Here is a 56913-nt window from a genome sequence, read left to right as displayed (position 1 = left end):
CACGCACCGGAATGAAAGCGGCAGGCGCGTAGTTGGGAACCATAACCTGGTCGAAATCGGCGCGTTGTACCGCAGCGTGCTCAACGGACATCGGAGTCTCCTGATGAGGGCCACCCGCCTGAAACTGGCGAGCGATGGGGGGATTGTAAGGACAGTTTTGTGCCCGGCCTTGTCGCCAAGCGACAACTTCTTATAGCGCAAACCCCGGATTTTCCCGGGTTTACGGCAATGCGACATATAGCGTCGCAAAGGCGCAGTTTAAACTGCCGCCGGCCTTTGCAGCAGGCCTGCGAGCATATCAATTGTTCACGCGTCGTCTGTCATATCCATGTACCACCGGCCGAGAGCTGCATCTTGTTCTGCTTGAGCTCTTTATCGACGCTCAAGGACACCAGCAATGCTCTCTTCAACCGGACAGTCATCCAGCATCCCCCCAACACCGGGGGCGACTGCGCTTAACCACGCCTCCCACTATGAACCACTGGCCAAAGCGATCCCGAAGTGGCTGGGCAATGCCTCCCACGACCGGCGCGCCGCACTGAAAAACAATCGATGCGGTCTCGACGAATCGCTCAAGTCAGCCCCTCGGGAGCAGCACGATGCACTCAGGCATGCCATTGACCGGCACTTGACCGCGCAAAATGCCGTCGACCAGATATTCGATCCCCTGCTGAACGCCAGCGACTTCGCCGAACCGATCCTGAGCGAGGCGCTGAAAACGCGCTACGGTCTGGAGGTGAATGTCAGGGAAACCTTCCTGCAGCTGTACATCCCGGTGACGGCCGTCGGTATCAACACTGGCAATCGGGTATGGACCGTGTCCTTGCTGGACGCAGCACTGCATAACTTCGAAGCCGGAGAAACCAAGGCAGACGCACACTCCAGCGGCTCATCGTTCATTACCCGGCCCACTTCGGCAGGTCACTTCACAACCCTGGCCACGCTCAATTCGACACTCGGCATCCCGGCGTTCACCCGCCTGTGCCGAGAGCTGGATATCGGCGCCCGCTACAAAACCTACCTGGAGGGATATCTGGCGCTGGGTGAACCGGTTGCTGCGGCGGTACTGCGGCACAAGGTCAACAAAGCGCAGAAAACCTCGTTGCGCGTGGCGCTGAAAATGGCCCTGATGAAGGGCGACATCGACGAAGCCAGCCTGAACTCGATAGAAGCTCTGCTCGATGGCACCACTACCGTGCAGATGAACGGCCAGCCACTGGCCTGTCACGACCTGACAATGATGTCGGTCGACCTGACCGGGATCGTGGTGTTTGCTCCGGATCTGCAACGCGCAAACTCCGCAGTGACCGTGGTGGCCTACATTCCGGACGATCCCGAACACCCGATCAAGCAGTACCCGTCCACCGCGGAGTTCACCAAAGAACTGACCCGGCAATTGCGTGAAACCGGCTATCAGCAATTCTTCAGCCGCTTCATCGCACACGAGCATCGCGGGCCGTTTTTCGGCCAGCTCAAACAACGCCTCAGCGAAGTGAAATGGCATCCTCATCAAAAGGGCAGTCAGTTGCCGGCCTGGCGCGAGACCCCCGTCGAAAAACCGGACCTGCAATTGAGGGCCGCGCCCATTGCAGGTGCTGTCTGGGAGCATCTTTATCAGGGCAAGTTGAACAAGATCCTCAACGATGCCGCGGTGATTGCAGTCTCCACTGCCATGGCCGACCGCAATGCCCGCTGGGCCCGCTGGGACGCCTTCGTCAATATCGCAGCATCGATCGTCAGCATCGCCTCATTCGTATTCATGCCCTTCGTGCCTTTTCTCGGCGAGCTGATGATGGCGTACATCGCCTACCAACTGCTCGACGAAATCTTCGAGTCGGTGATCGACTGGACCGAAGGACAGACCACCGAGGCCGCCGAGCATGTGTTCGCAGCCCTGGAGTCACTGATCCAGCTGGGCACTTTCGGCATTGGAACCGGCATTGCCGTGAGCGAACTGCCCAAAGTATTGCCGGCCAACGTGGTGAACTTCATCGACCGGTTCCAGCCGGTCAAGTTGCGCAATGGCAAAACCCTGTACTGGAAGCCGGACCTCAAGCCCTACGCCCGCGACCCGGCATTGGCGCCAGGTTCCCGTGCCGATGCAAAGGGCATGCATCTGCATGAAGGCAAAAGACTTGTCCCCATCGACGACAGCTTTTACGCCGTCAACGATCACGAACATCCCGGCAAGCTGCAGATCGAACACCCGTCCCGGACAGACGCCTATCAGCCGATCGTGCGACATAACGGCGAAGGCGCCTTTTACACCGAGCTGGAAAATCCGTTGCAGTGGGACAGTGCCACGGCATTGCGCCGCCTCGGCCCGTCCATGGAACGTTTCACTCCCGCCACGCGTGAACGCATTCTGCGAATCAGCGGTTTCAGCGAAGACGGGTTACGCAAAATGCATTTGAATCAGGAACGCGTGCCCCCTCTGCTGGCAGACACCATCGCGCGCTTCACGATCGATCAGGATTTGCAGACGTTCATCGAACAGATGAGCAGCGACGACTCGGCAACCTGTCGAATGGCTGATCCGCTGCTTCAGCTCCAGTTACTCGACAGTCAGGGAGTGTGGCCGGACAACAAGCGGTTGCGCCTTATCAATGCCCGGGATGAAACGGCCTGGCTGTCGTCCAGGGATGCGCAGCTTGCGCTGACAGACATCCATGAAAATCACCTGATCGACGGCGACCTGCTGAAGACCCTGTTGCAAACCCTCGACGAATCCGAAATCAACGCCTTGCTGGACGAGGACTTCGGACAGCAACTCGCCATTGATGCCCGCACTCGCCAACTCAGGGCCCGACTGACGCAGATGGCCAGAGAGCAACGCACCACCCTGTTCGAACAACGCTACCAGTCGCTCCAGCATCGCGATGCCCCCCTGGTGAAACAACTGGCCCGGCACTTACCGCAACTGCCCGTCAGACTCACTGAAGAACTCATCCACACCGCCACCGGCGACGAACTGCTGCAATTGGGCAAAGGAAGATTTCCCGATCGTCAGGAGCAACTTTCCGAGACCGCCCGACATGAGCTGCGCATTACCCGCGCCTACGAGGGGCTGGAAATCGATTCCGTGCACAACCCGGATTCCGAGACCCTGGCCTTGCACAGCCTGCCACTGTTACCGGGCTGGTCAGACGCCGTAAACCTCGAAGTCCGCGACCGCACTTTCGCAGGTGGCAGTCTCGACATGACCGGCCCTGTCAACGCCACGATCGAGAAAGTCCTGGTGCGGCGGTCTGACGGAAGCTGGCAGCCGTTTGACCAGACCGGACAGGAGTTGCACGGCCCGACGGACTTTTACACCTGCGTGCTGCAAGCGTTACCGGATGCCCAGCGCGAGGCCCTGAACCTGCAGATCGGCGAAGGACAAAAGCTCCGGCAAATGATCCGCGATACCCCCCTGCCACGCGACAACCTGCGACTCACACTGGAGACTGACCCACCACCCGCCGGCCTCGACACATTGCGCTTGCTGGGCACCGACGGATACCCACGTAATCAACCGCCAAAAAACTCACTGCCCACGCTCGAAACCCGAGTACGCGACCTTTTTCCCGGAATCACGCGAGACGGCTTGCAGGCAATGCTGCTACATCTGCAAAGCCATCTGGAGAATCCGATTGCGGAGCTGTCGCGCCTGCGCCTGGAATACGCACGCCTGGAAAGCGACCTGAATCAATGGCGACTGAAGGACGTGCTGGTCAATCCCGCCACAAGACAGCCTCTGTCCCAAGACCAGCGAGTAGCAGCCTCGCGCGATCGCCAGATGTTCGCTCAAAAATTGCTCAGTTGCTGGCGCCGGGAAAACCCGGAATCTTTTGGTTTTCGCATGCGTTTTATCGAACCGCTGTTGGGCGACCTGCCCGAGCTGTCAGCTGATTTCAGTCATGTTTCCGCCCTGGAACTGAGCGGCAACGGAACATCGGCGGGCATCGGAAACTTTATCAGCCGCTTTCCTCGACTGGCCCGCCTGGACCTGCAGAACTTCGACTTGCAGAACCTGCCGCCATCCATCACCGACCAGCCCCTGCTGCGCCAGTTACGACTGCGCAAATGCGCAATCACCCTGACCCCGGACAATCAGACACGACTGTCCACCCTCAATCTGCTCGTCGAGCTGGATCTCAAGGACAACCCGCTGGGCACCCGTCTTGACGTGACGGCCATGTCTTCACTGACCTATCTCCACCTCTCCCGTACGGGTTTAACCGAAGTGCCAACCGGTTTGATCGGTCTTCCGCGCATCAGAAGTGCCTGGCTGGCCGACAACCGGATTACCACCCTGCCCGACGCGTTGTTCGAGTCCTCCCCCGCTGTCGCCGCCGGGTATGACTTCTCCGGCAATCCACTTTCCGCCGCATCAAGAGAGCAAGTGAAACGCTACGTCAACCGCACCGGCTTCAATTTCGGCGTGCGCGCCGAGCAGGCCGATATCGCCCGCACCCGGGCGCTGTTTCCGGATATCGATGACAGCCAGGCCAGCAGCCTGATCTACAGCCTGCCCGGCTCGCTGATTCAGGGTCGCTTGCAACTGACTGCCTGGGAAACGGAGCTGGACACGCTGAACGCCGACCTTACCTCATGGACCCGAGACGTTCCTGATCGCGACCCGGTCAGCGGCGCCACGCTGGAGGTCAATGAACGTTTTACCGAACTGGAAGCGCGCGAGACGTTCGCCGGCAATCTGTTGCGCCTGTGGCAGCAACGCTCAGGCACCCCTCCATACGTCAGAGCCGATGTCTTCACGGCCCAGGCTACCTTCAGGGGGGACTTGCCGGTGCTGAACGCCGATTTCAACCATATCACCCGGCTGACTCTCAACGGCAACAAGGGCATCAGCGGCAACGCGGCGTTTCTGAAAAGCTTCCCCCGACTCAAACGACTGATGCTGCGCAATGGCGAGCTGGGTCAGTTGCATCCGGTACTCAATGGCCTGCCGATGATGGAGACCCTGGTACTGGACAACTACGGCGTGACGCTCACTTCCGAGTCGCTGACCGCGCTGGCCGCCATGCCCAGGCTCGAATCCCTGGAACTGCCCGGCAACCCGCTGGGGCTGGTACCCGACCTGCAAACGCTGAACTCGCTGACCTATCTCGATCTTTCGCGTACCGGCCTGCTGGAAGTACCGTCCGGCCTGATCGACCACCCCACGCTCAAGACCGCGATTCTCAGCGATAACCTGATCACCGATCTGCCGGAAGGTTTGTTCGGGGTGACGGCGAAGGTCTCCGACGGGTATGACCTGTCCGGCAACCCGTTGAGCGCAGCAACCCGCGAACGCATCAAGCACTACCAGCGTGAAACCGGCCAGGATTTCGCGGTACTCGCCGACCCGGCGGATATCGTCGCCACCCAACAACTGTTTTCTGATCTGGACGATCAAGATGCCAGCGACGTGTTCTACAGCTTGCCGGGGTCGATCGAGGACGGCCGAAGCCAACTGCGGCGCTGGGAAGCGGAAATCCGCAAAATGAAAACCGAACTGCTGCAGTGGGAGACGGCAGCGCCGAATACTCATCCAGTCACGGGGCAGACGCTCACGCCACGGCAAATGTCGGCGATGATGGTCAACCGGCGTACTTTCATCCAGCGTATCGAAGAAATATGGCGCTTCCGCTCTGCCGAAAAACCCACAAAGCGAGGCAATGTGTTGATCACCGATCTGCCCTTCATCGGTGATTTGCCCACACTGTCGGCAGACTTCAGCCATATCGCCGAGCTGACCCTCGACGGCAACCCGAGCCTGGGCAACGTCGACGCTTTCCTCTCGAGCTTTACCGGCCTGCACCACCTGGAAATGCATGATTTCAATCTGGAGCAACTGCCGCTGGCCTGCGAACGCATGCCTTCACTCAAACGCCTGGTGCTGGAGTTCTGCGAACTGACCTTCACTGCGCAATCCCAGACGCGCCTTTCATCAATGACCCGATTGCAATTCCTCAACCTCAGCCATAACCCTCTGGGTGCCACACCGCAGCTGTCCGCATTGCCGGCACTGACCCACGTACGCTTGATCGACACCGGAATCACCCATCTGCCGGAGGGACTGGTCGAACACCCGAAGCTGAACAAGGCCAACTTCAATCACAACCGGATCAGCGAACTGCCCGACAGTCTGTACGAACTCCCCGCACTTTCCCCCAAGCAATTCTCTCTGGGCGAAAACCCTCTGACCCCGGCCACTCGCGAACGGATCAAGGCCAGCTACCAGCGCAACAGGCAGAACTTTGATGTATGGATGCCACCGGGCGATATCGACCGTGTACGCGCACTGTTTCCGGCGCTGGATGCAAACCAGGCCAATCAGTTGCTTTATGGGTTGCCGGGAACAATCGATGAAGGACGCGCACGGATCGGCCATTGGGAAGCGGAATGGCAGCAGATGAATGCGACTCTCGATCAATGGGTCATAGACATTCCCGAGCAACATCCATCCACCGGCACCCGTCTCACCGATCAGGAAAAAACCGTTGAGCGCTCCGGTCGCGATCAGTATCGCCGTGACCTGCAAGCGTTCTGGCGCGAACGCTCGGCAATCCGGCCCGAAGTTCGCTCGGACAGCCTGATACTCAACCTCCCCTTTATCGGTGAACTGCCCCCACTGAACGCGGACTTCAGCCATGTCGCAACACTGTCGATGACCGGCACTGCCCAACTGCGGGTCGGCAATAATTTCTTCAGCACATTTACAGGACTGAAAACCCTGGAGTTGCGCGACCTCGGATTGCGACAAATACCGGATTCACTCAGGAGAATGTCTGCCCTGAAAAGCCTGGTACTGAGTAACTGTGCAGTGAAACTGGATGCCGAAGGTCGTGCCGTTCTGGCCACACTCACGCACCTGAAAAGGCTCGACCTTTACAATAATCCGCTGGATCTGGCGCCGGACATCGGTGCCCTGCCGAATCTGGATTTTCTGGATATGACCAGCACCGGAATGGACGAAGTGCCCACCGGAATAATCCATCATCCGAAACTGGACATCGTCCTCCTCGGCAAGAATCGCATCCGAGAAATCCCTGACGAAATCTTCAACTTGCCCGCCGAGTCCGGCAACGGCTACGACTTCAGCGATAACCCCCTGACCCCGGCGACTCGCGAGCGGGTCAAAGACTACTTCCGGCGCACCGGCGGTGACCTTGGCGTACTGGCCGAAGGGGAGGACCGTGCGCGGGTACAGACGCTGTATCCAGCGCTGAGCGATGAAGAGGCCAGCACGTTTATCTATCGCCTGGGCGGTACGCTGGTCGACGGTCGAATCGAAGTGGCGCGCCGGGAAAACGCGCTGGCCGACCTGAGACGTAGCCTCGCGCAGTGGACAGGAGCGATTCCACCCGACCCGCTCACAGGCGAAGCCCTGCCTGAAGACGCGCGATTGCGCGAAGAACAGCTGCGTGCGAACTTCGCTGACGCACTGCTGACCTGCTGGCGCAAGGCTCCGACTGAAGACTCAAACGTCCAGGACTTCGAATTCAGCTACAAGGTGCGCTTCACAGGTGAGCTGCCCAGACTGAATGCCCGGTTTCTCCATGTATCTGATCTGTTTCTGACCGGCGACAGCTCTTCGACAAGGCTCGGGGACTTCCTGGAAGCATTTCCCCGCCTGGAAAACCTGGACATTCGCCAACTCAATCTGGGCGATATTCCCGAAGCCGTCTTCACCCTGAATCGCCTGACAGCCCTGAGCCTGTCGAATTGCGAGATCAGCCTGACGCCCAAGTCCGTGGCGTCACTGGCAGGCATGGACAAACTGGAAGTACTCAACCTGAACAGCAACCCTCTTGGCAGAACTCCCGATCTGAGCAATCTGCAGCATCTGGTCGAGCTGGACTTGGGCGATACCGGGATTACCGAGATACCGAACGGAGTACTGGAAAACCATTACTGGAGCGAGGTCGACCTGTCGGACAATGCCATCACCGAGATTTCGGAAGCGCTGATGGATGTGCCCGCGACTATCGGCGACCGCTACGACCTACACAACAATCCTTTGTCGCAACGGAGCCTGGTACGCGTTCGCGCCTATTACCACGCAACGGGCAACGACCTGAATGTACAAGGCATCGATGGCACGCCCCGACCACCACAAATGGACGTTGAAGACTGACCGACCCGCGCCGTGGCCGCCAGCGCCATGGCGCGGTCCGCCATCAGTCAACCGCGCTCTGGCGGCACCGACGACAGTTCGAACGGACTGCTGCTGCGCCGCTGGTTGCGGTCTTCCCGCGGCGTGGCGCCGAAGAAGTTGCGGTAGGCGCTGGAGAAATGCGGCCCCGAAGAGAACCCGCACGACAGGCCGATCTGGATGATCGACTTGCTGGTCTGCATCAACATCTGCCGGGCCTTGTTCAGGCGCAGCTCCAGGTAGTACTGGCTCGGCACACGGTTGAGGTATTGCTTGAAGATCCGCTCCAGCTGACGACGGGACACGCACACGTGCTGGGCGATTTCGTCGGTGGTCAGTGGCTCTTCGATGTTGGCTTCCATCAGCAGCACCGCCTGGGTGAGCTTCGGATGGCTGGAGCCGAGGCGGTTCTGCAATGGAATGCGCTGACGCTCGCCGCCTTCACGGATGCGCTCGACCACGAGTTCTTCGGAGACCGCACCGGCCAGTTCCGCACCGTGATCACGGGCCAGCACCGCCAACAACAGATCGAGTACCGACATGCCGCCGCAGGCCGTCAGGCGATCGCGATCCCAATCAAAGAGATGACTGGTGGCGATGACTTTCGGGAAACGCTCGGCGAAATCGTCCTGCCAGCGCCAGTGCACCGCCGCGCGGTAACCGTCGAGCAAACCGAGTTGCGCCAGCGGATACACACCGGCCGACAGACCGCCGATCACACAACCCGCGCGCACCAGTTGCTTGAGCGCGCTGCTGAGTGCCGGCGCCAAAGTCGTCGGTGGCTCGTCAGCGAGCAGGAACAGTTTCTGGAAGTTTTCGAGTTTGCCGGCCCAGGGTTCGCCGGGCAGTTGCCATTCACCTTCGGTCGGAGCTTCGGCCTGCAGGAACGACAACTCGTAAACCACGTCCGGATGCACACGCTGGGCAACACGCAAGGCCTCCTCTGCCAGCGCCAAAGTCAGAGCTTTAGTGCTGGGCCAAATCAGGAAACCAATTCGATGGGCAGTCATGGCGGGCGATCCGAAACGTAAACAGAGGGAAAAACCGAAATCGGCTGCAACCAAATTAGACCATCTGGCGCGCTGCGCAGCATGACCTAATTTGGTGCATAACGGGAGCGATTACTTGAGGCTGCCCGAGAGGAATTGTTGCAAACGTTCCGACTGCGGATTGACCAGCACTTCACGCGGGTTGCCGCTTTCTTCGACGACGCCTTTGTGCAGGAACACCAACTGGTTCGACACTTCACGGGCGAAGCCCATTTCGTGGGTCACCACCACCATGGTGCGGCCTTCCTGAGCGAGGGCCTGCATGACTTTCAGCACGTCGCCGACCAGTTCCGGGTCGAGGGCCGATGTCGGTTCGTCGAACAGCATCACTTCCGGCTCCATCGCCAGCGCACGGGCGATTGCCACACGCTGCTGCTCGCCACCGGACATGTGCCCCGGGAACGCGTCCTTCCGATGGGCCACGCCGACCTTGTTCAGGTAGTGCTCGGCTTTCTCGCGGGCTTCGGCCTTGGACACGCCCAGCACGTGAACCGGCGCTTCCATGATGTTTTCCAGCGCGGTCATGTGCGACCACAGGTTGAAGTGCTGGAACACCATCGACAGGCGCGAACGCATGCGTTGCAGCTGTTTCGGGTCAGCGGCTTTCAGCGCGCCGTCCTTGTTTGCCACCAGCTTCAGCTCTTCGTTGTTGAGCAGGATCTTGCCCGCGTGCGGCTGCTCGAGCAGGTTGATGCAGCGCAGGAAAGTACTTTTGCCGGAGCCACTGGAGCCGATGATGCTGATCACATCGCCGGCGGCCGCTTTCAGGGAAACGCCCTTGAGCACTTCGTGACTGCCATAGCGTTTATGCAGGTCTTGGACTTCAAGTTTGTACATGCGGTCGGTTCTCACAAAAACAGTCAGTCGTTGAGCAAAGGGCCGTCGCGCAGCGCATCGCGCCCCGCCACTTTGGCCAGCCAGAAACCGGGTTGGGCGTAACGCAGCCGCTCAATGGCAAACAGCACCCCGGACGTACCAGCACACACCGTGCTGACCCGATCCGACAGCGGATCGATCACTTCAAAAATCTTGTCACCGGCTTCAACCCACTCGCCGGGCTTGCGCAGAAAACTCACCACGCCGGGATGCGGCGGCAGCAGCAATTCGGTGCCCTCGAACGGCATGCCTTCGCACGGTTCGCGCACGGCGCTTGGCCACTCGCCACGGATCAGGCCCTGTTCGGCGAGGAATGCCAGGATCCCTTCCGCCCAGGCTTCAGCCTGCGCAGGTGTGGTGTCGGCCTGACCACCCAGTTCAACGGTAGTCGCCAGGCACGCCAGTGGAATCTGCGCGTCCGGGAACAGGCGCGAAAGACGCAACCACGGCAGCGAACAGGCTTCATCGAACGAGCTGCCGCCGGAATCTTCCGCCAGCAGGCCGACCTTCACATCCAGGTGTGCGGCGAGTGAACGCCATTGCGGCCAGTGCTGCGGCAAGGCATACATGTGCAGCGCGGCTTCACAGTCGCAATGCAGATCCAGCACCACATCGGCAGTCGCGGCGTGTTGCAGCAGGATGCGCTGCATGCCTTGCAACTGGCTGCCGGCCTCGGGCAATGCGGCCAGATGGTCGGCCATCGCCTGACGGATCAGACGGATGTTGGCGTGCGGATCATCACCGAGTTGTCCTTCAAGCCTGGCGGCCACTGGCGCGCTGAGCTCGACGAAATCACGGTTGAAGTTTTTGCCGCTGCCGGCCTCGAAACGCCCCTGATGATTGCCTTGCAGCAACTGGCCAAGACCCAGCGGGTTGGCCACGGGCACCAGTTCGATGACGCCGTTGAGCAGGCCCTTGGCTTCGAGTTCGCCGAGGCGTTTTTTCAGCTCCCATGCGGTGCGCATACCGGGCAGTTCGTCAGCGTGGAGGCTGGCCTGGATGTAGGCCTTGCGCCCACCACTACGCTCTCTATTTCCAAAGCTGAACACCGAAATCCGGCGCTCGCTGCCCAGGTGGCTCCACGGCAGAACGTGGTCGATGCGTTCCATATCAGTGCTTCCTCGGGGCCAGGTAGCTCAGCCAGCGACGCTCGGCCAGCTTGAACAGGCGCACCAGAATGAAGGTCAGGCACAGGTAGAACACGCCGGCGGTGATGTACGCCTCGAACGGCAGGTAGAACTGCGCGTTGACGGTACGGGCCGCGCCGGTGATGTCGATCAGGGTCACGATGGACGCCAGACTGGTGGTCTGCAGCATCATGATCACTTCGTTGCTGTACTGCGGCAGCGCCCGGCGCAGGGCCGATGGCAGCAGGATGCGCTTGTACATCTTGACCCGCGACATGCCCATGGCCTTGGCCGCTTCGATCTCACCGTTCGGCGTGGCCTTCAGGCTGCCGGCGATGATTTCGGCGGTGTAGGCGCTGGTGTTGATCGCGAACGCCAGGCACGCACAGAACGTTGCGCTGGACAGCCAAGGCCAGAGGAAGCTTTCACGCACGGCTTCGAACTGGGCCAGACCGTAGTAGATCAGGAACAGTTGAACCAGCATCGGCGTGCCGCGAATCACGTAGGTGTAGAGCCACGCCGCGCCATTGACCACGGCGTTCTTGGAGACGCGCATCAGCCCCAGCGGCAAAGCCGCCAGCAGACCGAAGAACAGCGACAGCGCGAGCAACTTGAGGGTGGTCACCAGGCCGCCGAGGTACAGCGGCAGCGACTCCCAAATGACGTTGTAGTCGAAGATCATAGATCAGCCGCCCTTACGCCTACCGAGTAGCGCTTCTCAAGGTGACGCAGCGCCAGCAACGAGACACTGGTGATCACCAGGTACATCGCCGCCACTGCGAGGAAGAAGGTGAAAGGCTCGCGGGTGGCGTCGGCCGCCTGCTTGGCCTTGAACATCATGTCTTGCAGACCGACCACGGAAATCAGCGCGGTGGCCTTGGTCAGTACCAGCCAGTTGTTGGTGAAGCCCGGAATCGCCAGACGGATCATCTGCGGCACCAGCACCCGAAAGAACACCTGGAAGCTGCTCATGCCGTATGCCATGCCGGCTTCGGCCTGACCCTTGGGGATCGCCATGAACGCGCCACGGAAGGTTTCCGACAGGTACGCACCGAAGATAAAACCGAGGGTGCCGATGCCGGCGGCCAGCGGATTCAGGTCGATGTACTCGTCATAGCCGAGCATCGGGGCGACGCGGTTGAGCAGGTCCTGACCGCCGTAGAAGATCAGCAGGATCAGCACCAGATCGGGAATCCCGCGGATCACCGTGGAATACAGATCGCCCAGCCAGGCCAGCCAGCGCACTGGCGACAGGCGCAAGGCGACACCGATCAGCCCGAGAACGATGGCCAGGGCCATGGACGACAAGGCGAGCTGAAGCGTCAGCCAAGCGCCATCGAGGATGACAGCCCCGTAGCCTTTCAACATGATTCAGGTCCTCGAAAGTTGGGATGAAAAAATGGCGCAAACCGCAGAGATCCTGTTGCTTGCGCCATTTCGGACGGGTCGAGCGACGTCTTTACTTGCCGTAAATGTCGAAGTCGAAGTACTTGTCCTGGATTTGCTTGTACTTGCCGTTTTCGCGGATGGCCGCGATGGCAGTATTGATCTTGTCTTTCAGGGCGTCGCCTTTGCGTACCGCGATGCCTACGCCGTCGCCGAAGTATTTTTCATCGGTGAACTGCGGGCCGACGAACGCAAAGCCTTTGCCGGCGTCGGTTTTCAGGAAGCCGTCGTTCAGCAGGGTGGCGTCCGCCACGGTGCCGTCGAGGCGACCGGCGGCCACGTCGAGGTAGATTTCGTTCTGCGAGCCGTATGGCTTGATCTCTGCACCCAGCGGCGCCAGGACTTCACGGGCGAAGCGCTCGTGGATCGAACCACGCTGCACGCCGATGTTCTTGCCCTTGAGCTCGGTCAGTTTGTCGCTGACCACGGTGCCTTCCTTCATGACCAGGCGGGCCGGGGTGTTGTAATACTTGTTGGTGAAGTCCACGGACTTCTTGCGGTCTTCAGTGATCGACATGGACGAGAGGATCGCGTCGATCTTGCGCACTTTCAGTGCCGGGATCAGACCGTCGAATTCTTGCTCGACCCACTGGCACTTGACCTTCATTTCTTCGCACAGTGCGTTGCCGATGTCGTAGTCGAAACCGACGATGCTGCCGTCCGGGGCTTTGGATGCGAATGGAGGGTAAGCCGCTTCGATACCGATCTTCAGAGGCTTTTCATCGGCGAATGTCGGCAGGGACAGCACGGACAGTGCCAGGGCGCCAAGCAGCACAAGTTTCTTCATCTTGGGACTCCATCGGTAAAGGGCAAAAACGGCAGAGTGAGCGACAGCCCAATATGCGAATGGGTGGAACGAAAGCGGTTGCTGCGTGCGTGGGATATTTCCGAACAAACCCTGAAGGCTTCAACGCGAGCCACGACGAGCGAGTGATCGGCATTCTAACGACAGGCCCGAAGCCGATATTTCTTCAATGCGACAACTAATTACAGAAGCACCGAGAAACCCGCTTGAGCACATTGACAGCTCCGCAATTTCATGCAAGAGCGAAAGACAGTGAACCGATCTATGCTGCAAATTGCGGGCCTATTATTCGCAAACCCTTCTAATCCGGCAAGCGCGGGGTGATGTCTTATTTTTCACCGGTCGTTTTGAGGCTCTAAAACGGGGCGATGCGTTTCTCATTGCCCCGTTGCGGGGCGGGCGGTTACACATTCGGTTACTTGAAGGCTGACGGGTAACAGTGGGAATGGGCTGACAGACGAAACCGATAATTATTGGCCGAAGATCACCCGCCCCCCACCCGATCATTCCCACGCTCCGCGTGGGAACGATCATCCAGAAATGAAAAAGCCCCGCCCGGCGCAATGCCGGACGGGGCTTTTCAGCCTTCAGACCCGCCGCTTACGCGACGTTCATGGTCTTGTGGGTGTCGATCAGATGCTGCACCACGCCCGGGTCGGCCAGGGTGGAGATGTCGCCCAACCCGTCGTATTCGGCGGTGGCGATCTTGCGCAGGATACGGCGCATGATCTTGCCCGAACGGGTCTTCGGCAGCCCCGGCGCCCACTGGATCACGTCCGGCGAAGCGATCGGGCCGATCTCCTTGCGCACCCAGTTCTTCAGTTCCAGGCGCAGTTGCTCGCTCGGCTCTTCGCCATTTTTCAGGGTGACGTAGACATAGATGCCCTGGCCCTTGATGTCGTGCGGCACACCGACCACCGCCGCTTCGGCGACTTTCGGGTGAGCGACCATCGCGCTTTCGATCTCGGCGGTACCCATGCGGTGGCCGGAGACGTTGAGCACGTCATCCACACGACCGGTGATCCAGTAGTAACCGTCGGCATCGCGACGGGCGCCGTCACCGGTGAAGTACATGCCACGGAAGGTCTTGAAGTAGGTGTCGACGAAACGGTCGTGGTCGCCGTACAGGGTGCGCGCCTGACCCGGCCACGAATCGAGAATCACCAGATTGCCTTCGGCCTCGCCCTCGATGATGTTGCCGAGGTTGTCCACCAGCGCCGGCACCACACCGAAGAACGGACGTGCGGCCGAACCCGGCTTCAGGGTATGAGCGCCCGGCAGAGGGCTCATCATGTTGCCGCCGGTCTCGGTCTGCCACCAGGTATCGACAATCGGGCAACGGGACTTGCCGACGTTCTTGTAGTACCAGTCCCAGGCTTCCGGGTTGATCGGCTCGCCCACCGAACCCAGCAGACGCAGGCTGCTGCCGTCCGCGCCTTCAACAGCGGCGGTGCCGGAAGCCATCATCGCGCGGATCGCGGTCGGCGCGGTGTAGAGGATGTTGACCTTGTGCTTGTCGACGATCTTCGCCACCCGGGTGATGTCCGGGTAGTTCGGCACACCTTCGAACAGCAGCGTGGTCGCGCCATTGGCCAGCGGGCCGTAGACGATGTAGGAGTGACCGGTGACCCAGCCGACGTCGGCGGTGCACCAGTAGATTTCACCCGGACGGTAGTCGAACACTCGCTCGTGGGTCATCGCTGCATACAGCAAGTAACCGCCGGTGGTGTGCTGCACGCCCTTCGGCTTGCCGGTGGAGCCGGAGGTATAAAGGATGAACAGCGCTTCTTCGGCGCCCATCTCTTTCGGCGCGCAGACAGTGCCCGCCACTTTCATCAGGTCTTCGTACCAGATGTCGCGATGCTGGTTCCACTTGATGTCGCCACCGGTGCGCTTGCACACGATGACTTTCTGGATGCTGCTGGTCTCAGGGTTGGTCAGCGCGTCGTCGACGTTGGCCTTGAGGGAAATCTTCTTGCCGGCACGGATGCCTTCGTCAGCGGTGATCACCACTTTCGAGCGGCAGTCGATGATGCGACCGGCCAGGGCTTCCGGCGAGAAGCCGCCGAACACCACCGAGTGAATCGCGCCGATCCGGGTGCAGGCCAGCATGGCGACCACGGCTTCGGGGATCATCGGCATATAAATGGTCACCACGTCGCCGCGGTGCACGTCCTGACCACGCAGGGCGTTGGCGAACTTGCAGACTTGTTCATGCAGTTCGCGGTAGGTGATGTTGCGGCTTTCGGAAGGATCGTCGCCTTCCCAGATGATGGCGACCTGATCGCCGCGCTCGGCCAGATGGCGGTCGAGGCAGTTATAGGAAACGTTCAGGGTGCCGTCGGCAAACCACTTGATGTCGACATGGTGGTCGTCGAACGAAGTCTGCTTCACCGTGGTGAAAGGCTTGATCCAGTCGAGGCGCTTGGCTTGTTCGCGCCAGAAGCCGTCAGGGTTGACGACCGACTGCTGGTACATGGCTTTGTAGGTCGCCTCGTCGGTCAGCGTATTGGCCAGAACCTCGGGACGAACGGGATACAGAGAAGCCGCACTCATCTTTCCTACCTCGGTGTAATAGTTGTTTTTGTATGACCCTGTTGTAGCCGGGGCGACCGTATAGAACCATTCGACGATGGTAGTAACAAGCCCCTACAGGTCGTGGCGATAATCCCGATGCTCGCCGCCGATGGCCTCGCAGGCCTTGAATCTACTGGCCTGGCAGCGATTGTTACCAAATCTGCCAAAGGTGTTTATCAAAACCCCATCTGTTTACACCCACCCCGCCTCCCTAAAATCTGCCTCGCCGACAAGGCAAAGTGATTAACAACGTTACAGCCCCCACGAAGGCCGTTAATCCAGCTCTGAAGTAACAAACCAAAACGATGAAGTTCCACACGCAACCCCAAAAAGGTTGCGTGACCCCACTCGACCTCAAGAAGGTAAATTTCAAATGAAAGCTTTATTGGTTCTGGCCCTCAGCAGTCTGTGCGCAACCGCCATGGCAGACGAGGTCCCGACTGATGTCGCACAGCAACAACCGGCCATCGAGGAATACACTTACTCCACTCACCTGGACATCGCCAAAGTTGTATCGATGAGCGAAGTTCCGAATGTCTGCGAAGTGGTACCGATGAAAATGGAGTACGACGACTCCACTGGCCAGCGTCACATCCTGCGTTACAGCGTGATGGGTAACGGCTGCACCAATTGATGGTTTGAGACTGCACCGAATCGGATCGCTCAGCGCAACATCGAGGGTCGATTCCAGCCCGGCTTCGGTCGGGCTCAGTTGTGTTTGAAGGGACGTAAAAGGGTTGCAAAACACAAGATATAGTGAAAAACGCGGTTTTTTGCTCGTTTTTTGAGCAACCAATCACACGCAGAAAAATTAATGAAAAAAAATTCTCCGGGGCCAATCCCGGCGAAAGCCCTGTAAACCCTCGCTCCGATCGAAATCACCCGCGCGCTCGACCGCCCTGCGCTGTTTCGCCCTCCCCCACGCCCGTGTTTTTTTCCCTATAATGCCGCCCAATCGGGTCAGCAATATTCCCTTACAGGGATCAAAGCCATTCTGAAGCCCCGCAGCAGCGACAACGCTGACCTGCGCCCGTCAGAGGCTCTCGGAAACCCGTAAAAATTTTCTGTTTATTGCCTGCGTAGCACCGCTGCAAAAAACGACATCCAACGCGGCCTGTACGGCCGTGTGAAAAACCAACCAATCAGTTTTCACACGGGCACAGGCCCTCACGCAGGAGACGACACGTCATGCTGAGCTGGGACGAATTCGACAAAGAAGACAGTGAAGTAGCAGCAGTGAAAGGCGCCAACGCCGGCCACGCTACCGAAGCCAACATGGACCGCCTCGACAGCGCCGGCGGTGCCGCCGCCCTCGAAGCCCGCGCCGTGACCGCCGAAGACTCGGCCGCCGTGGCCCGCGCCAAGGCTGCACTGGATTCCCTCGACGTCGCCGAAGGCCTCGCCGAACTCGAAGGCTCCGCCGCCCGTGTCGCCGTTGACGAAAAGCGCATGATCAACTGCCGCGCCGACCTCAATCAGCTCGTGCCATTCAAGTACGACTGGGCTTGGCAGAAATACCTGGACGGCTGCGCAAACCACTGGATGCCGCAAGAAGTCAACATGACCGCCGACATCGCCCTCTGGAAAAACCCGGAAGGCCTGACCGACGACGAGCGCCGCATCGTGATGCGCAACCTCGGCTTCTTCTCCACCGCCGACTCCCTGGTTGCCAACAACCTGGCCCTGGCCGTGTACCGCCTGATCACCAACCCGGAATGCCGCCAGTACATCCTGCGCCAGGCATTCGAAGAGGCGATCCACACCCACGCCTACCAGTACTGCATCGAATCGCTGGGCATGGATGAAGGCGAGATCTTCAACATGTACCACGAGATCCCGTCGGTCGCGAAAAAAGCCGCCTGGGGCCTGAAATACACCCGCGCCATCTCCGACCCGGAATTCAACACCGGCACCGTCGAAACCGACAAAGAGCTGTTGCGCAACCTGATCGCCTACTACTGCGTTCTGGAAGGCATCTTCTTCTACTGCGGCTTCACCCAGATCCTCTCCATGGGCCGCCGCAACAAAATGACCGGCGTCGCCGAGCAGTTCCAGTACATCCTGCGCGACGAATCCATGCACCTGAACTTCGGCATCGACGTGATCAACCAGATCAAAATCGAAAACCCACACCTGTGGGACGCCGAAATGAAGGAAGAAGCTTCGCAGATGATCCTGCAAGGCACTCAACTGGAAATCGAATACGCGCGTGACACCATGCCTCGCGGTGTGTTGGGTATGAATGCTGCGATGATGGAGGACTACCTGAAGTTCATCGCTAACCGTCGTCTGTCGCAGATCGGTTTGAAGGAAGAGTACCCAGGGACGACTAACCCGTTCCCTTGGATGAGCGAGATCATGGACTTGAAGAAAGAGAAGAATTTCTTTGAGACGAGAGTTATTGAGTATCAGACTGGTGGTGCGCTGAGCTGGGATTGATTCAGAAAATCTAAAAAGGCTGCCGCGAGGCGGCCTTTTTTATGGACAAAAATATATCCGCTTTACTCGCCCAAGATTTTTCTGAAGCCCACTTAGATACAAAAAAAATCGAAATCCTGAAATCAAGAATCAATTTCGAAGGGAGCACTTGCTGACAATCAAAAAGCCATGATAATAATGGCCACTACTTTTGTCACAGCAAGGATGCCGCAGCCATGCATGCAAAACATACACCACACATTGTCACCTGACACCATTCTCATTCCGATCAAAATTCATAGCAACTTGAAATCTTCCCCAGAAGCACACTAATGAATAACAGGGAAAAGAATGTCTACTCCACATCCATTACGTGTCCAATCTCACATCCTAAGACTCCTTGGCGATCAGCTAATCGGCCATGATCGATTAGCAGTATTTGAACTCGTTAAAAACTCTTATGATGCCGATGCAAGCACAGTTTCTATCACAATAGAACTAAACAATCCTACTCCGTGCATTAAAGTGGAAGACAACGGATCAGGAATGAACCTTTCGGTAATTACGGGCGCATGGCTAGAGGTAGGAACAGACTCTAAACGTACAACGCAAAACAGAAAACGTTCTAGCATGTTCAATCGCCTTCCGTTAGGCGAAAAAGGTGTAGGTCGGCTAGCGGTTCAAAAGCTCGGAAAAAAACTTCAAGTAATAACTAGAGAAGAAGGCTCACCCGAGTACGAGTTCAACATAGACTGGGACGCCTTAATCGGAAGTTCAAAATATCTCAACGACAATCTATCAGTTGAAGTGACTGAGAGAGCCACCCCAACACACTTCATCAAAGGTCATGGCACCTTCATAAAAATTTCAGATCTGTACCTTACCGACTGGAAACGGGGTGACATTAGAGAGCTTTATCGGTTAGTAAAATCGTTAAGCAACCCATTCAATAGAGTTGATTCTTTCGACGTAAACTTAAGCGTTCCTGGCCGGCAAGAAGAAATCAGCGGTCTACCTGATGTAGAAGACATGCTCGACAGATCAATATGGAAACTCACGTACAGGCTTGATGAAAAAGCTGTATTGAGATGGGCATATATCTTCCAGCCGCCAAAATACAAAGGTCTGCAGCGGAGATTTAAACGCTATACAGGCCGCCTAGACATGCTGCCGGAAAAGGGCGAAGACACAAAGACTGGGAAGCAAAAAAAAGATCAAAAAATATTCGTTTCAGCAGACACGTTAAAATCAATCGGCCCCATAAAAGGTCGAATATACGCATTTCATCAAAGCCCTGAAATACTTCGACTATTCGGTGACAGCCAGCAAATGAAAGCATGGCTCGCTGGACAATCCGGAGTTAGAGTTTACAGAGACAAAGTGCGTGTTTTCAACTATGGGGAACCCGGAGACGACTGGCTTCGCCTCAATGCACGACGCATCAATACTCCCGGAAAGAAACTTGGCTCCAACAGCATTGTTTCCTACATTGATCTTGACTTGGATAAAAGCTCCGGCCTCAGAGAAAAAACCAACCGCGAAGGATTTGATGAAAATGGATCATTTGATACATTGAGAGCCATTGCACTTAGCATATTTGACAAATTTGAAAGAGAATTGGCTCCAGATCGAGACGCCATCGACAAAGCAATAAAAAACACTGAAAAACTTCCACCTATAGAAAACGCTTTTGAAGAAATCATAAAAGTCGCTAAAAAACACAAACTGGAACAAGAAATATTACCCGCAGTAGCTTCCATAAGAAATGAACTAGATGAATTCAAACAAGTCATGGTTGGGTCAGGCATGGCAAATATGAATATCGGACTGGCTTTTCATGAGATGGTTCACGGCGTAGACAATATAGTTGGACAATTGGAGCGAAATTCTAACAAAGAAATAATTTTAAACACCGTGCGCCATCTCAGGAGTCTTTTGGATACTTTCAAGCCTCTCCTGCAGCGCGAAAAAAATCGCTCGTTGCCTATTAGTGAACTCACCACTCGAGTTCTAAAAATGCAAGAGCACAGATTTCCACGTCACGAAGTTATACTATCAGACTGGACGAATGACGCTGACAAAGCTGTAAACTTTAAAGTTAAAGGCCCGCTCAATCTTGTCATCGGAGCCATTAGCAACGTAATTGACAATGCAATATATTGGTCACGCTATAGAAAAGAACTAGAAGGACGCGCAGATCCAGCTGCAATTCTCATTTTATCGTCATGGGATCAGGAACTCAAAGAGGGCACACTGGCCATAATAGATAATGGGATGGGTTTTCAACTAAATCCAGATTCTATTGCAAAACCTTTTATGACAATGAAAGCTGGAGGTTCTGGATTAGGTCTCTACTTCTCTAGATTAGTACTCGAATCAATGGGTGGAAGATTTATGGTATGCAGAGCGGATGAACTAAGAGATGATTTTAAGTTCTCCTCTTCGTACGATGGTGCAGCTGTAGTATTTACATTCAAGGACTAGAAAAATGAAACCATTTTCCAGAGTAGCTGCCTTAGATAACAACGAAGAAGATCTCGACGCAATAGTTCGAGCGCTTGGCAGAGCAGGATATAGCGCTATCCCCTACTTGTTTGACGTGGGCGCGTTTGTTCCCGAGATAACCCAACCCTGTGCGGGCTTAAGACTGGTCTTCTCCGACATTCACCTGACTCCCACTAGCAGTATCAACGGGGTAGATCATGCAGCAACAATCGGAAATTTTCTAAAACAAATAGTTCCGACAGGACCATATGGAGTAATCTTTTGGTCCAAGCACGAAGCTGATGAAACTAATATTGTGCGAGAGCTCATATCTAGAGCCCCTGACATCGGATTCAACTTGCCCGTTTTTTTTGGATTCATGGATAAAAACAAAGTTGGAATCGGCCAAGTTGATTCGGATATAGATTACGAGCTTCTCGGAAGACTTATCAATGAGCAGGTATCCAAATCTCAGTCTCTATCTATAGTAATGAACTGGGAGGAGAGAATTCTTCTAGCTGCCGCACAGGCCAGCAACAGTCTATTTCAAGTCATAGCTACCACACCCGAAATCGAAAAAGGATCTATTTCAGAAGAATGGCTGAAGCTACTATCGTTTCTGAGCCAAGAGGCCGTCGGCAAACTATCGGCTATTTCCAATGCATCAGGTGCGCTAGACAACGCATTATTCCCCGTACTTGAAGACCAACTTAGAATTCAAACGTCAAACACACCTAATGACTCTGACGCTCCAATCAGTGAAACGCTAGCGGCCTTGGGCGCGTTAAAGCTTAAGCTTTCGCCATCCATAGACAAGGCCTCTCTTAATTCTTTCTATTTAGTCGAAGACTTTAAAGCTGAGGCAGAGCTCCCCTACAGCTTTAGAGGTGTTATTTCAAAAATAAACAAAGGAGCCGAAGACTTCGTTACTAACCATTTTGGGGAAAGCTGGGCTAATGTCCTTTATAGAGAATTCATCCTCAACGGTGAGTCCATAGTTCAAGACAACTCACTCATAGAAAGATCCACTCCATGCTTAATTTCGCTATCCGCAGAGTGTGATGAAGTACAAGGAAAAATACCGAGCCATAGATACCTTTTAGGGGTAATTTTTGATCCGGCGGATGTGAAGTCATTTCTGAGATCTGGAAATCCAGCGCGAGCTGCATTGCAGAATGTCGGAATGATCAAGCTTGGAGGGGTTACCAAGTGTATCTTGGTTTCCTGTCGCCGCTTCACCAGCGAGCATTCTATTAGCTTCTCCTTCCCGGTTACTTCGATAGCCAGGCTAAGAAGAAACACACTAGAAGAAATCATACATCACTATACAACACATGCACGGCGCCCAGGCGTTATGCGTTTTTACTCATAAAACACCAATCCGCGCTGCTATTTAATTACAGCGCGGATATTCGTTACGCTGCATCCTTACTTTCTTTTACAGGGCTAGCTGACGCCCGCAATGAAGCAACAATAGCTTCCATCACAGGAGAACAAACAGCATTCCCCATCAACTTTACCTTCTCACGCCTCGTAACGCTGGGAAACTCATAGCTATCAGGAAACCCCATAGCTTTCCGCAACTCATCCGGTTGAAGCATACGCATCATGTGTCCATCACTAGTCGGTTTCACATATGCAAATCTGTCGACGGTGGTAATAGTTCGTAACGGCGAGTCCATTCGCTGCCATCCACCACCACCATCAGTACCATAATAGACAATTAAAAATGGTTTATTTTCGCCAAGCTCGGCGATTGCGCGATCAGCACGCGCGAGAGTTTCTTTTGCGCGATTGGGCCGCCTCAAAGGCGTCATCTTATATTTTTCAGTTTTATCCAAAATATCCCAAACATTCTTATATGTTGTGATAACTGGCGAGACCTGACCCGGCATTTCCATTAAATCAGCAATCATAAATAGACGACGACGGCGCTGAGCCACTCCAAAAGCTGATGCATCTATTACCTGTTCACGGACGTTATATTTCAATCGAACTAACTCACTCATCAGCTCTTTATAGCGTCCCCACGGTTTCATATGCACTACATTTTCCAATGTAATCCAGCGAGGCTTCATTACTTCAGCATACCTAATCACTTGAAAAGCCGTGTCTTTACTCTCTTCAGACCTTGGCTTGCTTCCCCTAGCGCAGGTGTGGTGAGTACATTCTGGAGAGGAAATTAGAAGATCAATTGGGCCTGTCTTTTCCAGTACCCGCTCTGGAGTGAGAATCCGAAGATCTTCTTGAAAGACATGAGCGTCGGGAAAATTAAGCTTGAAAGACTCAACCGCCGGCCCCCACAGATCAACACCGCCAACGATTTCGGCACCGCCCTCTCGCGCTCCAAGGCTGCTGCCTCCCGCACCACAGAACATGTCAAACGTACGAATCTGATCCATTTCAAAGCCTTTAAATTAATCTTCTAGCCAGGTTACCAGGTTCCCGGCACCATTCAACACTGATGGCACTAGGACACCACCATGACAGACAACCTGGTTTACTCTGTTGACGAGCTGTCAAGCTCAGATTTGATGATTGACGCCCGCTACGCCGGTAGCCGCAATGGCAATTCCAGCGACGATCCACTGACGAAGCTATTGAACCTTAGCAATCAAGGTGGCTTCAGGATCCGAGGAAAACGAAATGACCCACGCCTCATTGCCCTGTTGTCGAGCATGGAGGACCTTGATTGGCCCGACGAACTGGACCTCTCGACGGGGGTATTTACCTATTACGGCGACAACAAGAAGCCCGGGCGTAAATTGGACGAAACCAATCGCTATGGCAACAATCTTTTGGAGCTAATTTTCGAGCGACAACACTCTGGCTCCCGGGCGGATATCCCACCTATTTTCGTTTTCACCAAAGCTGGGATCTATCGAGATGTGATTTTCAGAGGGCTTGCCGTCCCTGGTCGAATCGGAAGCACCCACAATGATGATTTGGTGGCCGTATGGCATGCCAGCAAGGGCCAGCGCTTTCAGAATTACAGGGCGACTTTCACAATTCTTGACCTGCCTGAGATTTCAAGAGATTGGCTGACGGATATCATCAACGGCGTGCGTGCAAGTGATAGCGCGCACGCACCGCTGGAGTGGATGAAGTGGGTGCGATCCGGACAATACACACCTCTGATTGCCAAACGATCTCAGCCTATTCGCTCCAAAAAGGAACAACTGCCATCTTCGAAAGAAGACATGAAAATGCTTTCGATCCTACACAAGCATTTCGAGTCAGATCCGTACGCATTTGAAGCGTGCGCGGCGCATCTGGTAAGAGTCTGTTTGCCTGAGACAGTCGAGCTCGATCTGACGAGACGCTATCGCGATGGTGGTCGAGACGGTACAGGTAAGCTCAGAATTGGAAGGCCTGAAACGTCGGTTTTAGTAGATTTTGCAATCGAGGCTAAATGCTACGGTATCGCTAACTCAGTGGGCGTCCGCGAGGTTTCCAGGCTTATTTCTCGCCTACGGCATCGGCAATTTGGAGTAATCATCACCACATCCTGGCTACACGACCAAGCCTACAAAGAAATCGTTGAAGACGGCCATCCTGTGATGATTCTTGCTGGAAGAGATATTGTTGAGCTTCTTCGCGAAACTGGGCTTCAGGACGGCAACGCAGTGATGAGATGGTTGAACATGAGTTTCCCTTTGACCGAGGTGTGAATGAGTGCAGACATAGTCTCCCCCGAGCATCGCTCGAAGATCATGTCCAAGATCAGAGGGAAGAACACCAAGCCAGAAATGGTGGTGCGCTCGCTATGTCACGAAATGGGGTTTCGCTTCCGTCTATATAGAAGAGATCTGCCGGGAGCGCCTGATCTGGTCTTCCCGAAGCATGGTTTGTGTATGTTCGTTCACGGCTGTTTTTGGCACCGACATCCCGAGTGCAAATACGCGTACATGCCTAAAAGCAGAGTGGATTTTTGGCAAAACAAGCTAGCGAAAAATGTCGAAAGAGATCTTAAAACCCAGCAAGCGCTAATCAATATGGGCTGGCGGGTTGTGACCATCTGGGAGTGCCACACAAAAAACAGAGATCTCCTACGCCTTGAAATCCAAAATGCATTCACGCGTGATGCCTAAGGCCTACGACTCTTTTTGCATGAAAACATTTGTCGCTTCTGAAGGGTTGACCATGCTGGTTTGAGCCCATAGGCTCCCAATTCGGCGCCTAAGAAACGCCTCAACCAGAGCGGTCCTCCGCACCCGACAGTCATGCGGCTTTTTTTCGTCTGCGGTTTCTCTACGCCTGCGAAAAGTCCCGTTATGTCGGGAGTGGGCGAATACAAGACCCGAAAGGGGAATATGTCCGGCCCGTCTCTGGTGGGTTTCTTAGCTCCCGACACCCTTAACGAATGCCCTAAGAAAGCAGCCAGAGGTAAATGGAAATGCCTGACTACCCAGCCTTCATGATGAAGGCGACTCGCTGTACCTGCCGTTTGAATTCCGTGCTCCCGATTCAGGAGGCACGCCATGTCTGAACCACTTCTTCCGACTCGTTTTACCCGCAACAAAACCCACCTGCATGCCCTTCTGGTGGAGAACCAGGCCTGGTTCTCCGTCCATGAACTGGGGCGTCTGATGGGCAAATATCTGGATGAGCGACAGCTGCGCAAACTCGACGCCGATCAGCGGCAGATGATGTGCATGGAGACCTACGGCGAGCCCGGAGAACATCTAATGGTGAGCGAGTCAGGTGTGTATGCGCTGCTGATCTATCACTATTGCCCCGAGTATCGGCAGCTTCGCGAGTGGGTGACGCATCAGGTTGTGCCTGCGCTGCGAGATGCTCGTCCGATGCGCTTGGTTGAGCGGCCAATACTGAGTGTTTTGAGCTGGCCCAAGATGTCGTTGAGCACGTTGCACTGGCAGGATGAGCCGTGGATTCGGTTGCGGGACATGCCGTGTTTGCTGGCGGAGGATCCGTTCAATCGGCAGGAGTCCTGGTGGCGTAAAGCTTCACGAATGCTGCGTAGTTACTGACATCAAAAAACCGCTGCTTGAGTTTTCAAGCAGCGGTTTTTTATGGCCCGGAGTTCTTGGGAGCACAATCGTCAGCAGACTGGTTCTGCATCATTCTGAAAACAATCAGTGCAACCCACCCCACCACCCGCTATTAATACCCCCTCCCCCACTCAAGGACCCGAGCCCCACCATGAAATTCGACCTCGCCTACTGCCTCAGCCTCGACGACAAGTTGTCGATCTATGACGTTCGCGATCTCAATTTCGATGAGACGGTGGCGTTCGATTCTGCGAAGGAACACTTCCAGTGCCCCAACGACGCCTGTCGTTCGGCGTTCGATGCTTCCAACGAGTTGGGTACGTTCAACGCCAAGAATGTGAATTACGTGCGCACGCCGCACTTCAAGAACCTGCCCGGTACGCAGCATGTGGCGGGTTGTCCGTATGTGAGTTTGAAGACGTCGGCGTCGGGTGTTGAAGCGGCGGATGGGGAATTGGATGACGGTCGTGAGGAGCATTTCCCGTCGGAGTTGTTGCTGACGCGCCGTGAGTATGTGCGCAAGCCTGCCGCGCCAGCGGGGGCGGCGGATGTGTTGCGGGACGATCCGGTGCGGGTGGCGACTGCCGCTTCAAAAGAGTCGCCGAGTCGTGAGACGGCGCCGGACAAGACCAGTGTCTTTGCTCACCCCGTGGAGTGTTTTGTGTCGAACTTCGCGGACAAGGATTTGCTCAAGCGCATGCCGTTGAAGATTGGCGAGCATACGGCGCCGTACAGTTCGTTCTTCAAGAAGATCGAGTACTTGATGGACAACAAGGGGCTGATTTATTGGGGCCGGATCAAGAAGATCGAGGACTTTCACAGCGCCAGTTTCCGGATCGATTTCGAGGATAAAGTCTGGTTCAAGAAACCGGATGACAGCAAGAAGAAGCCTTATCCGGTCAGTGTCTATCTCAACAAAAAGCTGATCGACAACTACCGCAAGCGCAAGGCGTTTCTGGAAGAGATCAAGCACGCCATCGACAGCGATAAGGAGTTGTTCTGCTTCTTCTATGGTGTGACGCCGGAGTTGAAGCAGGTGCCGGGCAAGAAGAACCCCGAAAAGCCTTTCGAGGTCTTCAATGCCAATATCGAAAACCTGGATCACTTCATCATTCGTGAAGCGCCGGGTCTGGCGTGAGGATTAGCCCTGGGGCAGTTGCAGTTTGACGGCGCCGGGGTGTTGTTTGACGACTGAGTACGGCAGGATACTCCAGTCGACGAATCCGCACACTGCCGCGACGTGGGGATACGACGGATCAAACTTGATGCCCTGCTCCGTGAAGTACCACCCCATGAATTGCCAGGGATCACTCTCGTCATAGTGACCGTCGTTATCGCCCTCTGCGGTGACGGTCATTTGCCGGGGATACAGTTTCAACAACTGTGTGACCAGCCAGGGCGCCAACTCTGTCGTCCGGTATTTCGACCAGGCATCAGAAGAACCGGGGGAGCCTGCATTGAAATCATCATGTTGTTCATAGTGCAGCGGCTGACCTTGCCCTACCCACAAGACGTCCTCGAGCGTCAGTGTCTGACCGGTTGTGGCATCGAAGTTGAGCGCGTCGTTGCTTTGGTCCGGGTAGGCGCCGCCACAGTAATAATCCGTTGAATTCCGCACACTCATTACCGAAGGCGTCATCCACAGAGGTTGGCTGGATTGAGAGTAATCACCCGAGCAACCGAAATACGCGATCACCTCCCCCCACAATCGGCCCATCAATTGTTGGTTGATGCGTTGAAGCACTTGCGGGGAATAACCGGACACCACTTCAAAAAGCGAAGCCTGTGATTTGGGCTCGCTCCACCATTGCAGTGTGTAGCCCATGAAAGTTTCGGTTTTGCCCTTTTGCAGTTTCATTCCTTGCAACCGCAGATACTCGTAAGGGGCCTTCTCACGCAGGCTGACGATATAGGGCAATGAGTCGACGGGGGCTTGCGGAATCATTGCGGGCTGCAACTCAACCTTGAGGGTTTTCCCGGCCGGATTACTCCACTCACCAGACCAATTGCTCCCGATCGCGTGTAAACGAAGCGTTGGACGTGAGTCTCCGTCCATCATCGAACCTTCGCTGAGTTCGAGCGTGTCCCCATCCCTGGAACCTTCGAGTTCCAGATCTTTTCGGTACTTCTGGTAGAAGTAACGCCCCTCTCCGGTTCGGGTATTTACCTCCAGAACGATCGCCGTCTTGCCCAGCGTTCCCGTGTAAACCTGCGTAGCGTTTTCCGCCCATGCCAGGGGATGGAAAAAAACGGCGAGTACCAAAATGCCGGAAAGGCGCAACAATCCGTGAAACATCAATTCTTCCTTGAGCAAGCGGGCAAATGCCGCAAAAAGTGACCGCGGATTATGTCGATGTTGTAGCGGGGAATCGAGCTTCGTCAGGCTCAATTCACGCACATGCTGATCATCACAATCACCAGCAACCCGATATACACCCACGCATGCACCCGATCCGGTATCCGCCCGATCCACGGCGTGGCCAAGCGAATCCCCAGCATCGAGCCCAGCGTCAGTACCGCAAACGCCAGCAGATCCACATACCCGATAAACCATGGCCCGAGGTCTGCCTCGCTGAATCCCGCCATCAGCATGTACGTCAGCGTCCCCGCCAATGCCACCGGTACGCTCAATGGATTGGCCATCGACGTCGCCTGCGACATGCTCAACCCGCAGCGCCGCAATAACGGCACGGTCATGACGCTTCCTCCTACACCGAGAAAGGTTGCGATGGCGCCAATGCCTACACCTCCGCCAGACGTTTCCAGTGCTCTCAATCGACGTGGGATGGTGCCTTCGGACTGCGTAAGAAATCCGCGTCGCAGCAGGCAATCGACAATCGTCACGCCGAGGTAGGCGATGAAGGCATAACGAATGACTTCGCCGCTGACCCACACCGCTGCGATTGCGCCGACGACCGCGCCCAATCCGATGAACCCGCCCAAGGGCCACAGGTAATCACGGATGAGGTTGCCGGCGCGGCGATGTTTGTCGGTAGCGACCAGGGCGTTGACGATCATCACGCAGGTCGAGGTGGCGACGGCGATGTGCATGGCGGATTGGCTGATGGGATCGTCGATGCCGTGGCTGGCGGTGAGCATGCGGTACAGCAGCGGCACGACGACGAAGCCGCCGCCGAAGCCGAAGAGCACGGCGGTGACGCCGGTCAGGCAGCCGAAGAGTGTCAGCAGGAGGTAGAACATGGTGCGTCGTCCGTTGTTTGGAAGCGGTCGACGATAGAGCGGCGGCGCTTGGCCTGCTTCAGCAAGTCAGCCAATAATGTTTGCGTTTACGCCAACTGTTGGATACCGCTCGATGCGCAATGTTTCGATCAATCTGCTGGATGACACGCCGCGCCCGGTGGTGGCGATCGGTACGGATTATTCCCACGGCTATCTGCTGCCACGTCATACGCATCGGCGGGCGCAATTGTTGTACGGCGCGACCGGGGTGATGCAGGTCAGCACGCATGATGGCAACTGGGTAGTGCCGCCGCAGCGGGCGGTGTGGATTCCGCCGGGGGTGGCGCATGAGGTGTTGATGCTGGGCGTCAGCACTCGCAGTTTGTATATCGAGCCGGGGGCGGTGGATCTGGGTGATCGTTGTCAGGTGATCAGTGTGTCGCCGTTGATGCGGCACTTGCTGATGGAAGCGGTGGATCTGACGTTGACCTATGACGTGGCCGGGCGTGACGGCGTGCTCATCGATTTGTTGCTGCATGAATTGCAGCGGAGTGCGCCACTTCCCTTGCATATCCCGCTGCCGTCTGACGGAAGACTGCTCGAACTGTGTCAGACCTTTCTGCATCAGCCGAATGCCCACCAATCCCCCCAGCATTGGGCCGATCAACTGCACGTAAGCTTGCGCACCTTCAACAGACTGTTTCGTCAGCAGACCGGCCTGAGTTTCAGTCAATGGCGCCAGCGCGCCTGCGTTGTACTGGCGCTGGCACGGCTGGCGGCGGGTGAAGCGGTGACGCGGATTGCCCTGGATTTCGGCTATGACAGCCCGGCGGCGTTCTCGACGATGTTCCGCCGGATCCTCGGTCAGGCACCGTCCGTCTGGTTGGAGGCGGCGAACTAGGGCAAATCAAAAAATGCGTTTGATCCCGGCCGAAAACAACTGTACAAAAACACAGTACATTTTCCATCAGCACTCTCGAGCCCGGAGCACACCATGGCCTCTTCAGCGATGAACCTCATCCTCGAACGTATCGCCCTTTTCCAGTTCACCCCGACCCACTGCGCCCAGGCCCGAGGAATGTTGGGCTGGAGCGTTGAGCAACTGTCGCGGGAGGCAGGGGTTTCGGTAGACGACATCCAGCGGTTCGAGGCGCAGCAGGACGTGGCGGATTCGGCGCGGCTGGCGTTGACCTATCGGTTCGAGGCGCAGGGGCTGGTGTTCTTTCCGGGGTTTGCACCGGGGCGTTCGACGAGCAATGGTTCGACAGCCGAATCGGTGCGTGGGGAATATGCGATGGCGGAGTGATCCGGTTCGCCTCATAGAGGCGAACCTGCATCAGTGAGTCAGGCCCCTTGCACCACCACCTCACTCTCCCCTTCAACCGCCAACCACCACGTATTCCCCCGTTGCGGTTGTGCCAGGTTGAACGCCTCGCCCATTTGCGGGGTGGTAATGGAAACACTGCGTTCCCAGGCCAGTGCAAGAATGCGGTCAAACGGTTCATGCCAGGCATGCATCGCCAGGTCGAACGTGCCGTTGTGGATCGGGAATAACCAGCGCCCCTTGAGGTCGATGTGGGCTTGCAGGGTTTCTTCCGGTTGCATGTGCACGTAAGGCCATTCGACGTTGTAGGCGCCGGTTTCCATCAGGGTCAGGTCGAACGGGCCGAACTGTTCGCCGATGCGTTTGAAGCCGTCGAAGTAGCCGCTGTCACCGCTGAAGAAGATCCGCGTGTCGCCGTCGATGATCACCCACGAAGCCCACAGGGTCTGGTTGCCATCAAACAGGCCACGGCCGGAGAAGTGCTGCGACGGGGTGGCGATGAAGCGGATACCGGCGACTTCGGTGCCCTGCCACCAGTCGAACTGGCGGATCTTGCTGGCATCGATGCCCCATTTGATCAGGGTATCGCCGACGCCCAGCGGCGTGAGGAACACGTTGACCTTGTCCGCGAGTTTCAACACCGCTTCGTAGTCGAGGTGATCGTAGTGGTTGTGCGAAAGGATCACGGCTTCGATTGTTGGCAACTCGTCGATGCTGATCGGCGGCTGATGGAAACGTTTCGGGCCGGCCCATTGCACGGGCGAAGCGCGCTCGGCGAACACCGGGTCGGTGATCCAGAACTTGTCCTGCAGCTTCAGCAGCAGGGTCGAATGACCGAGGCGATAGACACTGTGGTTCGGCGCAGCGATCAGGTCGGCGCGGGTCAAAGCTTGCACGGGAATGGCCGACGCAGGTCGGGTATTGCGCGGTTTGTGGAAGATCATGTTCCACATGATGCGCAGCATCTTGCGCACACCTTCGCGCTGCACCGGCGCGTGGTTACGGAACGTCCCTTCGGCCTGGCGCGAAGCTTCAGGTACAGGACTGACCGCAGAAGAAATTGATTTGGCCATGACTGAATGACTCCAGAAAAACCGCGCAATTCACGGTTTTCCACGGTGGGACGATAAATGGCCAAGGCACGCACGCATCAGCCGGACATCTGGTTTTAGGTTGCACCGATTAACGCAACATTACACTGATCGGTGTACTTTCTAGGTTGCATGAATCCGGATGACAAGTAAACTGCCGAGTGTAATTTCCTCCTTTTTCCTGCCGAATCGAATTTATGACAGCTCCAACGCGCCTCACCGACCGCAAACGCGAAGCCATCATCCTGGCGGCCATTTCCGAATTCCGTGCCAACGGTTTCGAAGTCACCAGCATGGACAAAATCGCGGCCACCGCCGGGGTGTCGAAGCGCACGGTGTACAACCACTTTCCCAGCAAAGAAGAGCTGTTCGCCGAAATTCTCAACCAGTTGTGGGCACGGATCAGCACCGAGCAAGCCGTGTCGTATCAACCCGACCAGCCCTTGCGTGATCAACTGCGAACAATGCTGCTGGCCAAACTGCAGATGATGGCGGACGACAACTTCATGGATCTGGCCCGGGTCGCCATCGCCGCCGCCATTCATTCGCCCGAGCGTGCGCAGAACATGGTGGCGCGCATGGGCGAACGTGAGGAGAGCGTGACCGTATGGATCCGCGCCGCCCAGGCAGATGGCCGGTTGAAGCCGGTCGATCCGGAGTTCGCCGCGCATCAGGTTCAGGGACTGCTCAAATCCTTCGCCTTCTGGCCACAGATTTCCATGGGCCAGCCCTCGCTCGACAGCGCCACGCAAAATGCCGTGGTCGATTCGGCACTGGACATGTTTCTGGCTTGCTACCAGCTCTAGATCACGTCTGCGCCGCGTAAATGGCTCACAAGGACACTGAATTTTCCCGCTGGAATAAATGACAATGTCTGTCATTGACCGATGAACGGTCGCTCTGAAGAATTACACTGCAAAGTGTTTCAGAATGAATCTGGCGAAGAACATCATGGAAAACCAACGCGGCAAAGGCTTGTCATTCGCCAGACGTATCTACTTGCCACGTGCCATTGGATTGGGGATCGGTTTCTTCAGCGTCGGCGCCGCGCTGTATCCATTGAATGTGCCGGCGTGGCTCTGGGCGCTGCTGCTGTTCAACGGTTTTCTCTGGCCCCACGTCGCCTATCAATGGTCGACCCGCTCGGCTTTCCCCTATCGCGCCGAGCGCCGCAATCTGCTTTATGACTCGGTGTTTGGCGGTTTCTGGACCGCGTGTTTTCAGTTCAACCCGCTGGTCACCGTGACCATTCTCTCGATGATGACCATGAACAACGTCGCCGCCGGCGGCAGGCGTCTGTTCCTGCTCGGCGCCCTCGCCCAAGTGATCGGCGTGCTGCTGGGCTGGTCGCTGTTCGGGGTCAAGTTCACCCTGACGGCGACGCAGACTCAGGTCTGGGCGTGCCTGCCGATGCTCACTCTTTATCCGCTGGCACTGGGGATGGTCTGTTATCGGCTGGCGATCAAACTCGCCGAACACAAACGCACCTTGAGTGCCCTGAGCCGCACCGACAGCCTGACCGGTCTGCTCAACCACGGTGCCTGGAAAGACCTGCTGCACCTCAAGTTCCAGCAGTGCCGCGAACACAACAGCCAGGCCACCCTCGCGCTGATCGACGTCGATCACTTCAAGGTGATCAACGACAGCTACGGGCATATCGTCGGCGATGCAGTGCTCCAGCAACTCAGTCGCGAACTCAAACGCCTGCTGACTGAAAGTGAGCTGGCCGGTCGTTACGGCGGCGACGAATTCTGCGTGATCCTGCCCAACCTGCCACTGAGCAGAGCCGAAGCACTGATGGAACAACTGCGCCAGTCCCTGCAGCAATACCGTCATCCCGATGTGCCGGAGTTGCGGGTCAGCCTGAGTATCGGACTGGCACGTTTTCACCCGACCTACCCGGATGCGCTGCACTGGCTGGATGATGCCGACAAGGCGCTGTACACCGCCAAACATACGGGCCGCAACACGATCAGCGTCGCGCTGAGCCGCTCCAATGCCTGACAGGATTTGTACGACAAAGTGACACCGCACTTTCTTGTACAAGTTTAATAAGTTTGTATAAGATCGAGTCGCCAGCCTGGATGCTGGCACTTTAGTGGTCATTGCCCAATGTCGTCAGCTCGTTCGGCCGGCCAGCGCAGGAACAGGGACAACACCTCAGCCCTATTTCCGGAGCGCACCCCGTATGTTTTTCAATCGCCACCAGTCCGTCATCGACGACCTGCAACACACCATCACCGAGCAATCCGGTTTGCTCGAAGCCATCGACCGCTCCATGGCCGTCATCGAGTTCGATCTCGACGCCGTGGTCCTGCGCGCCAACGACAATTTCCTGAAGACCACGGGCTACAAGGCCGAACAGGTGATTGGTCAGTCCCACCGCCAGTTCTGCCCACCGGAATTTGCCCGCAGCAGCCAGTACACCGAACTGTGGTCGCGACTGAAAAACGGTCAGTTCCAGTCCGGCACCTTCGAGCGCGTTGACAGCCAGGGCCGGCCGATCTGGCTCGAAGCCAGTTACAACCCGATCAAGGATGCTTCGGGCCGCGTGGTGAAAGTGGTCAAGTACGCCATGGACGTCACCGCCAAGGTGCAGCAGGAAAGCGAAGCCAACGCCAAATTGCAGGCCATCGACCGGGCAATGGCGGTGATCGAGTTCGACCTCGACGGAAACATTCTTACGGCCAATCAGAATTTTCTGACGCGCATGGGCTACACCCAGGCCGAACTCAAGGGCAAACATCACCGTTTGTTCTGCCCCGCGCACCTGGTCAACAGCAGCGCTTACCAGGACTTCTGGCGCCGGCTCAATCAGGGCGAGTTTTTCCACGGGCAGTTCGAGCGCATCGACAAACACGGGCGAACCGTCTGGCTGGAAGCCAATTACAACCCGGTGTACGACGCCGCCGGGCGCTTGTGCAAAGTGGTGAAATTCGCCTCGGACGTCACCGCCCGGGTCGAGCAGCACGAGCAGGACGCCCGTAGCGCCAGCGCCGCTTACCACATCTCGGTGGCGACCCGAAAAGTCGCCGAGCAAGGCACGCAAGTCATTCAGCAAGCGGCCAGCGAAATGCGCGAAATCGCCGATGACATCGCCGAGTCGTCGACCCTGATTGCCCAGCTCGGCGAGCGCTCCGAGCAGATCACCGCCATCGTCAACACCATCCGTGCGATTGCCGACCAGACCAATCTTTTGGCACTCAACGCGGCAATCGAGGCGGCGCGGGCCGGTGAGCAAGGGCGTGGTTTTGCGGTGGTGGCCGATGAAGTGCGGCAACTGGCGGCCCGCACCAGCGGTTCGACGGCAGAGATTTCCAACATGATCGGCCTGATCCAGAGCGAAACCCGTCAGGCGATCAAGAGCATGGACGGCACCCGTGGTCGCGCGGCGCAAGGCGTCGAGCTGGCGGATCAGGCGGGGACGGTGATTCTGCAGATTCGCGACGGCGCCAGCGAAGCCGTGGACGCGGTGAGCATGTTCGCCAACGAGCGTGCGCCGGGATAGGCCGACACGGGCAACGCAGGGCTATAGTGATTCAACGTCCCAAGCCCTGCCGAGTCCGTTATGACCACCGAAAAAAACGATTCCCCCGCCGCGCCTGTCGATCACCTGCGTTTCCACCGCCCCCACGCCCACCTCAACACCACCTTCGGTAACGACAAGTTCGCCTTGCGGGCCGAGGCGTTTGCGCGGTTCTTCGGTACGCCGACCTTCCTCGGCGCGCAAACCCTGATTGTCGTGCTGTGGGTGTGCCTGAACATGTCTGGCGTCACGACCTTCGACGTCTATCCGTTCATCCTGTTGAACCTGGCGTTCAGCCTGCAATCGGCCTATGCCGCACCGCTGATTTTGCTGGCCCAGACCCGTCAGGCCGCACGGGACAAGGCGCAGTCGGACGCTGACGCGCAGCACCGGGAAGCCCTGGCCGTGGCCAACAGCGAACGTCAGGTCCAGGCCGCGAAGAACACCGCGCAATTGCTGGAGCTGCTGGAACAGAACACCCGGCTCACCGAAATGACCAAGAGCCTGACCGAGCGCATCGAAGGCCTGACCCGTGAACTGCACGATCACATGCGCCAGAACCCGCAGGCCTGATCACGGCAAACGCAGCGCCCGCCCCAGTTCATCGAACAGCGTGACCACCGAGCGCAACGCGCGGCAGTCCGGGCGGGTCAGCAGCCACAGCGCGGTGTCGTAGCCGTGCAGCGGTTCGCTCAAGGCGTGCAGACCTTCAGTGATCAGAAAGTCCGGCAACGCAGCGACGCCTAACCCGGCACGCACCAGTTCCGTCACCGACAGCATGCTGTTGCAGCGATAGCCCGGTGTCACGCCGGGCAAGTGCTGGCGGCGCCAGACCACGGTCGGGTGATCGGGTAGGAAATCGTCCGGGGCGATCCAGGTCATAGCGGCCAGATCGGATGCATCGATGTTTTGCAGATAACGCTCATTGGCACAGACCCGGTAGGAAATCTTCGCCAGTTCCCGTCCGACCAGATGCTCCGGTGGTGTGCGTGTCAGGCGCAGGGCGATGTCGGCATCGCGGCGGCTGAGGTTGGCGAAATCATTGGAGGTGCTCAGCTCGATGGTCAGCGCCGGGTAGTTCGGCATGAACTGCGCCAGCGCCGGCAGCAGCAGACCTTGCAGCACCGAATCGGTACAGGTCAGGCGCACCGTGCCGCTGACCACTGCGCCGCCCTGCTCCACACCGATGCGCGCCGCTTCCAGTGCCTGCTCGGCGCGTTCGGCCTGCTCGGCCAGGGTTTGCGCAAGACTGGTGGGCAGGTAACCGGCGCGGCTTTTTTCGAACAGTTGCTGACCGAGCGCGGCTTCCAGCCGGCGCACGGCGCGGAACACCGTCGACACATCGACCTTCAGCAGCTGCGAGGCCCGGGCCAGAGAGCCGCCGCGCACCAGGGCAAGAATCAGCGCCAGATCCGGGAAGTCGAGTCGATAGTGCGTCGCTGCATTAATCACTTGGGGAAACGCCCATATTGAGTGCGTGAACGCCAATCTATAGTGAGCGTCATCCCTCAACAAGCACAGCGAGCACTCATGGAATCCAGAGCCCTGCGCATCGCCCTGATCGGTGACTACGATCCGCAAGTCACCGCCCATCAAGCCATCCCCGTCGCCCTCGGCCTGGCGGCGGAACACATTCGCCGACCCGTCGATTTCGAATGGCTGGCCACGGACCGGATTCACCTTGATACACCGCTCGAAGATTTCGATGGTTTCTGGTGCGTCCCGGCCAGCCCTTACAAGAGTGAAGCAGGCGCGCTGCGGGCCATCCGTTTTGCCCGCGAACAGCAGCGACCGTTCCTCGGCACCTGCGGCGGTTTTCAACATGCGGTACTGGAGTTTTCCCGCAACGTATTGGGCTGGGCCGATGCCGAGCACGGCGAAACCTCACCCGATTCCAGCCGCGCCGTGCTCTCGCCGCTGAGCTGTTCGCTGGTGGAAGCGGTGGACAGCATTCATCTGGTGTCCGGTTCGTTGATCGCCAAGGCGTACGAAACGTCCGAGATTCGCGAAGGCTATCGCTGCCGTTTTGGGGTGAATCCGCAGTTCGAGCGGGAATTGCTGACCCACGACCTGCACGCCGTGGGCCACGATTCGGCAGGCGATCTGCGCGCCATCGAGCTGAAAAACCATGTGTTCTTTGTCGCGACATTGTTCCAGCCGGAACGTGCCGCTCTCAAAGGGAAATTGCCGCCATTGGTGCGAGCATTTGTCGAAGCCTGCTCGGAGCAACCTCGATGAAACCGGACACTGAGTGTTTCGCAGTGATCTTTACCTCAACCCGCACCGAGGGCGACAACGGCTACGCCGAAGCCTCCGAGCGCATGATGCAGTTGGTTGCCGACCAACCGGGGTTTCTCGGCATCGATTCGATCCGGGGCGCGGACGGCGTGGGGATCACGATTTCGTACTGGGAGAGCGAGGCGGCGATTCTGGCCTGGCGCGAGCACCCGGAGCACCGGGTGATTCAGGCGCGTGGGCGGGCCGAATGGTATTCGGCGTTTCATACGCGGGTGTGTCGGGTGGAGCGGGAGTATCAGTTCGGAAAGTGAGTATTGCGGTGTCATCACTGGCCTCTTCGTCGGATCGCCGCCCGGACCAAGCCCGCTCCCACAGGTACCGCGTAATTTTCGGAACAACCCATATCCTGTGGGAGCGAGCTTGCTCGCGATGGAGGCAAGTGAATCACCAAAAACCTCAGCCCTTCACCAGACTGCGCACCGCCACAATCTCCGGCACTTCACGCTTGCTCATGTAAACGCGCAACGGTTCGGTGATGTTGATCCGGTCATCGATGTGCTGATCGAGCAGCAACTGGATCAGCTCGCGCTTCAACGTCATGGTCTGTTCCGTCGCGGGAGCCCAGACGAATTCGCTGGCGGGAATGATGCCGTCATCGGCCACGTCCATTCCGAACGAATCTTCGCTGAAACGCACGATGTACTGGCCGGTCTTGCGGTTGAGGCCAACAAAACCCTTGAGGCCGTCGGCCGCCTGGCAGATGAGTTGGGATGTGATGCGCATGGTAAACCTCACAAGAGTGATCGAAGGTTTACACGCAGGGCATTGAGGCACACCCTCTGCCGGGGTGGTTGCCGTGGCCAAGCGTACTGCAAACAAACGCACAAAAGTGCGGAAATTTTCGCTTTCAGTACGTTTATGTCGGTCTTGCGATAGCACGTTTTCGTTTGAGTTGCTAAAAGGGACATCTTCGAAAATACCTGCGAAAGGACCTCGACATGCCCGCCACGTTTACCAAAAGCGCTCTGCTGCTGAGCCTGATGCTCGGCCTCGGCCAGGCCCATGCCGCCGCCCAGCCAAGCCCTGTTGCGCTTGCCGCCTCCGAGGGCATTCCGCACCCGGCGGTGATCGCCCACCGTGGCGCCTCCTTCGACGCACCGGAATCCACCGCCGCCTCCTACAAACTGGCCCGGGACCTCGGCGCCGACTACCTGGAAATGGACCTGCAGCGCAGCAAGGACGGCGTGCTGTTCGCCCTGCACGACAACAACCTGCAACGCACCACCGACGTTGCCACCAAGTTCCCGGATCGCAAGGACAGCCCGGCCAACGCCTTCACCATGGCCGAACTGAAAACCCTGGACGCCGGCAGCTGGTACAACAAGGCCTATCCGGATCGCGCGCGCCCATCCTACGTCGGCCTGCAGATTCTGACCCTGGACGAAATCATCGACATTGCCCAGGCCAACCCGCAGCACAAGCCGGGCCTGTACATCGAGACCAAGGAACCGCAACTGTTCCCCGGCATCGAGCATGACCTGAAGGAAAAACTCCAGGTTCGCGGCCTGCTGATCCCGGCCGGCGCCAAACCGGCGAAAAACGTCGCCAGCGTCGGCGAAAGCAACGGCAAGGTGATCCTGCAGACCTTCGAGAAAAACAGCCTCGAACTGCTGCAAAAGGAAATGCCGCAGGTGCCGAAGATCCTGTTGCTGTGGGTCGGCGAAGGCAGCATCGAGCCGAAATCGAAAGTGACCTTTGCCGAATCCGGCGAGAAGGACAAGAACGTTTTCTACGGCAAGCAAGAGCCGAAATCCGAAGCTGAATTCAAGCAATGGATCGACTACGCCAAGGCTCAGGGCGCCATCGGCACCGGCCCTTCGGCCAAGCTGACTCACGGCGGCGATCAGAGCTACTCGGACCTCGTGCAGCCATGGATGAACAAATACACCCACGACAAGGGCCTGCTGGTGCACGTCTACACCGTCGATGAGCCGGTGGACTACGAGAAAGTCATGGCTGCCGGCGTCGACGGCATCTTCACCAACCGCGCCAGCGAACTGCTGAAGTTCTACAAACGCCCGGCCGCCGCCAGTGTGGATCAGGTGTTGAAGAACAACGGTTTCTGATGCAACCGGACACCCCGTGGACAGGCCGCCTCTGGCTGGGGCACGACCATGGCCTGATCCACGGGATGTCGGGGCGCACTGCGTCCCACTCCCACTATGCCCACCAACTGATTCTTGCGCCTGAGCGGCCAGTGACATTGCTGGTCGAGAGCGAAACCGTCACCACTTCCCGCCTGCTGATTACGTCCCAGACTCGCCATGCGATTGTCGAGGTGCCGGATCCCGTGTTCACCGTGTATGCCGAACCCTTGCGGTTCGACGCCCAAGTGTTGCGCGATGCGCTGTTCGACAGTGAGCTGTCGTTGTCGGCACTGGATCACGCCATTGGCCAATGCCCGCGACGCCCGCTGAATGACTTGCGAATCGAACGGGCCCTCGCCACTGTAGATGCCTCGCTGTCGAGCAAAGTCGCCGCCAGTGCCGTGGCCAATTCCGCCCATGTGTCGCTGAGCCAGTTGCAGCGGTTGTTCGTCAGCCAGGTCGGTTTGCCGGTGCGACGGCTGGTGCTGTGGCGCCGACTAAGGCTGGCGATGTCGGCGATTCTGGCGGGCAGCGCGGTGACCGACGCCGCCCACGCCGCCGGGTTTGCCGACTCCGCGCACTTCTCCCGCAGCCTGAAAAAACTCTTCGGCGTCACCGCCCGCCAGGCGTTGCAGCACATCGAATTGCGCTTGCTGGACTGACTCAACGTCGCAAGCCGTCCGGCACTTTCGGTTCCTTGCCCAGCGTTGCCGGTTCGAACGGATCGAGCAACTGCGCCACGTAGTCACGCGGAAAATCCGGACGACTGCCGATGCCCAGGTCGCCCTCGCCGATCCGATATTGCGCCGTGTAAAAACCGGTCCCCAGCAGCCAGTCCCACAAGGTAAAGAACAGCCCGAAATTGACGTCACCGGCGCGCCCGTACTTCATGTGGTGAAAGCGATGCAGCGGCGCCCAGGCGAAGATCCAGCGCAACGGGCCGACGCGCATGTCGACGTTCGAATGCTGCAGCAACAACTGGATCGCAATGGCGAACGCCAGCAACATCGCTACCTCGGACGGAATGCCCAGCACCAGCAATGGCAGCAGCCCCGCCGTCGCCTCCAGCAATTGATGCAGCGGATGCTTCATCAAACCGTTGAACCCGTAGAGCCGCTCGACACTGTGATGAATCGCGTGCAACCGCCACATCCACGGCACCCGGTGGCTGGCGTAATGCATCAGGCTCACGCCCGCATCAGCAATGAAAATCGCCAGGCCGACTTGCAGCCACAGCGGCCAGTTCGACGGCCATGCACTGTCAATCGCCAAGAACGTCACCAGCCCCGGCAACGCCAACAGGCCGACAGCGTTCAGCGCTTCGTTGACCAGTGCGTGGAGCATGTCGCGACGACGATCGCCGGCCGGGCGATTCCAGTTCACTTCATACGGCAGCAGCCATTCGGCCGCAAACGACACCGCCAACGCCACAACAAACAGCGGCATCAACCACAGCAGTGAATGCCCCGCCACCCCTATTCCGCCTCCAATAAATCCAAGCCAAAACAACGGCGCGTACAACCACGAAAAAATGCGTTTCATGTCCACCTCCCTTGATCGAAGGCCGAGCATGAAAGTTGCCCACGAACGGCGATTGAACAAACGACGCAAACACCCACGGCGTTTTTTAAGGGTGAATTAAGTTGCGGTGGCTAACCTGAACTCACTTGAACGAATCACCCAAAGGAATAACCGATGAAAACCCTGACTGCCCTGTTTACCGCCGCTGCCCTGACCCTCACCGCTGGCCTGGCCCAGGCTGACGTTCGTGTCGATCAGATCCCTGAGCTGGTCAAGTCCGGCAAGATCAAGCCACTGGAAGAGCTGAACAAAATTGCCCTGGCCCTGCACCCGGGCGCGACCATCGTCGACACCGACCTGGACAACCATTTCAACGGGTATGAGTACGAAGTCGAGCTGCGTACTGCCGATGGCAAGGAGTGGGACGTGGATCTGGATGCGGCAACAGGCAAGGTCCTGAGCAACAAGCAGGATCACTGATTGCCCCATACGAAAAAGCCGCACGATTTTCGGATCGTGCGGCTTTTTTGTGTCTGCGACTTATGCAGAAGTACTGACCAGCGCCCCCGACGTACTCGAATCAGACTCCTGCAACGCCGCCAGCAAAGCCGCCGTCGCCGTCTGCAACGAAGCCGACGTCGTCGCGATCTGCGATTGCGCAGCGGCAACATCCGCCGCCTTGGCATCCTGACTTTCCTGCTTCGCCTGAGCCGCTTGCAACGCCTGTTGCTGTTCCTGCAATTGCTTTTGCAGTTCGGCGATCTGCTTGCGCAGTTCTTTCACGGTATCCGATTCATCATTGCTGGAGCTGCTGTCACCCGACGGCGCCGCACCACCGCCCGCCGCAACTTTGCTGGTGTCGGCCTTCACACCGGTGCTGGTCGCCGCAGAGGTCGATGTCTCGTCGCCCGTGTCGGCAATCGATGTTTTGCTGGTGGACGTGGTGACGGTCTGATTGATCGAAACAGACGTGATGCTGACCATGGGAAATCTCCAATGCCGGTTATAGATAACCGGCCATCGGCGATGCACACAGGAAATTGAGATCGACTGTGTACCGACTCGGTAACCGGGCCGGTACACAGTCGCTGGCGGGTCAGACGCTCAGGCGAGCGGTGACGTCGTTGAGTTGCCCGGACAGGCCGTGCAGGTTCTGGCTGGCGCTTTCGGTGCGCTGCACGTTGTCGAGGTTGGTGCTGGCGATCGAAGTGATCTCGGTCAGGTTGCGCGAGATGTCTTCGGCCACCGAAGTCTGCTCTTCGGCCGCCGTGGCGATCTGACGGTTCATGTCGCGGATCGCTTCCACCGCATGGGTGATGCGCTCGAGCATGGCGCCGGCCTGGGTCACTTGCTCGACGCTTTCATCGCTGCGGGTCTGGCCACTGTCGATGGCGTGAGCCGCATCCACCGCGCCGGTCTGCACGCTCTGGATGATCTGGTTGATCTCGATGATCGACTCCGCCGTGCGCTGAGCCAGGTTGCGCACTTCGTCGGCCACCACCGCAAAACCACGCCCGGCTTCACCGGCACGGGCCGCTTCGATGGCCGCATTGAGCGCCAACAGGTTGGTCTGCTCGGCGATGCCGCGAATCACTTCCAGCACCTTGCCGATGCGCCCGCTGTCGGCTTCCAGACGACGGATCACCGTGGCGGTGTTGGCGATTTCGCCGCGCATCTGGGTGATGCTGTGGATGGTGCTCTGCATGACCTTCTCACCCTGCTGGGCGGACTGGTCGGCATCGTCGGCAGCGCGCGCTGCATCAGCTGCATGGCGGGCGACTTCCTGGGCAGTGGCGGACATTTCGTTCATCGCCGTGGCCACCTGATCGGTGCGGTTGAACTGCTCGTTGGTGCCGCCGGCCATCACGGTGGCGATGGCGTTCAACTCGCCGCTGGCGCTGTCCAGATCCTTGGCGCTGCGCTGCAGATGGTTGAAGGTTTCGGCGAGGAAATCGCGCAGGGTGTTAGCCGCAGCAGCCAGATTGCCCAGTTCGTCCTGACGGTCGCTGGCCACACGCTCGACCAGCCGCCCTTTGCTCAACTGGGTGACGTAGTCGATGAGTTTGCGGATCGGCTCGACCAGGTTGCGGTTGACCAGCCACAGGCTCAGCAAGCCGATCAACAGACCGGACGCAAGCATCACCAGAATCCCCAGCATCACGGTGCGATCGGCGCTGGCGCTGATCAGTGCCGACTGTTCGGTGCCCTGCTTGCGCAACTCGGCCACCAGCTCGCTCATCTGGTCACTGGCGGCGCGGTCAACGCCTTTGACCGCCACGTCGCCCGCCGTCGGATCGGCACCGGCGGCTACGTACGCATCGCGACCTTTCTGGTACGCGCTGCCGAGCAGGCGATGTTCTTCACGCAGACGTTCGATGCGGGTTTTCAGCGAAGGCTCGAGGCCTTTCTGATTGGCCAGTTCACCGAGGATGTTCTGCACATCGCGCTGACGGTCTTCGAACTGGCCCCAGTACTTGGCCAGGTCCGCCGGTTGCTTGCCGCGCAGCAGGACGTTTTTCCACTCCTGCACCTGCACCTTGAATTGCAGGTTGGCTTCGTCGATCAGTTGCGAAGTGTGCAAGGGACCGGCGATCAACTGGCTGTAGCTTTGCACGCCGTTGGACAGGAAATGAAAGCAGGCCAGCGCGATCAACAGCATCGCCAACAGGCTGCCGCTCAGCAGGGCGAGAATTTGCGCTCTCAGGGATTTTTGCAGCATCGCAGGTACTCATGACAGGGATGAGGCACGTCCGACAAGACGTGAATTGTGGCCGGACATCCGTGTCGGCGAACCTTGGCTCTTGGCCGAAGGCGCGCAACCTAACTCATGCGTGATCGGCGTGCCAGAGCACTTCTTGAGAAAATTCCGACCGCCGGTAAGGCATTGATTTTGACGTCATTTCGCTGTCACCAAAACGTCATATTGCATTGCAATGATGCGGCTCAGGTGAATCTGCAAATCCCGCAACAGACGCCTTTCTTGCAGCGAGACTTCATGAACCACAGCCTGGATATCAGCCATCGCGATCCTGATCTGTTTGGCCTGCTTTACGGCTTCCGTTTTCGCCCGGGCGAGCGCGGGCGCGAAGTGGATTCGGCGACCGCCCTGCGCTGCCTGCAGGACGACAGCGACAGCGACGAATTCCTCTGGCTGCACCTGAACCTCGCTCATGCCGCGTGCGAGCGCTGGATGAAAAGTCATCTGCAATTGCCCCAGGAATTTTTCGAGGCGCTGCATGAAGGTTCGCGCTCGACCCGCATCGAGCATGTGGATTCGGCACTGCTGGCGGTGGTCAACGACGTGGTGTTCAACCTCAGCAGCATGGTGTCGTCGGACGTGTCGACGCTGTGGGTTTGCGTGCGCAGCAAACTGATTGTCAGTGCCCGCCTGCAACCGCTGCATTCGGTGGACAAGCTGCGTTCATCGGTGAAGGCCGGCGAGTGCTTTCGCTCACCGTCGGAATTGCTCGTGCACCTGCTGCGCGACCAGGGCGAAGTGCTGACGCAGATCGTGCGCAAAACCAGCATGAGCGTCGATCAGGTCGAGGACGAATTGCTCTCTTCGCGGCTGTCGACCAACCGCGCCGAACTCGGCGCCAACCGCCGGGTGCTGGTGCGTCTGCAACGGCTGCTGGCGCTGGAGCCGGGTTCGCTGCTGCGCCTGCTCAACCGACCGCCGTCATGGTTGCAGAAGGAAGACGTCAAGGAGCTGCGCAAGTCCACCGAGGAGTTCGCGCTGATCATCAACGACCTTACGGCCCTCGGCGAGCGGATCAAGCTGTTGCAGGAAGAGATCGCCGCCAACCTCAACGAACAGAGCAACCGCACCCTGTTCACCCTGACCGTGGTCACGGTGCTGGCGCTACCGATCAACATCATTGCCGGTTTCTTCGGCATGAACGTCGGCGGTGTACCGCTGGCCACCGATCCGGAAGGGTTCTGGATTCTGGTGGCGCTTGTGGCCACGTTCACCGTGATCGCCGGGCGCTGGGCGTTTCGCAAGCGCGGGGATTATTAGGACCGGCGGCGCGTCTAATCCACCGAACACTGATCTGCCGCAGTCTCTCTGTAATATTTAGCAACGATCATGGGCGACACTCCTTCCCTCGCTCAGGATTGTCCTCCCATGGCTACTCCCTCCCTGACCGCCAGCCCGGCCCCCGCTTCCAGCGGCAGGCCGGCGCTCGACAAAAAAACCGGCCCCTTCACTTACGTGGTGTTCTTCGCCGTGCTGGCCATGGGGATGCTGTTCACCGCCTACAGCCTGATGCACGACATGCACGAACTCGGCACGGTGGTCACCACCTGGACGCCGTTCCTGCTGCTCGGCGTGGCGCTGTTGATTGCACTGGGTTTCGAGTTCGTCAACGGCTTCCACGACACCGCCAACGCCGTGGCCACGGTGATCTACACCCACTCGCTGCCGCCGAATGTGGCCGTGGTCTGGTCGGGTTTCTTCAATTTCCTCGGCGTGTTGCTTTCGAGCGGCGCGGTGGCGTTCGGCATCATCGCGCTGTTGCCGGTTGAGCTGATTCTGCAGGTCGGCTCGTCCGCCGGTTTCGCGATGATCTTCGCCCTGCTGATCGCCGCGATTCTGTGGAACCTCGGCACCTGGTGGCTGGGCCTGCCGGCCTCGTCGTCGCACACGCTGATCGGTTCGATCATCGGCGTTGGCGTGGCCAATGCCCTGATGCACGGTCGCGATGGCACCAGCGGTGTGGACTGGGCCCAGGCCACCAAGATCGGTTACGCGTTGCTGCTGTCGCCGCTGGTGGGTTTCGGTTGCGCCGCGCTGTTGCTGCTGGCCCTGCGCGCGTTCGTGAAAAACCGCTCGCTGTACAAGGCTCCGGAAGGCAATACCCCGCCGCCATGGTGGATTCGCGGCCTGCTGATCGCCACCTGCACCGGCGTGTCCTTCGCCCACGGTTCCAACGACGGCCAGAAAGGCATGGGCCTGATCATGCTGATTCTGGTCGGCACCCTGCCGATGGCTTATGCGCTGAACCGCACCATGCCTGCCGATCAAACGTTGCAGTTCGCGGCGGTGGCCGAAGTCACCCAGCAGGCGCTGGTGAAAAGCGCCCCGCTGCCGGCCCCGGCCGATCCGCGTCCGGTGCTCTCGGATTACGTGCGCAGCAAGGAAGCCACGCCGCAACTGATCCCGGCCCTCGCCGCGCTGACCGGGCACATCGGTGAGGAAGTGAAAGGCTACGGTTCGCTGTCGAAAGTCCCGGCCGAGGCCATGGGCAACGTGCGTAACGACATGTACCTGGCCAGCGAAACCATTCGCTTGATGGACAAAAACAAGGTCGGCACCTTCGACGCCGACACCACCGGCAAACTGCAATTGTTCAAGCAACAGATCGACAACGCCACGCGGTTCATTCCGCTGTGGGTGAAGATCGCCGTGGCGATTGCGTTGGGGCTGGGCACCATGGTCGGCTGGAAGCGGATCGTGGTCACGGTCGGCGAGAAGATCGGCAAGACCCACCTGACCTACGCCCAGGGCGCATCGGCGGAAACCGTGGCGATGCTGACCATCGGCGCCGCCGACATGTTCGGTCTGCCGGTGTCGACCACTCATGTGTTGTCCTCGGGCGTGGCCGGGACCATGGTCGCCAACGGTGGCGGCCTGCAGATGAAGACCATCCGCAATCTGCTGATGGCGTGGGTGCTGACCTTGCCGGCGGCGATTCTGCTGTCGGGCAGTCTGTACTGGCTGTTCACCCAGATTTTCTGATCGACCCGAATCCCTGTGAGAGCCTTTGCTCCCACAGGGATTTTTCGGCAGGAATCAGAGCGTCGAACGAATCAGATCCCCCAGCCAATCCATGAACACCCGCACCCGCAACGGCAGATGCCGCTGCCGCGCGTACAACAGTGAAATGCCCATCGCCGGCGCGGTGTATTGCGGCAGCACCGTCACCACCTCTCCGGTGTCCAGATAAGTATTCATCCCGGTGCGCGGCACCTGGATCAGACCGAATCCCCCAAGACACGCCGACTCGTAGGCATCGGTGCTGTTGACCGTCACGCTGCCGGCCATCGGCACGCGGTGGACCTGCCCGTCCTGCTCGTAGACAAACCCTTCCGATCGCGAACCCAGCACTCCGACGTAATGCACCAGCCGATGCTGTGCCAGGTCTTCCAGCGTCTGCGGCACGCCGTAACGCTCAAGATACGCGGGGCTGGCGCAGTTGATCATGCTGAAGTCCCCCAGATGCCGCGCGACCACCGATTGGTCGGGCTGCGCGCCGATGCGTACCACGCAATCGAAACCTTCGGCGAGCAGGTCGACCCGGCGATCGGTGCTGCTGATTTCCAGCTCCAGATTCGGATGCCGGGCCATGAATTCCGGCAACTTCGGCATGATCAGCCGCCGCGACAGAATGTTCGGCATGTCGACCCGGATCCGCCCGGTCAGCGACGCTTCGTCCTGACGGAACAGGTTCTCGATTTCGTCCATGTGCGACAGCAGATCCTTGCTGCGCTCGTACAGCGCGAGGCCGTCCTGAGTCGCCTGCACCCGGCGCGTGGTGCGTTGCAGCAGACGCGTGCCGAGCAGGGTTTCCAGTGCCTGCACCTGCTCGGACACCGTCGAGCGCGGCAGCCCCAGACTCTCCCCCGCCATCGTGAAACTCGACAATTCGCTGACCCGGACGAAGGTGCGCAGCAGTTCCAGTTTGTTCATGGGCCACCTGTTGATTGTTCGGTATGACCGACCAGTGATTCCGGTTTGAGTCTGTTTATCACCCCACGGCGGATAAATAAACTTTGCTGCATCAACCGTCACGCTCTCGAGGAAATCCCATGAACCGCAAAATCGCATTGATCACCGGTGCCAGCCGTGGCCTCGGCAAGAACGCCGCCCTGCACCTCGCCGCCCAAGGCGTGGACATCATCGGCACCTACAACAGCCGCGCCGATGAAGCGCAATCGCTGGTCGAGGAATTGAAAAAACTCGGCGCCAACGCCGTGATGCTGCAACTGGACGTCGGTCGCAGCGAAGGTTTTGCCGATTTCGCCGTGCGAGTCGAACAGGCACTGCAACAGCTCGGACGGCCGCGCTTCGATTTCCTGATCAACAACGCCGGGATTGGTGTGCATGCCTCCTTCGCCGACACCACGCCGGAGCAGTTCGACCTGCTGATGAATGTGCAGTTGAAAGGGCCGTTTTTCCTGACTCAGCAACTGCTGCCGCTGATCAACGATGGCGGGCGGATCATCAACATCTCCAGCGGCCTGGCCCGTTTCACCCTGCCGGGTTATGCCGCCTATGCAGCGATGAAAGGCGCGATGGAAGTGCTGACCCGTTATCAGGCCAAGGAGCTGGGTGCGCGGCAGATCGCCGTGAATATCCTGGCACCCGGCGCCATCGAGACCGACTTCGGCGGCGGCGCGGTGCGCGACAATTCGGCGCTGAATGCGATGGTCGCCAGCAACACCGCGCTGGGCCGTGCCGGGCAGCCGGATGACATTGGCGGTGCACTGGCGCTGTTGCTGTCGCCGGGGGCGCAGTGGATCAACGGTCAGCGGATTGAAGCGTCGGGCGGGATGTTTCTCTAAGCCCGAACAAAATCCGGACAAAAAAAATCGCAGCCCTCACAGGCTGCGATTTTTTGTTTTCAGTTCTGGCAGACGCTGCGCATCACCAGCCGCTCGCGCACCATGTCATAACCCCAGTGGTAGATGTAGGTGTACGGCAGGAAGAACAGCAGCACGCCGATATCGAGCAGGAACGCCTGCCACAGGCTGACCGACAGCCACCAGGCAATCAGCGGCACGCCCATCACGATCAACCCGCCCTCGAACAGCAGCGCATGCGCCACCCGCACCCAGGCGTTACGGGCGATGTTCCAGCGCTTGAGCAGCCGGTCGAAGAAGCCGTTGAACACCACGTTCCAGCCCAGGGCCAGCAACGCGACGGCAATGGTGACGGCGCCCATTTCCACCAGCGGTTTGCCCATGATCCACGCCAGCAACGGCGTACAGATCAGGATCGCCAGCAGTTCGAAACCGATGGCCTGGAAGATACGTTCAGTGATGGATTTGTTGGCAGTCATGGCCGAAGTCCTCTGTGAAGATGGTTGCCATGATCCAGCACCGCACCGATACTTCATAACCAATAACCATCGATCAAGGCGATAGTTCATGGCCTCTCAGGAAGTGTTGCTGGCGTTTGTCCAAGCGGCCACTCAGGGTTCTTTTTCGGCGGCGGCGCGCAAACTCGGGCGCAGTCAGTCAACCGTCAGCGCGGCCGTCGCCAGTCTGGAAATCGATCTGGACCTGGTGCTGTTCGACCGCAGCAGCCGCAAACCGACCTTGACCCCGGCCGGCCACGTGATGCTGCAACGGGCCGAGGCGATTCTGGCGGCCACCAGCCGACTGGAAATGACCGCCCGGCAATTGGCCCAGGGCGTCGAGCCGAAACTTACGGTGGCGATTTCCGACACTTATCAGTCCGACCGTTTCGAAGCCGCGTTGGTGGGCTTCGAGCAGCGCTATCCGGATCTGGAGCTGGAATGCCTGATCGCCGAGTGCGATGACCTGATCGAACTGGTGCAACGTGGGCGAGCGCATCTGGCATTCGCGGAGATGCAGGACAACTACCCGCCGGACCTGGCGACCGCGACCGTCGCCGAGCGTACTGAAATCGCCTTGTTCGTTGGTCGAAACCATCCATTGGCGACGCAGGAGCCCGTCGATCAAACGGCCCTTGAGCAGCACCGCGAGCTGCGTCTGGCCACCATCGTCAATCCCTATGACAGTCGCGGCAAGGGTCGGGTGTGGTCGGCGCCGAGTTATCTGATGCTGCTGGAGATGGCCCAGAAAGGCTTCGGCTGGGCGCCACTGCCGCGCTGGCTGGTGGAGCATTTCGGCAATGACTCGCTGGTGGAACTGAAGGTGCGCGGCTGGCCAAAACCGGTGTTCGTCGATGCCCTGTGGTCGCGGCTGTACCCGCCGGGGCCGGCGGGGAGCTGGTTGCTCAGCAAGATGCTGGAATAGCTCAGGCCGCCTCGATGGCGGCCGGGCGGTTCACCTGAAAATACTCATGCAACCCGCGCATCGTCGGCAGTTCCAGCGCTTGCGCCGCATAGCACAACCCCACCCGCCGGGTCGGTGCCGGCAGGTGCAGCGCACGCACGACGATTCGTTCATGCCCGCTCACCAGTGACTGCGGCAACATTGCCACGCCGACACCTGCCGCCACCATGTGCAACGCCTGTTGCAATGAACCGGCATGTCCCGCCACCGCTTCCGGCGAGCGCCCGTACAGCGCCATCAACCGCTGATGCGAAGGATGTTGCGGGCAGGTGATCCAGTCTTCGATCGGCGCCCAGCCGGTCTGCGCGTTGGCCATCGGATGATCGAGGGGAAGCGCCATCACATAGGATTCTTCCCACAGCGGCAGGAACAGTTCGTCCTCACAGCACATTTCCTCGACCGCCAATCGACCATCGCCGTGACAGCCTTCCTCCAGGGTCAGCAGCAGATTGGGCAACGCCTGATGAGCCATGCGCACAAAGGCTTCGATGTGGCTGGCGGCGATGTCGCCTTCGATGCCGAGGGTCAGCGGCGCACGGTTTTCGCGGCCGCGAAACATCCGGCTCAGCGCCTCGGACTCGGCCACCATCCGCCGCGCCTGCGGGTACAGCAGACGCGCTTCGTCGCTGACCTCCACACCACGGGGCTGCCGCAAGAACAGCGTCGCACCGAGTTCTTCTTCCAGCTGTTTGATGGTCACCGACAACGTGGGCTGACTGATGAACAGCCGTTGCGCGGCGGCAGTGATGTTGCGTTCCTCGAATACCGCAAGGAAGGCTTTGAGATGACGGATATCCATAGGAGATTCCGATAGCAGACAGAGGAATAAGGCATTTTTCAGCCTACAGCGGGCTAAATATACTGCGTCCCGAATCTGGTTATTTGTTTTTCTTATCTCAGGAGTTCAACCATGAGCAAGCCATTGATCATCATCACCGGCGCCAGCTCGGGCATCGGCGAAGCCACCGCCCGCCGCTTGAGCGCTGCCGGCCATCCGCTGCTGTTGCTGGCGCGCCGCATCGAACGCCTCGAAGCGCTGGCCCTGCCGAACACCCTCAGCCGCCGCGTCGACATCACCGACCGCGCCGCGCTGCTGGCCGCTGTGGCCGAGGCTGAAGCACAGTTCGGCCCGGCCGATGCGCTGATCAACAACGCCGGGGTGATGCTGCTGGGCGAGATGAGCAAACAGGACCCGGCGCAGTGGGACCAGATGCTCGACGTCAACGTGAAGGGCCTGCTCAACGGCGTGCACGCGGTGGTCGCCGGGATGATCGAGCGTAAGCACGGCACCCTCATCAACGTCAGCTCGGTGGCCGGGCGCAAGACGTTCCCGAACCATGTGGCGTATGTCGGTACCAAGTTTGCGGTGCATGGGTTGTCCGAGAACCTGCGTGAAGAGTTGTCGCCGCACAACGTGCGGGTGACCACGATTGCGCCGGGGGCGGTGGAGACCGAGTTGTTGAGCCACACCACGGATGAGGCGATCAAGACCGGGTATCAGGCCTGGAAGCAAGACATGGGTGGCACGGTGCTGAGTGCCGAGGATGTGGCGACGGCGATTGCCTATGCGTATGGGCAGCCGCAGGGGGTTTGTATTCGGGAGATTGTGATGGCGGCTACTCGGCAGCAGGCCTGATCCCATTTTTTCAAGGGCGATTGCTCGGAGTGAGTTCCTGCAATCGTCCTTCGATAAACCTGCGTTCCGGCTCCTGCCGGGTCAGTTCCAAGGCTCGCCGGTAAGCCACCCTCGCCTCCTCAACCCGCCCCAACTGCCGACAAAACTCCGCCCGCGCCGAATGCGCCAGGTGGTAGTCCTGCAATTCCCCTCGGTCCAGAATCCCTTCAATCAAGGTCAACCCCGCCAACGCCCCGTCACGCTTGGCCACCGCCACCGCCCGGTTCAACTCGATCACCGGCGACGGCACCGCCCGCAGTAACACGTCATACAGCCCGACGATCTGTTCCCAGTCCGTCTCTCCTGCCGTCGGCGCTTCGGCGTGCACTGCCGCAATCGCCGCTTGCAGGCAGTACGGCCCGAAGCGTCCGGTGGTCAGCGCCCGCTCCACCAGTTCACAGCCTTCGGCAATCAGCTCGGCATTCCACAATCCGCGATCCTGATCATCCAGCAGAATCAACTCACCGCTTGGCGTCGACCGAGCCGAACGCCGCGACTCATGCAACAGCATCAATGCCAGTAAGCCCATGACTTCCGGATCGGGCAACAACTCCAGCAGCAGACGCCCGAGACGAATCGCCTCACGGGTCAAATCCTCGCGAGTCACCTGTGCGCCGCCGGACGCCGAATAGCCTTCGTTGAACACCAGATAAATCACCCGCAACACGCTATCGAGGCGCTCGGGCAATTCGTTCAGGCTCGGGACTTGATAAGGGATTTTCGCGTCGCGGATCTTCGCCTTGGCGCGCACGATGCGCTGGGCAATCGCCGCCGGGGCCGAGAGAAATGCACGGGCGATTTCTTCGGTGGTGAGGTCGCAGACTTCGCGCAGGGTCAGCGGCACTTGCGCGTCCGCCGCCAGCGCCGGGTGGCAGCAGGTGAAGATCAGGCGCAGGCGATCGTCTTCCACGTCTTCAACGTCCCATTCGGACTGTTCCAGCTCTTCCAGTTGCGCCAGCAGCAACGGCTGCGAGGCCTTGAACCGTGCGCGCCGGCGCAACACGTCGATCCCCTTGAAGCGCCCGGTGGACACCAGCCACGCCCGTGGATTGTCCGGCACGCCATCCTGCTGCCAGCGTTCGACCGCGACGAAAAACGCCTCGTGCAAGGCTTCTTCGGCGAGGTCGAAATCGCCGAGCAGACGGATCAGGGTCGCGAGGATCCGCCGCGAGTCTTCGCGGTAGACCTGCGCGACCCGGGTCGCGACCTCAGACATTCAACTGCCGCACGGGACGCACTTCGACGCTGCCGACCCGGGCCGCCGGAATGTTGCCGGCGACCTGAATTGCTTCGTTGAGGTCCCGCGCGTCGATCAGGTAGAAACCGGCCAACTGCTCCTTGGTCTCGGCGAACGGGCCGTCGGTGATCGACAACTTGCCGTTGCGCATGCGCACCGTGGTGGCGGTCTGCACCGACTCCAGCGCTTCGGCGGCGACCATCCGGCCGCTGCCCTGGATCGACTCGGCGTAGGCCCAGCACTCGGCGTCTTCCGGGCTGTCGGGCGACGAATGCAGCAGGCGCTCATCGCTGTAGACCAGGCATAAATACTTCATGGCGTTCTCCTGAATCGGACGGATCAACTATGGCTGAAGATCAGGGTTTCGCATCGAACAGCGTCGAGCCGGTCATCGGATCGAACGGTGCCGACCAGTGTTCGTGGGCAATTTTCCACGCTCCGCCGACCAGCCGGTAGCAGGCGGTGGCGCGCATCCAGCAACTCTGGGTTTCACCCTTGTCATTGGTGCCGCCGCAGTTGGCGACCCAGTGGGCGAAGGCGATGTTGTCCCCGGTCTCGATGACGATTTCGTGGAACTCGAAAACGTGCGGGCCGGGGCACATTTCCATGCAGGCGATCCAGTGGGCGCGGTAGGCCTCCTTGCCCTTGAATTGCAGGGCCTTGATCGCATCGAACGAGAGGATGTCGTCGGCGTACAGGGTCATGACCTTTTCCACGTCCTTGGTCATGACGGCCTGACGGTAAGTGTCGATGATGGCTTGAATCTGCGCTTGCGTACTCATGGGTTTCTCCCTGGTTTTTGTTGTGAAGACACCCTTTGTCGTTCGGCGACTGGCCGGATCGACAGTTGAAACAAAAAAATTCCGAAGAAGACAAAATCGCTAGAATCCGAGGTTCATCTTTGTAGGAAAAAGGAAATTCCCGTGTCAGCCCGACTCGTGCCTTACGAAAGCCTGAACGCCACCCAACGCCAGCAGGTCGAGGCCATTGAAATCCACGCCGAGCAGATCAAATTCTCCGGCGACATCCACGGTGCCCTGCACACGCTGCTGTCGAAACCCGGACCCGGCGTGAAAGGTTTTGCATTGCTCGCCGAGGAGGTGCCGGTGGCGTTCCTGCTGCTCAAGCGTCCGCCGGTTCTGCCGGAATGGGCCGATGAGCACAGCGCGACCCTGCACGCGCTGCAGGTCGATCATCGGGCTCAGGGCAAGGGTTACGGCAAGGCTTGCCTGCTGGCGTTGCCGGACGTTGCGCGCCAGGCCTGGCCGGAGATCAAAGGGCTGGAACTGTCGGTGGACGCCGACAACGACGCCGCGATTGCGCTGTACGCCAAGTACGGTTTCGTCGACAGCGGCGAAGCGTACAAGGGGCGCATCGGTTACGAGCGCCGCATGGGACTGTTTTTCTAATCGTCGAGGGAGCAACGATGATCGATTCAATCGAAGCGCTGGAAGCCATTTACGGACTGCCCCACGAACGTGCCGTGCGCAAGCAGATCGGTTTTCTCAACGAGGACTATCAGGCAATGGTCCGGGTTTCGCCGCTGGTGATTGTCAGTTCGGTGGGTGCCGATGGCATCGACGGTTCGCCGCGCGGTGATGCCCCGGGGTTTGTGCGGATCATTGACGAGCGCACCCTGGCCCTGCCGGATCGTCCGGGCAACAACCGCATCGATACCTTGCGCAACGTGTTGCACGATCCGCGGGTATCGCTGCTGTTCATCATTCCGGGGATTGGCGAGACGTTGCGGGTGAACGGCACCGCAACTATCAGCGCTGATCCGGAGTTGCTGGAAAGCTTTTCGGTGAACGGCAAACCGGCGCGCACGGTGTTGCTGGTGACGGTAGAGGCGGCGTTCTTCCATTGCTCGAAAGCGTTTGTGCGTTCGGATGCGTGGAATCCGCAAACCCATTTGCCGCGCTCGGCGCTGCCGACAGCGGGCGCGTTTCACAAGCGTCTGAATGATGGGCAGTTCGATGCCGAGGCCTATGATCGCGAGGCCCCGGCGCGGGTGCGTGAAACGCTCTACTGAGGTTTTTACAGCGTCAGGATCATCTCGTGCCACGCCATCCCGCCGTGATCGGACTCGGACGGTTTGATGTAGGCGAAACCGAATCCGGCGTACAGCGGGATGTGCCGTTCCTTGCACATCAGGTGAATCGTCGCCTTGCCCTGGGCGCGCATGCGCTCGATGAACTCGCCCAGCAGGCGCTTGGCCAGACCCAGGCCCTGATAATCCGGGTGCACCACTACCGACATGATCACCACGTTCGGCCCGGCCGGGTCGTGGCCGATCAGTTCCTTGAACGCCTCGTCGGACATCTGCACCTCGAACGCCGCGCCGGAGTTGATGAAGCCGGCCACTTGCCCGTCCACTTCGGCGACGATGAAACCGTCCGGCCAGGTGGCGATGCGCGTGGCGATCTTCTCGCGGGTCGCGGCTTCGTCGCCTTCATAGGCGAGGGTTTCGATGGCGTAGCAGCGATCCAGATCGGCGGCGGTGACGTGGCGGATGACGGTGTTCATGGCGGCTCGAAATCAGTGAAAACAAGGACGCCAAGGATAAAGGAATAAGGTGTTCATATCGATCCGCACGGGCAGCGTAAAGCCTGCGTATAAGCGCTTTTCTTCGCAATCGGGACGGTCTATTCCTGAACACTGTCTCTGATCACCCGAAGGGGAAACAGCTTATGAGCAGCGTGGAAATCGGTTTGTTGATGGTGTTGGGCATCAGCTTCTTCGGCTTCATCACCCTGGGCATCGACCTGTTGCGGGCGCGACGGATCAAGGGCAAATAGGCTTGAACGGCAGCGCGAAACAGGTTCGCGCTGCCGGTTGCCCATCAGGTTTTCTTTTCGACCGGGACGCAGATTTCCAGCTTGCCGGTTTTCAGCTTCGGGTTGAAATCGGCGCTGTAGCGTTCCAGCTCCGGAGCATTCAGCCCCTTGTATTCGGAGGCCGGCAGCCAGGTTTTGTAGATGTACTCAAGGGTTTGCGGCAGCAGGTCGAGCGAACCCTTGTGCTCAAACACCGCGTACTGGCGCGGGAGGATTTCGATCCACGGATACTTTTCCTGCGGGAAATCATCCAGCTTCCTTATTTCGACCCCGGCCATGTAATCGAAGCCGCCGTTGCCGTCAAAATTGCTGCACACGCCATAGGTCACTTCACCCTTCTGCCCCGGAATATTTCCGATGTGCGGGATGAGTTTTTCCCACAGCGCAGGGATGTCCTGGACGGTCTCTTTGGTAAAGCGATCGCGAAAACCTGCAATCAGCAGGAAGTGTCCATGTTCGAAGCGAGGTTCAGCCACTTCGACGCGTTTTTGCTCATCCATGACTCGACTCCTTGGAACGAAAAAAGTGGGTTCGGCTGGGAGTATAGAAGCCAAACCCGATTCGCACATTTACAGCGTATGCAGCGCTTCGGCGGCGCCGGAGCCGACGAATTCGTTGTAACCGGATACGATCACGTAGACCGCGAAATAGCAGAAGATCGCCGCTGATGCCATGTAGGAATAGCGCAACAGCTTGTCGCCCAGCAACTTGCCGCCATGGCTCGCCGCAAAGCACAGCCCCGCCGACCACAGCAGACCGGCACACAGGAAACCGCCAAGAAACAGTGCCGAACTGAGCGGACCGCCGCCACCGGAACGGGCGATCAACGTGCCGCCCACCGCCGCGAACCAGAGGATGGCGCTCGGCGACGACATGGCGAGAAAGATCCCGCGGAAGAATTCCTTGCGATGGGAGTTCTGGCCGACTTCGGCCGTCGCCGCCAGTTGCGCCTCGTGGTGGATCGCCGAATAGATCATTTTCGCCGCGAAATAGATCAGCAGCGCCGACCCGCCGATCCACAACACCCAGCGCACGGTTTCGTATTGCAGCAGAACGGTCATTCCGGCCAGCGCCAGAACGGCGTAGATCAGGTCACCGACGCAGGTGCCGAGGCCCAGGGCAAAACCCTGAAAATAGCCGCGCTGCATGGCCAGGGTG

The 56913-nt window shown here is 58.5% G+C and carries 53 protein-coding genes (2 of these 53 cut by a window edge); 27 read left to right on the top strand and 26 right to left on the bottom strand.

The annotated features are described in order from the left end of the window. Positions 1–91, bottom strand: the beginning of a protein-coding gene (locus ACKLNA_RS13305) for an aspartate aminotransferase family protein (RefSeq protein ID WP_085709721.1). It extends 1130 nt beyond the left edge of the window; the window shows 91 of its 1221 coding nt (coding positions 1–91); it begins with the start codon at positions 89–91; its stop codon lies beyond the left edge, outside the window. 306 nt (positions 92–397) lie between these two features. Between ACKLNA_RS13305 and ACKLNA_RS13300 the strand changes: the two genes are divergently transcribed. Beyond that, positions 398–8122 (top strand): dermonecrotic toxin domain-containing protein, encoded by a 7725-nt coding sequence (locus tag ACKLNA_RS13300; protein WP_408986111.1) that lies wholly within the window; start codon positions 398–400, stop codon positions 8120–8122. 47 nt (positions 8123–8169) lie between these two features. Here the strand turns inward: ACKLNA_RS13300 and argR are convergent, their stop codons facing one another. The 7 genes from argR to acs form a co-directional block, all read right to left on the bottom strand. Beyond that, positions 8170–9150, bottom strand: a complete 981-nt coding sequence (gene argR, locus ACKLNA_RS13295; protein WP_085709719.1) for a transcriptional regulator ArgR — start codon at positions 9148–9150, stop codon at positions 8170–8172. A gap of 111 nt (positions 9151–9261) precedes the next feature. Next, the gene (locus tag ACKLNA_RS13290) at positions 9262–10026 is read right to left on the bottom strand and encodes an ABC transporter ATP-binding protein (RefSeq protein WP_003227281.1); all 765 of its coding nucleotides are present in this window, start codon (positions 10024–10026) and stop codon (positions 9262–9264) included. A 23-nt stretch (positions 10027–10049) separates the two neighbouring features. Continuing rightward, positions 10050–11174 carry a succinylglutamate desuccinylase/aspartoacylase family protein gene (locus ACKLNA_RS13285; RefSeq protein ID WP_408986110.1) on the bottom strand — a complete coding sequence of 375 codons (1125 nt, stop codon included), beginning with the start codon at positions 11172–11174 and terminating at the stop codon, positions 10050–10052. A gap of 1 nt (position 11175) precedes the next feature. Then, on the bottom strand, positions 11176–11874 hold the full coding sequence (locus ACKLNA_RS13280; RefSeq protein ID WP_085709717.1) for an ABC transporter permease: 699 nt from the start codon (positions 11872–11874) through the stop codon (positions 11176–11178). Further along, entirely contained in the window at positions 11871–12560 is a 690-nt protein-coding gene (locus tag ACKLNA_RS13275) for an ABC transporter permease (protein WP_065261785.1), read from the bottom strand. The genes ACKLNA_RS13280 and ACKLNA_RS13275 overlap by 4 nt, the downstream gene beginning before the upstream one ends. Before the next feature lie 91 nt (positions 12561–12651). After that, positions 12652–13425 (bottom strand): ABC transporter substrate-binding protein, encoded by a 774-nt coding sequence (locus ACKLNA_RS13270; protein WP_065261786.1) that lies wholly within the window; start codon positions 13423–13425, stop codon positions 12652–12654. Between the two features lie 618 nt (positions 13426–14043). Beyond that, positions 14044–15999, bottom strand: coding sequence for an acetate--CoA ligase (gene acs, locus ACKLNA_RS13265; protein WP_102621034.1), 1956 nt, complete (start codon positions 15997–15999; stop codon positions 14044–14046). A 394-nt stretch (positions 16000–16393) separates the two neighbouring features. Between acs and ACKLNA_RS13260 the strand changes: the two genes are divergently transcribed. The 4 genes from ACKLNA_RS13260 to ACKLNA_RS13245 all read left to right on the top strand — a co-directional run bounded on the left by ACKLNA_RS13260 (position 16394) and on the right by ACKLNA_RS13245 (position 22294). Continuing rightward, positions 16394–16654 (top strand): DUF2790 domain-containing protein, encoded by a 261-nt coding sequence (locus ACKLNA_RS13260; RefSeq protein WP_085709715.1) that lies wholly within the window; start codon positions 16394–16396, stop codon positions 16652–16654. A gap of 554 nt (positions 16655–17208) precedes the next feature. Then, the gene (locus ACKLNA_RS13255; protein WP_408986109.1) at positions 17209–18459 is read left to right on the top strand and encodes a ribonucleotide-diphosphate reductase subunit beta; all 1251 of its coding nucleotides are present in this window, start codon (positions 17209–17211) and stop codon (positions 18457–18459) included. A 330-nt stretch (positions 18460–18789) separates the two neighbouring features. Beyond that, positions 18790–20922: an ATP-binding protein gene (locus ACKLNA_RS13250; RefSeq protein ID WP_408986108.1), complete on the top strand. Its 2133-nt coding sequence runs from the start codon at positions 18790–18792 to the stop codon at positions 20920–20922. Positions 20923–20926: 4 nt separating this feature from the next. Further along, a complete protein-coding gene (locus tag ACKLNA_RS13245) occupies positions 20927–22294 on the top strand; it encodes a hypothetical protein (protein WP_408986107.1) in 1368 nt (455 codons plus the stop codon). 43 nt (positions 22295–22337) lie between these two features. Here the strand turns inward: ACKLNA_RS13245 and ACKLNA_RS13240 are convergent, their stop codons facing one another. Beyond that, positions 22338–23324, bottom strand: a complete 987-nt coding sequence (locus ACKLNA_RS13240; protein WP_408986106.1) for a DNA cytosine methyltransferase — start codon at positions 23322–23324, stop codon at positions 22338–22340. Between the two features lie 81 nt (positions 23325–23405). On the opposite strand from ACKLNA_RS13240, the gene ACKLNA_RS13235 reads away from it, so the two are divergent. The 4 genes from ACKLNA_RS13235 to ACKLNA_RS13220 all read left to right on the top strand — a co-directional run bounded on the left by ACKLNA_RS13235 (position 23406) and on the right by ACKLNA_RS13220 (position 27072). Continuing rightward, positions 23406–24593, top strand: a complete 1188-nt coding sequence (locus ACKLNA_RS13235) for a restriction endonuclease (RefSeq protein ID WP_408986105.1) — start codon at positions 23406–23408, stop codon at positions 24591–24593. Further along, entirely contained in the window at positions 24594–25013 is a 420-nt protein-coding gene (locus ACKLNA_RS13230; RefSeq protein WP_408986104.1) for a very short patch repair endonuclease, read from the top strand. Between the two features lie 390 nt (positions 25014–25403). Then, positions 25404–25913 (top strand): Bro-N domain-containing protein, encoded by a 510-nt coding sequence (locus ACKLNA_RS13225; protein ID WP_408986103.1) that lies wholly within the window; start codon positions 25404–25406, stop codon positions 25911–25913. A gap of 172 nt (positions 25914–26085) precedes the next feature. Continuing rightward, the gene (locus ACKLNA_RS13220) at positions 26086–27072 is read left to right on the top strand and encodes a hypothetical protein (RefSeq protein ID WP_408986102.1); all 987 of its coding nucleotides are present in this window, start codon (positions 26086–26088) and stop codon (positions 27070–27072) included. Positions 27073–27075: 3 nt separating this feature from the next. Here the strand turns inward: ACKLNA_RS13220 and ACKLNA_RS13215 are convergent, their stop codons facing one another. Together ACKLNA_RS13215 and ACKLNA_RS13210 are read right to left on the bottom strand one after the other, a co-directional pair. After that, positions 27076–28332 (bottom strand): hypothetical protein, encoded by a 1257-nt coding sequence (locus ACKLNA_RS13215; protein ID WP_408986101.1) that lies wholly within the window; start codon positions 28330–28332, stop codon positions 27076–27078. Then, positions 28320–29135 carry a sulfite exporter TauE/SafE family protein gene (locus tag ACKLNA_RS13210; protein ID WP_408986100.1) on the bottom strand — a complete coding sequence of 272 codons (816 nt, stop codon included), beginning with the start codon at positions 29133–29135 and terminating at the stop codon, positions 28320–28322. The genes ACKLNA_RS13215 and ACKLNA_RS13210 overlap by 13 nt, the downstream gene beginning before the upstream one ends. A gap of 112 nt (positions 29136–29247) precedes the next feature. Here ACKLNA_RS13210 and ACKLNA_RS13205 point away from each other — a divergent pair, with 112 nt between their 5' ends. Both ACKLNA_RS13205 and ACKLNA_RS13200 read left to right on the top strand, forming a co-directional pair. Further along, a complete protein-coding gene (locus ACKLNA_RS13205; protein WP_408986099.1) occupies positions 29248–30015 on the top strand; it encodes an AraC family transcriptional regulator in 768 nt (255 codons plus the stop codon). A 93-nt stretch (positions 30016–30108) separates the two neighbouring features. Further along, positions 30109–30420 (top strand): XRE family transcriptional regulator, encoded by a 312-nt coding sequence (locus ACKLNA_RS13200; RefSeq protein ID WP_408986098.1) that lies wholly within the window; start codon positions 30109–30111, stop codon positions 30418–30420. A gap of 38 nt (positions 30421–30458) precedes the next feature. Here ACKLNA_RS13200 and ACKLNA_RS13195 read toward each other — a convergent pair whose 3' ends face one another. After that, entirely contained in the window at positions 30459–31511 is a 1053-nt protein-coding gene (locus tag ACKLNA_RS13195; RefSeq protein WP_408986097.1) for an MBL fold metallo-hydrolase, read from the bottom strand. A gap of 215 nt (positions 31512–31726) precedes the next feature. Here ACKLNA_RS13195 and ACKLNA_RS13190 point away from each other — a divergent pair, with 215 nt between their 5' ends. The 4 genes from ACKLNA_RS13190 (at position 31727) to ACKLNA_RS13175 (ending at position 35628) form a co-directional block, all read left to right on the top strand. Beyond that, positions 31727–32335: a TetR/AcrR family transcriptional regulator gene (locus tag ACKLNA_RS13190; protein ID WP_134827838.1), complete on the top strand. Its 609-nt coding sequence runs from the start codon at positions 31727–31729 to the stop codon at positions 32333–32335. A gap of 145 nt (positions 32336–32480) precedes the next feature. Beyond that, positions 32481–33533, top strand: a complete 1053-nt coding sequence (locus ACKLNA_RS13185; RefSeq protein ID WP_408986128.1) for a diguanylate cyclase — start codon at positions 32481–32483, stop codon at positions 33531–33533. A 184-nt stretch (positions 33534–33717) separates the two neighbouring features. After that, a complete protein-coding gene (locus tag ACKLNA_RS13180) occupies positions 33718–35037 on the top strand; it encodes a methyl-accepting chemotaxis protein (RefSeq protein WP_408986096.1) in 1320 nt (439 codons plus the stop codon). Between the two features lie 60 nt (positions 35038–35097). Then, entirely contained in the window at positions 35098–35628 is a 531-nt protein-coding gene (locus ACKLNA_RS13175; protein WP_408986095.1) for a DUF1003 domain-containing protein, read from the top strand. On the opposite strand, the gene ACKLNA_RS13170 is transcribed toward ACKLNA_RS13175, so the two are convergent. Next, the gene (locus tag ACKLNA_RS13170; protein ID WP_408986094.1) at positions 35629–36570 is read right to left on the bottom strand and encodes a LysR family transcriptional regulator; all 942 of its coding nucleotides are present in this window, start codon (positions 36568–36570) and stop codon (positions 35629–35631) included. It lies immediately after the preceding gene. Between the two features lie 15 nt (positions 36571–36585). Here ACKLNA_RS13170 and ACKLNA_RS13165 point away from each other — a divergent pair, with 15 nt between their 5' ends. Both ACKLNA_RS13165 and ACKLNA_RS13160 read left to right on the top strand, forming a co-directional pair. Beyond that, positions 36586–37293 carry a CTP synthase gene (locus ACKLNA_RS13165; RefSeq protein WP_408986093.1) on the top strand — a complete coding sequence of 236 codons (708 nt, stop codon included), beginning with the start codon at positions 36586–36588 and terminating at the stop codon, positions 37291–37293. After that, the gene (locus ACKLNA_RS13160) at positions 37290–37604 is read left to right on the top strand and encodes an antibiotic biosynthesis monooxygenase family protein (RefSeq protein WP_408986092.1); all 315 of its coding nucleotides are present in this window, start codon (positions 37290–37292) and stop codon (positions 37602–37604) included. The genes ACKLNA_RS13165 and ACKLNA_RS13160 overlap by 4 nt, the downstream gene beginning before the upstream one ends. A gap of 145 nt (positions 37605–37749) precedes the next feature. On the opposite strand, the gene ACKLNA_RS13155 is transcribed toward ACKLNA_RS13160, so the two are convergent. Further along, positions 37750–38076 (bottom strand): DUF2025 family protein, encoded by a 327-nt coding sequence (locus tag ACKLNA_RS13155; RefSeq protein ID WP_408986091.1) that lies wholly within the window; start codon positions 38074–38076, stop codon positions 37750–37752. Positions 38077–38291: 215 nt separating this feature from the next. Here ACKLNA_RS13155 and ACKLNA_RS13150 point away from each other — a divergent pair, with 215 nt between their 5' ends. Further along, on the top strand, positions 38292–39419 hold the full coding sequence (locus tag ACKLNA_RS13150; RefSeq protein WP_408986090.1) for a glycerophosphodiester phosphodiesterase: 1128 nt from the start codon (positions 38292–38294) through the stop codon (positions 39417–39419). Beyond that, positions 39419–40102 carry a helix-turn-helix domain-containing protein gene (locus ACKLNA_RS13145; RefSeq protein ID WP_408986089.1) on the top strand — a complete coding sequence of 228 codons (684 nt, stop codon included), beginning with the start codon at positions 39419–39421 and terminating at the stop codon, positions 40100–40102. Before ACKLNA_RS13150 ends, ACKLNA_RS13145 begins: the two co-directional genes overlap by 1 nt. 1 nt (position 40103) lies before the next feature. On the opposite strand, the gene ACKLNA_RS13140 is transcribed toward ACKLNA_RS13145, so the two are convergent. Beyond that, positions 40104–40982 carry a sterol desaturase family protein gene (locus ACKLNA_RS13140; protein ID WP_408986088.1) on the bottom strand — a complete coding sequence of 293 codons (879 nt, stop codon included), beginning with the start codon at positions 40980–40982 and terminating at the stop codon, positions 40104–40106. 153 nt (positions 40983–41135) lie between these two features. On the opposite strand from ACKLNA_RS13140, the gene ACKLNA_RS13135 reads away from it, so the two are divergent. Next, the gene (locus ACKLNA_RS13135; RefSeq protein WP_065259299.1) at positions 41136–41441 is read left to right on the top strand and encodes a PepSY domain-containing protein; all 306 of its coding nucleotides are present in this window, start codon (positions 41136–41138) and stop codon (positions 41439–41441) included. Between the two features lie 60 nt (positions 41442–41501). Here the strand turns inward: ACKLNA_RS13135 and ACKLNA_RS13130 are convergent, their stop codons facing one another. Together ACKLNA_RS13130 and ACKLNA_RS13125 are read right to left on the bottom strand one after the other, a co-directional pair. Further along, positions 41502–41945 (bottom strand): hypothetical protein, encoded by a 444-nt coding sequence (locus ACKLNA_RS13130; protein ID WP_408986087.1) that lies wholly within the window; start codon positions 41943–41945, stop codon positions 41502–41504. A gap of 112 nt (positions 41946–42057) precedes the next feature. Beyond that, positions 42058–43680: a methyl-accepting chemotaxis protein gene (locus tag ACKLNA_RS13125; protein WP_114884975.1), complete on the bottom strand. Its 1623-nt coding sequence runs from the start codon at positions 43678–43680 to the stop codon at positions 42058–42060. Between the two features lie 276 nt (positions 43681–43956). On the opposite strand from ACKLNA_RS13125, the gene ACKLNA_RS13120 reads away from it, so the two are divergent. Further along, complete coding sequence (locus tag ACKLNA_RS13120; protein WP_085709746.1) at positions 43957–44979, top strand: transporter; 1023 nt, start codon at positions 43957–43959, stop codon at positions 44977–44979. A gap of 108 nt (positions 44980–45087) precedes the next feature. Then, positions 45088–46701 carry an inorganic phosphate transporter gene (locus ACKLNA_RS13115; protein WP_134827847.1) on the top strand — a complete coding sequence of 538 codons (1614 nt, stop codon included), beginning with the start codon at positions 45088–45090 and terminating at the stop codon, positions 46699–46701. 54 nt (positions 46702–46755) lie between these two features. On the opposite strand, the gene ACKLNA_RS13110 is transcribed toward ACKLNA_RS13115, so the two are convergent. Then, positions 46756–47652 carry a LysR family transcriptional regulator gene (locus ACKLNA_RS13110; RefSeq protein WP_248742514.1) on the bottom strand — a complete coding sequence of 299 codons (897 nt, stop codon included), beginning with the start codon at positions 47650–47652 and terminating at the stop codon, positions 46756–46758. A gap of 119 nt (positions 47653–47771) precedes the next feature. Here ACKLNA_RS13110 and ACKLNA_RS13105 point away from each other — a divergent pair, with 119 nt between their 5' ends. Beyond that, the gene (locus ACKLNA_RS13105) at positions 47772–48527 is read left to right on the top strand and encodes an SDR family NAD(P)-dependent oxidoreductase (protein WP_408986086.1); all 756 of its coding nucleotides are present in this window, start codon (positions 47772–47774) and stop codon (positions 48525–48527) included. A 59-nt stretch (positions 48528–48586) separates the two neighbouring features. On the opposite strand, the gene ACKLNA_RS13100 is transcribed toward ACKLNA_RS13105, so the two are convergent. Continuing rightward, positions 48587–49024, bottom strand: a complete 438-nt coding sequence (locus tag ACKLNA_RS13100) for a multidrug/biocide efflux PACE transporter (protein WP_408986085.1) — start codon at positions 49022–49024, stop codon at positions 48587–48589. Positions 49025–49112: 88 nt separating this feature from the next. Between ACKLNA_RS13100 and ACKLNA_RS13095 the strand changes: the two genes are divergently transcribed. Further along, positions 49113–49967 carry a LysR family transcriptional regulator gene (locus ACKLNA_RS13095; protein WP_408986084.1) on the top strand — a complete coding sequence of 285 codons (855 nt, stop codon included), beginning with the start codon at positions 49113–49115 and terminating at the stop codon, positions 49965–49967. A gap of 1 nt (position 49968) precedes the next feature. On the opposite strand, the gene ACKLNA_RS13090 is transcribed toward ACKLNA_RS13095, so the two are convergent. After that, on the bottom strand, positions 49969–50805 hold the full coding sequence (locus ACKLNA_RS13090; protein ID WP_408986083.1) for a LysR family transcriptional regulator: 837 nt from the start codon (positions 50803–50805) through the stop codon (positions 49969–49971). 111 nt (positions 50806–50916) lie between these two features. Here ACKLNA_RS13090 and ACKLNA_RS13085 point away from each other — a divergent pair, with 111 nt between their 5' ends. Beyond that, the gene (locus tag ACKLNA_RS13085; RefSeq protein WP_408986082.1) at positions 50917–51642 is read left to right on the top strand and encodes an SDR family oxidoreductase; all 726 of its coding nucleotides are present in this window, start codon (positions 50917–50919) and stop codon (positions 51640–51642) included. A 10-nt stretch (positions 51643–51652) separates the two neighbouring features. On the opposite strand, the gene ACKLNA_RS13080 is transcribed toward ACKLNA_RS13085, so the two are convergent. Genes ACKLNA_RS13080 through ACKLNA_RS13070 form a run of 3 tightly spaced genes read right to left on the bottom strand, consistent with a single transcriptional unit; the run spans position 51653 to position 53700 of the window. Beyond that, on the bottom strand, positions 51653–52897 hold the full coding sequence (locus ACKLNA_RS13080) for an RNA polymerase sigma factor (protein WP_408986081.1): 1245 nt from the start codon (positions 52895–52897) through the stop codon (positions 51653–51655). Beyond that, positions 52890–53234, bottom strand: coding sequence for a YciI family protein (locus ACKLNA_RS13075; protein ID WP_007951101.1), 345 nt, complete (start codon positions 53232–53234; stop codon positions 52890–52892). Before ACKLNA_RS13075 ends, ACKLNA_RS13080 begins: the two co-directional genes overlap by 8 nt. A 40-nt stretch (positions 53235–53274) precedes the next feature. Then, positions 53275–53700 (bottom strand): YybH family protein, encoded by a 426-nt coding sequence (locus tag ACKLNA_RS13070; protein ID WP_408986080.1) that lies wholly within the window; start codon positions 53698–53700, stop codon positions 53275–53277. A gap of 141 nt (positions 53701–53841) precedes the next feature. Here ACKLNA_RS13070 and ACKLNA_RS13065 point away from each other — a divergent pair, with 141 nt between their 5' ends. Together ACKLNA_RS13065 and ACKLNA_RS13060 are read left to right on the top strand one after the other, a co-directional pair. After that, complete coding sequence (locus tag ACKLNA_RS13065) at positions 53842–54327, top strand: N-acetyltransferase (protein ID WP_085683640.1); 486 nt, start codon at positions 53842–53844, stop codon at positions 54325–54327. A gap of 17 nt (positions 54328–54344) precedes the next feature. Then, positions 54345–54950: a pyridoxamine 5'-phosphate oxidase family protein gene (locus ACKLNA_RS13060; RefSeq protein ID WP_408986079.1), complete on the top strand. Its 606-nt coding sequence runs from the start codon at positions 54345–54347 to the stop codon at positions 54948–54950. Positions 54951–54955: 5 nt separating this feature from the next. Here the strand turns inward: ACKLNA_RS13060 and ACKLNA_RS13055 are convergent, their stop codons facing one another. The 3 genes from ACKLNA_RS13055 to ACKLNA_RS13045 all read right to left on the bottom strand — a co-directional run. Beyond that, on the bottom strand, positions 54956–55444 hold the full coding sequence (locus ACKLNA_RS13055; RefSeq protein ID WP_085730321.1) for a GNAT family N-acetyltransferase: 489 nt from the start codon (positions 55442–55444) through the stop codon (positions 54956–54958). 316 nt (positions 55445–55760) lie between these two features. After that, a complete protein-coding gene (locus ACKLNA_RS13050) occupies positions 55761–56255 on the bottom strand; it encodes a GyrI-like domain-containing protein (protein WP_085709681.1) in 495 nt (164 codons plus the stop codon). A 69-nt stretch (positions 56256–56324) separates the two neighbouring features. Continuing rightward, a protein-coding gene (locus ACKLNA_RS13045; protein ID WP_039766147.1) for a LysE family translocator crosses the window boundary here: on the bottom strand, positions 56325–56913 show its 3' portion. It continues 74 nt past the right edge of the window; 589 of the gene's 663 nt are visible here — the last part of the coding sequence; its start codon lies beyond the right edge, outside the window; it ends in the stop codon at positions 56325–56327.

This window comes from Pseudomonas sp. UV AK001, assembly GCF_046097675.1.
GTDB classification, from domain to species: Bacteria; Pseudomonadota; Gammaproteobacteria; order Pseudomonadales; family Pseudomonadaceae; genus Aquipseudomonas; species Aquipseudomonas kribbensis.
Note: the sequence above shows the minus strand (reverse complement) of the source record. Positions and strands in the feature narration are given on the sequence as shown.

Excerpts from the sequence above, each read along its gene's own strand:
- ACKLNA_RS13195 (WP_408986097.1), bottom strand. The coding sequence starts at position 31,511 with ATGGCCAAATCAATTTCTTCTGCGGTCAGTCCTGTACCTGAAGCTTCG.
- ACKLNA_RS13245 (WP_408986107.1), top strand. The coding sequence starts at position 20,927 with ATGAAACCATTTTCCAGAGTAGCTGCCTTAGATAACAACGAAGAAGAT.
- ACKLNA_RS13130 (WP_408986087.1), bottom strand. The coding sequence starts at position 41,945 with ATGGTCAGCATCACGTCTGTTTCGATCAATCAGACCGTCACCACGTCC.
- ACKLNA_RS13240 (WP_408986106.1), bottom strand. The coding sequence starts at position 23,324 with ATGGATCAGATTCGTACGTTTGACATGTTCTGTGGTGCGGGAGGCAGC.
- ACKLNA_RS13055 (WP_085730321.1), bottom strand. The coding sequence starts at position 55,444 with ATGAACACCGTCATCCGCCACGTCACCGCCGCCGATCTGGATCGCTGC.
- ACKLNA_RS13260 (WP_085709715.1), top strand. The coding sequence starts at position 16,394 with ATGAAAGCTTTATTGGTTCTGGCCCTCAGCAGTCTGTGCGCAACCGCC.
- ACKLNA_RS13160 (WP_408986092.1), top strand. The coding sequence starts at position 37,290 with ATGAAACCGGACACTGAGTGTTTCGCAGTGATCTTTACCTCAACCCGC.
- ACKLNA_RS13145 (WP_408986089.1), top strand. The coding sequence starts at position 39,419 with ATGCAACCGGACACCCCGTGGACAGGCCGCCTCTGGCTGGGGCACGAC.
- acs (WP_102621034.1), bottom strand. The coding sequence starts at position 15,999 with ATGAGTGCGGCTTCTCTGTATCCCGTTCGTCCCGAGGTTCTGGCCAAT.
- ACKLNA_RS13090 (WP_408986083.1), bottom strand. The coding sequence starts at position 50,805 with ATGGATATCCGTCATCTCAAAGCCTTCCTTGCGGTATTCGAGGAACGC.
- argR (WP_085709719.1), bottom strand. The coding sequence starts at position 9,150 with ATGACTGCCCATCGAATTGGTTTCCTGATTTGGCCCAGCACTAAAGCT.
- ACKLNA_RS13230 (WP_408986104.1), top strand. The coding sequence starts at position 24,594 with ATGAGTGCAGACATAGTCTCCCCCGAGCATCGCTCGAAGATCATGTCC.
- ACKLNA_RS13210 (WP_408986100.1), bottom strand. The coding sequence starts at position 29,135 with ATGTTCTACCTCCTGCTGACACTCTTCGGCTGCCTGACCGGCGTCACC.
- ACKLNA_RS13105 (WP_408986086.1), top strand. The coding sequence starts at position 47,772 with ATGAACCGCAAAATCGCATTGATCACCGGTGCCAGCCGTGGCCTCGGC.
- ACKLNA_RS13190 (WP_134827838.1), top strand. The coding sequence starts at position 31,727 with ATGACAGCTCCAACGCGCCTCACCGACCGCAAACGCGAAGCCATCATC.
- ACKLNA_RS13300 (WP_408986111.1), top strand. The coding sequence starts at position 398 with ATGCTCTCTTCAACCGGACAGTCATCCAGCATCCCCCCAACACCGGGG.
- ACKLNA_RS13290 (WP_003227281.1), bottom strand. The coding sequence starts at position 10,026 with ATGTACAAACTTGAAGTCCAAGACCTGCATAAACGCTATGGCAGTCAC.
- ACKLNA_RS13220 (WP_408986102.1), top strand. The coding sequence starts at position 26,086 with ATGAAATTCGACCTCGCCTACTGCCTCAGCCTCGACGACAAGTTGTCG.
- ACKLNA_RS13250 (WP_408986108.1), top strand. The coding sequence starts at position 18,790 with ATGTCTACTCCACATCCATTACGTGTCCAATCTCACATCCTAAGACTC.
- ACKLNA_RS13275 (WP_065261785.1), bottom strand. The coding sequence starts at position 12,560 with ATGTTGAAAGGCTACGGGGCTGTCATCCTCGATGGCGCTTGGCTGACG.
- ACKLNA_RS13200 (WP_408986098.1), top strand. The coding sequence starts at position 30,109 with ATGGCCTCTTCAGCGATGAACCTCATCCTCGAACGTATCGCCCTTTTC.
- ACKLNA_RS13270 (WP_065261786.1), bottom strand. The coding sequence starts at position 13,425 with ATGAAGAAACTTGTGCTGCTTGGCGCCCTGGCACTGTCCGTGCTGTCC.
- ACKLNA_RS13110 (WP_248742514.1), bottom strand. The coding sequence starts at position 47,652 with ATGAACAAACTGGAACTGCTGCGCACCTTCGTCCGGGTCAGCGAATTG.
- ACKLNA_RS13155 (WP_408986091.1), bottom strand. The coding sequence starts at position 38,076 with ATGCGCATCACATCCCAACTCATCTGCCAGGCGGCCGACGGCCTCAAG.
- ACKLNA_RS13115 (WP_134827847.1), top strand. The coding sequence starts at position 45,088 with ATGGCTACTCCCTCCCTGACCGCCAGCCCGGCCCCCGCTTCCAGCGGC.
- ACKLNA_RS13125 (WP_114884975.1), bottom strand. The coding sequence starts at position 43,680 with ATGCTGCAAAAATCCCTGAGAGCGCAAATTCTCGCCCTGCTGAGCGGC.
- ACKLNA_RS13070 (WP_408986080.1), bottom strand. The coding sequence starts at position 53,700 with ATGAGTACGCAAGCGCAGATTCAAGCCATCATCGACACTTACCGTCAG.
- ACKLNA_RS13150 (WP_408986090.1), top strand. The coding sequence starts at position 38,292 with ATGCCCGCCACGTTTACCAAAAGCGCTCTGCTGCTGAGCCTGATGCTC.
- ACKLNA_RS13135 (WP_065259299.1), top strand. The coding sequence starts at position 41,136 with ATGAAAACCCTGACTGCCCTGTTTACCGCCGCTGCCCTGACCCTCACC.
- ACKLNA_RS13175 (WP_408986095.1), top strand. The coding sequence starts at position 35,098 with ATGACCACCGAAAAAAACGATTCCCCCGCCGCGCCTGTCGATCACCTG.
- ACKLNA_RS13140 (WP_408986088.1), bottom strand. The coding sequence starts at position 40,982 with ATGAAACGCATTTTTTCGTGGTTGTACGCGCCGTTGTTTTGGCTTGGA.
- ACKLNA_RS13225 (WP_408986103.1), top strand. The coding sequence starts at position 25,404 with ATGTCTGAACCACTTCTTCCGACTCGTTTTACCCGCAACAAAACCCAC.
- ACKLNA_RS13285 (WP_408986110.1), bottom strand. The coding sequence starts at position 11,174 with ATGGAACGCATCGACCACGTTCTGCCGTGGAGCCACCTGGGCAGCGAG.
- ACKLNA_RS13060 (WP_408986079.1), top strand. The coding sequence starts at position 54,345 with ATGATCGATTCAATCGAAGCGCTGGAAGCCATTTACGGACTGCCCCAC.
- ACKLNA_RS13120 (WP_085709746.1), top strand. The coding sequence starts at position 43,957 with ATGAACCACAGCCTGGATATCAGCCATCGCGATCCTGATCTGTTTGGC.
- ACKLNA_RS13235 (WP_408986105.1), top strand. The coding sequence starts at position 23,406 with ATGACAGACAACCTGGTTTACTCTGTTGACGAGCTGTCAAGCTCAGAT.
- ACKLNA_RS13165 (WP_408986093.1), top strand. The coding sequence starts at position 36,586 with ATGGAATCCAGAGCCCTGCGCATCGCCCTGATCGGTGACTACGATCCG.
- ACKLNA_RS13085 (WP_408986082.1), top strand. The coding sequence starts at position 50,917 with ATGAGCAAGCCATTGATCATCATCACCGGCGCCAGCTCGGGCATCGGC.
- ACKLNA_RS13075 (WP_007951101.1), bottom strand. The coding sequence starts at position 53,234 with ATGAAGTATTTATGCCTGGTCTACAGCGATGAGCGCCTGCTGCATTCG.
- ACKLNA_RS13205 (WP_408986099.1), top strand. The coding sequence starts at position 29,248 with ATGCGCAATGTTTCGATCAATCTGCTGGATGACACGCCGCGCCCGGTG.
- ACKLNA_RS13255 (WP_408986109.1), top strand. The coding sequence starts at position 17,209 with ATGCTGAGCTGGGACGAATTCGACAAAGAAGACAGTGAAGTAGCAGCA.
- ACKLNA_RS13080 (WP_408986081.1), bottom strand. The coding sequence starts at position 52,897 with ATGTCTGAGGTCGCGACCCGGGTCGCGCAGGTCTACCGCGAAGACTCG.
- ACKLNA_RS13185 (WP_408986128.1), top strand. The coding sequence starts at position 32,481 with ATGGAAAACCAACGCGGCAAAGGCTTGTCATTCGCCAGACGTATCTAC.
- ACKLNA_RS13095 (WP_408986084.1), top strand. The coding sequence starts at position 49,113 with ATGGCCTCTCAGGAAGTGTTGCTGGCGTTTGTCCAAGCGGCCACTCAG.
- ACKLNA_RS13280 (WP_085709717.1), bottom strand. The coding sequence starts at position 11,874 with ATGATCTTCGACTACAACGTCATTTGGGAGTCGCTGCCGCTGTACCTC.
- ACKLNA_RS13180 (WP_408986096.1), top strand. The coding sequence starts at position 33,718 with ATGTTTTTCAATCGCCACCAGTCCGTCATCGACGACCTGCAACACACC.
- ACKLNA_RS13100 (WP_408986085.1), bottom strand. The coding sequence starts at position 49,024 with ATGACTGCCAACAAATCCATCACTGAACGTATCTTCCAGGCCATCGGT.
- ACKLNA_RS13050 (WP_085709681.1), bottom strand. The coding sequence starts at position 56,255 with ATGGATGAGCAAAAACGCGTCGAAGTGGCTGAACCTCGCTTCGAACAT.